The sequence below is a fragment of the Mameliella sp. LZ-28 genome, from assembly GCF_012274245.1.
GTDB classification, from domain to species: Bacteria; Pseudomonadota; Alphaproteobacteria; order Rhodobacterales; family Rhodobacteraceae; genus Antarctobacter; species Antarctobacter albus.
This window is the reverse complement of record NZ_JAANYX010000022.1, coordinates 286064-341058: the sequence shown is the minus strand read 5'-3', so window position 1 is coordinate 341058 and position 54995 is coordinate 286064. Positions and strand designations below refer to the sequence as shown.

Below are 54995 nucleotides of genomic sequence, written 5' to 3'. Positions count from 1 at the left end.
GGCAAGGAACTGGCCGACACCCAAATCACCGTCAACGCCATCGCCCCCGCCGCCGTGCGCACCGCGATCTTCGACCAGATGACGGATGAATTCATCGCCTACATGGAAAGCAAGATCCCGATGGGCCGCTTCGGCACCGTCGACGAAATCGCGGCAATGGCCTGCTGGCTCGCCTCGTCCGAGGCAAGCTTCACCACCGGGGCGGTCTTCGACCAGTCCGGCGGCCGCGCCACCTACTAGGGAGACCCGGCAATGAGACTGGAAGGCAAACGCGCCATCGTCACCGGCGGCGGCTCCGGCTTTGGCGAGGGGATCGTCACCCGTTTCGCCGCCGAGGGCGCGCAGGTGGTCGTGGCCGACATCAACTATGAAAACGCCCGCAGGGTGGCCGAGGCGACCGGCGCCCATCCCCTGCACACCGATGTCTCGGACGGCTCCAGCGTCCGCGCCCTGATGGCGCTGGCGCAGGAGCATATGGGCGGCATCGACATCTTGGTGAACAACGCCGGCATCACTCATCTGCCCGCGCCGATGGAAGAGGTCAGCGAAGAGGACTTCGACCGCGTCTTTGCCGTCAACTGCAAGTCCGTCTACCTGGCCGCCCGCGCGCTTGTGCCCGCGCTCAAGGCACAGGGATCGGGCGCGATCCTCAACGTGGCCTCCACCGCCGGCGTCTCTCCCCGGCCGAACCTGAACTGGTACAACGCCTCTAAGGGCTGGATGAACACCGCGACGCGGGCAATGGCGGTGGAACTGGCGCCCGCGGGCATCCGCGTCAACGCGCTCAACCCGGTGGCGGGCGAAACACCCCTGCTCGCCAGCTTCATGGGCGAGGACACGCCCGAGATGCGGGCGAAATTCCTCTCCACCATCCCGCTGGGCCGGTTCTCCACACCCCGCGACCTGGCCAATGCCGCGCTGTTCCTCTGCTCGGACGAGGCCGACATGATCACCGGCGTCTGCATGGAGGTGGACGGCGGGCGCTGCATCTAGCGCGCCCGCAAACACAGGCATCGCCCCCGGATGCAAGACGAACCATCCCGGCCCGCCTTGCACGCGATCCGGTCTGCACTATGCTCTTGGCGACAGTTCGGAAGGCGGTGCAGTCGTATCATGTTCAGAAACATCTTGGCCGCGGCGCTGGCGGCGGCCGGCATCGCGATCGGCGCCTGGACCTTCATCGCGCCTGACCGGACAGGCCCCGTCTCTGCCGACGGCATGTCCCCGCAGGAATTCTCACGCGAAAGCCCCTTGTTGCTGCCCGGCATCCTCGCCACGATCTACGAGGCCTTCAGCCAGACCGAAGAGGCAGAGATCTACGACCGGCTGGCAAAGGTGGCCGCGGGCCCCGCGCTGGAACAGCTCTACCTCGAACGGGTTGGGGCGATGGCCGGGGGCGGCCTGAACCCGGACCAGGAAATCCACGAGGTCTCGCTATTGGGCATGAGCGCGCGCCGCAACGGCGACCTTGTCGACATCACCGCAAGGTGGCGCGTCCTGGGCGTGGTCGGCCATGCCGAACACATGCACATGCGGGGCAATGCCTATGCCGCCGATCTCACGATGGCCGCCGACCAGGGCGCATGGAAAATCACCGGCTTCTCGTTGACAGAGGTCGACCGCAGCGACACGGGCACGCTGGAGCGCAATGCCGACGCACCGCCCGCAGGAGACGGCAGTTGATCGCGGCCCGCGACCTGTCCTTTGCCTATCCCGGCGGAGGCTTTGCCCTCAAGGTGCCCGCGCTGGACGTGGCCCCGTCCGAACGTGTCGGCGTGATCGGCCCCAGCGGCACCGGCAAGACGACCCTGCTGAACCTGGTGGCCGGGATGGTGCGGGCGGATGCCGGCGCGCTGACCGTCGCCGGAAGCGACCTGGCCACGCTGGACGACGCCGCGCGGCGGCGGTTCCGGGCAACACATGTGGGTTTCATCTTTCAGAATTTCGCGCTGGTCGATTACCTGAACGCCTACGAGAACATCCTCTATCCCTATCGCGTCGGCCTCGGGCTGCGCCTGGACGCGCAGGTCAGGGACCGGGCCCGCGCCCTGGCAGAGGCCTGCGGCATCGCGCATCGCCTGAAAAGCCATCCCGCCGCGCTGTCGGGGGGCGAACAGCAGCGCGTGGCCATCTGCCGGGCGCTGGTCACGCAGCCGAAACTGATCCTCGCGGACGAGGCCACCGGCAACCTCGATCCCGAAACCAAGGAATCCATCCTCGACCTGCTCTTCGACCGGGCCTCTGACATGCAGGCAACCGTGCTTGCGGTGACCCATGACCACGACCTCTTGCCCCGTTTCGACCGGGTGATCGACTTTGCCACCCTGAGACAGCCCGCATGAACGCGCTTTTCCTGGCCTTCGCCCACCTGCGCTGGACATGGGCGCGCAGTCTCCTGCTCGTCGTGGTCGGCGCGCTGATCCTCTCCGTCCCGCTGGTGACACAGGTCCTGTTGCGCGGCTCCGAAGAGGCGCTGACCCGCCGGGCCGAGGTCACGCCGCTGGTGCTGGGCGCACGCGGCAGCCAGCTCGACCTGGTGATGAGTGCGGTCTATTTCTCGCAGGACCGCGCCCAGCCCGTCACCCGCGCCGCCGAGGACGCGGTCTGGGACAGCGGGCTGGCATTGCCGATCCCGCTGCACACCGCCTTCCAGACGAATGGCGCGCGGATCGTGGGCACCTCGCTCGACTATTTCGACTTTCGCGGCCTTCAGGTGGCCGAAGGGCGCCAGATGGCCCTCCTGGGAGAGGCGGTACTGGGCGCGCAGGTGGCGGACCGGCTGGGCCTCGGCCCGGGCGACACGGTGGTCTCCTCGCCGGAAAACCTCTTCGACCTCGACGGGGTCTACCCGCTGGAACTGAAGATCACCGGCGTGCTGGCGGCCACCGGCACCCCCGATGACGAGGCCGTCTTTACCGACGTCAAGACCACCTGGATCATCGCCGGCATCGGGCACGGCCACGACGACGTGGTGACGCCGGATGACGCGGGCAATGTCACCGCCAATGCCGCCATCACCCAGTTCCAGCGCATCACGCCCGAGAACATCGACAGCTTTCATTTCCACGGCGCGGCGGGTGACTACCCGCTGTCCGCCGTTCTGGTCGCCCCCTATGACACCCGTTCGGGGACGATCCTGCGCGGGCGCTACCTGGACCCGGAGAACCCGCTGCAGATGACCGTCCCGGCAGAGGTGGTCGCGGGGCTGGTCGACCGGATCTTCCGGATCGCGGCCCTCCTGGACGCGGTCACCCTGGTGATCGGGATCGCGGCGCTTGGCGCCATCGGTCTGTCGCTTTTCCTGGCGTGGAGCCTGCGCGCCCCCGAGATCGAAACCGCCCGGCGCCTGGGCGCGGGCCGTTTCATGATCCTGCGATTGGCCTTCGCGGAAATTGCCCTACTGTTGATCCTGTCGGCAGGGCTTGCCACCGGGCTTGTCACGGTCGTCACGATGAACGGCGACAGCCTGGTCGCCTGGATCCTTGCACTTTGAGTAACCATTGCAAATGCCCGTTAACGGAGACATCCCGATGAAGACCCTGATGACCGCCGCGGCCCTTGCCGCCCTCGCCACGACGGCCACGGCCCACTACGGCATGATCATCCCCTCCGACAACATGGTCAGCCAGAAGGACGGGCGCAGCATCGACCTGACGCTCTCCTTCTCGCATCCGTTCGAGGGCATCGGCATGGTGCTGGAACGGCCCGAGGCCTTTACCGTGACGCATGGCGGCAAGACGACCGACCTGCTGGACAGGCTGCAGGACACGCAGGTCATGGACCACGCGGGCTTTACTGTCGAATACCGGCTGGAACGCCCGGGCACGCATGTCTTTGCCCTGACGCCCAAACCCTACTGGGAACCCGAGGAAGACGCCTTCATCACCCATTTCACCAAGACCTACGTTTCCGCCTACGGCGACGACGAAGGCTGGGACGCGGAACTGGGCCTGAAGACAGAGATCGTGCCCCTGTCCAAGCCCTTTGCCCTGTGGGAAGGCAACCTGTTCCAGGGCATCGTCAAGCTCGACGGCGAACCCGTGCCCTACGCCGAGGTCGAGGTCGAATACTACAACGAGGACGGCAGCGCCGTCGCGCCCTCGGACCTGATGATCACCCAGACGATCAAGGCCGACGCCGATGGGGTCTTCAGCTACGCCGTGCCGACCGCCGGTTGGTGGGGCTTCGCCGCGCTGAACACCGCCGCAGAGCCGATGCAGCATGACGGCGAGGACAAGGCCCACGAACTGGGCGCGGTGATCTGGGTCCACTTCGAACCCTGGGGCGCGCAATGATCCGCGCCCTCGCATTTGCCCTGATTGTCGCCGCCCTTCCCGTGGCGGCGCATGACCTCAGGGTCTTTGCCTCCGTCTCGGGTCAGACCGTCACGGTGGAATCCACCTTCTCGTCCGGTCGGGTTCCGACCGGGGGCACGGTCCGCGTGCTGGATGCCGGGAACGTCCTGCTGATGACGCTGGACATCGGCGCCGAGGGCAAGACACGGTTCCCCCTGCCCAAGGGCACGGCGAAGACCGGCCTGATGATCGAGGTCGAAGTCAACGAGGGCCATTCCGACTACTGGATGCTGACACCGGACGACATCGCCTACGGCCAGGGAACGAACTGATGCTCAAACCTCTTGCCTTCGCGCTGGCCCTCCTGGCCGGCGCCGCCAGCGCGCAGGACCGGCCCGTGGTGGCCACAGTGAACTATCCGCTGGCCTGGATGGCGGAACGCCTGGGCGGCGATGCGGTCGAGGTGCTGTTCCCGGTTCCGGAGGGGCGCGACCCGTCCTTCTGGCGGCCCGGCCTGTCCGACATCGCGGCGATCCAGCAGGCGGACCTGATCGCGCTCAACGGGGCCGGTTTCGCGGCCTGGACGACGCGCGCCTCGCTGCCCCGCTCTCGGCTGGTCGATACCTCCGCCAAACTCTCCGATGCCTTCATTGCCACGCAGTCCGTGACCCACAGCCACGGCGAGGATGGCGCCCATTCGCACACCGGCACCGCCAGCTACACATGGCTCGATTTCGACCTGGCTGCGGGACAGGCCAGGGCACTTGCAGCGGCCATGCAACGCCGGATGCCCGACCTGAGCGATCAGGTGGCGGAAACGATGCCCGCGCTGCTGGCCGATCTGGACGCCCTCGACACCCAGGCGCGCGAGGCCCTTGCGACGCTGCAAGGCACGACGATCATCGCCACCCATCCCCGCTACCAGTATTTCGCCCGGGCCTACGGGCTCGATATCGCCGCGCTCGAATGGGAAGCGGGCGCCATGCCGGACGAGGCGCAATGGCAAGACCTGAAGGACATGATGGCGGATACCGGCGCCTCCGTCCTGATCTGGGAGGCGGAACCGCCCCGCGAGGCCCGGGACCGGGCCGCCGAACTGGGGCTTGTCTCCGTCATCTTTGCGCCGCTTGCGACGCGGCCCGCCAGCGGGGATTTTGCCTCTGTCATGCGGGCGCAGATCGCGGGCCTGGCCGGGCGGCAATAGCCCTCTCGGCCGCCGCCTTTCGGGCCTTAACCTTTGCCGACGCAACGTCACCTTCCTGACCGGGACCAAAGCGGGAACGGTTTTGTACGTTTTGCGGAAATCGCCGTACGTTTTGTACAAAACGTACGGAACAAGGCCCCCTGCACCTCCGTCTTCGGCCCAGTCCGGGCCGGGCATGACCACAAGATCTTGTGGCATGTTGCGTCGCTCGCGCCACGTTAACCCCATCGCCCGCCACTGGCACCGGATCTTCATCCGCTGAGGCCAAGGCCCCTTGCGATTCTCCGGGCGGCCCCGGATGCTGCGGGCAAATCCCTGATCCCAAGGCCCGCCATGCGACCCGGAAACCGAAACCTGATCACCGATGTGCCCGGCCTTCTGGTGGGCAATGCACAGGACGACAGACTGAATTCGGGCACCACTGTCCTGACCTCGGACAGCCCGCTCACCGCCTCGGTCTCGGTCATGGGCGGGGCGCCCGGAACACGCGAGACCGACCTGCTGGCGCCAGACAAATCGGTCGAGGCCGTGCATGCGCTGGTGCTGTCCGGCGGCAGTGCCTTCGGCCTTGCGGCGGCCCAGGGCGTGATGGATGCCCTGCATGAAAAAGGCAAGGGATTCAGCATCTTCTCGGCCCGAGTGCCAATCGTTCCGGCGGCCATCCTGTTCGACCTCCTGAACGGCGGCGACAAGGCATGGGGCGACAATCCCTATCCCGCGCTGGGGCGGCAGGCGCTGGCCTCGGCCACCGCGGATTTCGCCCTTGGCACCGCCGGCGCGGGCACCGGCGCGCAGACCGCACAGCACAAGGGCGGGCTGGGCTCGGCCAGCCTCGTGCTGGACGATGGCATCACCGTGGGCGCGCTGGTCGCCGCCAACCCGATGGGCAGCGTGACCACCCCGTCGGGCCGCCACTTCTGGGCCGCGCCCTTCGAACTCGGGGCAGAGTTCGGCGGCCTGGGCGTGGACCCGTCCCCCGGCATCGCCCTCCCCCCCAGCCGCAAGCTCGGCGCAATGGCCGCCCAGGGCAACACCACGATCGCCATCGTCGCCACCGATGCCGCGCTGACCAAGGCACAGTGCCACCGCGTCGCGGTTGCGGCCCATGACGGCATCGCGCGGGCAATCCTGCCGGCGCATTCACCGATGGACGGGGACCTTGTCTTTGCCGCCGCGACAGGCGCGCGGGTGCTGGATGACCCCGGCAGGCAGGTGGCCATGATCGGCCATGCAGCCAGCCTGTGCCTGTCCCGCGCCATCGCCCGCGCGATCTGGGAAGCCGAGCCACGTCAAGGGGATACACTGCCGACCTTGCGATCCGAACTGGGGTAAGGCGGCGATGGGTCGCGACGACCCATCCTATGGCGGGGATCAGCGCAGGATCGGCGGCTTGTCCGGATCGGTCCCGGGGGCCAGGCGCTCGACGCGCTCAGGCGCCTGGGGTTCCGGCAGGTCAAAGCGCAACGCGACACGGGCCAGATCGGCGGTCAGGCGGTCGCTGTCCGACAGGAAGGTGACGTCCAGCGCCCCCGCCTCCAACCCCGAGAAGACCAGAGCCTCGTTGATGGCCCCGGCCAGCGCAGCTTCGGCGCCCGCGACGGCACCGGTGATGCCCAACAGATGCCCGCGAGACCCATCGTCATAGATCACCTCGGCCAGGTAGGCCTTGCGCGCCAGCCCGGCGCCGATGGCCAGCCGCGCATCCAGCGCCGTCACCAGCGCCTCTGGCACGCGAGGGGCGCGGAACTCGGCCGGGCGCGCCTCGGCCTGTTGCGGGCCGTGGCCCAGCGTTTCCGCCAGCCAGGCCAGCGCTTCGGGTGGCAGCAGGTACTGCGAGGGCGCGACTTCGAGATTCAGGGCCAGTCCGATCCCCTGCCCCGCCAGCATCGAGGCCAGCGCCCGGCCGGACAGCGCAGCATAGGGGACGGCCCGTCCGGCAAATCCGGCCAGCCGTTCCTCGCGGTCGAACCCCAGGACGAAGCGCGCGTCGCCCAGTTCGAAGACCTCGGGAGAAATCTCCTGCCCCTGCGGTTCGGCGGTGAGCATCAGGTACAACTCGGTCGTGGCCAGCCGGTCGTAATAGCGCAGGCGCAGCGCATCATCCTCTGGCGCGGCCTCCATCGCCGCATGGGCGCGGTCCAGTTCGGTCAGGGTCTCGTCGCTCATGCCAGCACCTCCGCGACACGGGTCCGCAGGACGGGCAGCAGCTCGGCCTCGAACCAGGGATTGCGTTTCAACCATGCGGTATTGCGCCACGAGGGATGCGGCAAGGGCAGCGCCGCGGGCGAAAAGTCGCGCCAGCGGGTGACGGTCTCTGTCACGCCTGTCTTGACGCCCAGATGCCATTTCTGCGCGTAGCCGCCGACCAGCACGGTCAGCTGGATCTTGGGCAATGCCTCGATGACCTGGCGTCGCCAGGTGCGGGCGCAGATCGGCGGCGGCGGCAGGTCCGATCCCTTGCGATAGCCGGGAAAGCAAAAGGCCATCGGCACGATGGCGACGCGGCTCTCGTCATAGAAGGTCTCGCTGTCCAGCCCCAGCCAGTCGCGCAGGCGGTCTCCGGACGGATCGGTGAAGGGCAGGCCCGAATGGTGCACTTTCATTCCCGGGGCCTGCCCGGCGATGAGCAGCCGGGCCGAAGGCTGGGCCCGCAGGACGGGGCGCGGCGCATGTTCCGTCTCGGTGGCGGCGAAACGGTCGGCGCAGAGACGGCAGGCGCGAATGTCGGCAAGCAGTTGGTGCATTGCGCAAGTGTAGTCCGCCAGTGCGTCGAGGTCACGCCGGGAGGGGGCGCTGCCCCCTCGGCCTTCGGCCTCACCCCCGGAGGTATTTTCGGCCCAAAGAAACACGACAGGGCGGAAGTTGGGTTGCCTGCCCTGGGCCGGTCTTCCGGCGAGGGGAACGCGCGCTCAAAGCGGGGCATCGCGGGCGTCCCGCCAATTCATTTCGACACATTTCGAAATAAGGGTTGCCTCCCGGGCTTCATTTCGACAATGTTAGAAATATGAAAATGATCGATTCCCAACCTCTGACCGTCGAAACAGCGGCCTCGAAGTTCGCCGCGCTTGGGTCCGAACAGCGCCTTCAGGTCCTGCACACGCTGGTGCGGGCCGGCCACGACGGACTCAGCATCGGCGCATTGGGTGAGCGTACCGGGATCACCGGGTCGACCCTCACCCATCACCTGAAAATCCTCTCTGCCGCCGGTCTTGTCACCCAGGCGCGGCAGGGACGGTCCATCATCTGTGCCGCCGCCGATTACTCGGAGGTCGAGGCGCTGTCCGAATACTTGCTGCGCCAGTGCTGCGCGGATGCCTCGATCTGTCACAAGGATATCCAGAATGGCTGACACCTCCACGACGGCAACCCGCCGCCTGCCGCCGGTTCCGAAGGCATGGCTGGCCAGTGCCGTGCTTCTGGCCCTTGTCGCGCTGTTCGACTGGCCGCAGTTCTGGCCGACGGTCACGTTCACTGCAGGGGCCATTGGTCATACCGTTCCGTTTATCCTCTTTGCCGTGCTGGCGGTGGCCTATCTCAAGGCCACCGGGGCCGAAAAACTGCTGGCCAGGGCCTTTGAGGGGCGCGAGGTGCGGATGATCTTCCTGGCCGCGCTGCTGGGGGGCATGGCGCCCTTCTGTTCCTGCGAGGTGATACCCTTTATCGCCGCCCTGCTGGCCGTGGGCGCGCCCTTGTCGGCGGTCATGGCCTTCTGGCTGGCCTCGCCGCTGATGGACCCGGCCATGTTCCTCATCACCGCGGGCACGCTGGGCTGGGGCTTTGCCGTGGCCAAGACCGTCGCCGCCGTTGGGCTGGGCCTGCTGGGCGGCTTCGGGACCAAGGCCCTGGCCAATAGCCCCGTCTTCCGTGATCCGCTGCGCGAGAAACCGCAGGTGGGCGGCTGCTGCGGCGTCAAGAAACCGTTCAGCGGCAAACCCGTCTGGACCTTTTGGCAAGAGAGCGAGCGCACCGCGACCTTCCGCGACACGGCGCTGGAGAACGCCCTGTTCCTGCTGAAGTGGCTGACCCTGGCCTATGTCATCGAGGCGCTGATGATCCACTACATCCCCGCCGACATGATCGCGGGCGTGCTGGGTGGCACCGGGTTCATGCCGGTCCTACTGGGCGCGCTGGTCGGGGCGCCGGCCTACCTGAATGGCTATGCCGCCGTGCCGCTGGTCGATGCGCTGTTGGCGCAGGGCATGGCATCGGGCGCGGCGATGAGCTTTGTCCTTGCCGGGGGTGTCAGTTGCATCCCCGCCGCCGTCGCGGTCTGGGCGCTGGTCAAGCCGCGGGTGTTCATCGCCTATCTTGGCTACGCCCTACTGGGATCGTTGATTGCGGGCATGACCTGGGGCCTCATCGCCTGAGATTCATGATGAATTGTTGACTTGCCGGGCCTCTCCGCGGGGCCCGGTTTGTTTTTGTTTCGCGACAGCGCCATAATGTGAACAAATTATCTACCAACTTGACGCATACACCAATTTCCAAGGGAACCGAGTATAGTCAGGGCACCCAGATGTTAGAGTTCGACATGGTCAGCAAGTCCTTTTGGACAGGCGCCCAGCGCAAGGTGATCCTTGACCGGGTTTCCTTTCGTGTCGACCTTGGCGAGTCCCTTGGCATCCTGGCCCCGAACGGCACCGGAAAATCCACCGTCATCAAGATGATGGCTGGGCTGGAAAAACCGGACGAGGGCGAGATCAGGCGCAATTGCCGCGTCTCCTTTCCGCTGGGCTTCATGGGCGGCGTCGTGTCCAAGATCTCGGCCAAGGAAAACGCCCGCTTCATCGCCAAGCTCTATGGACTCGATCCGGATTACGTCGAATCCTTCTGCCGCTGGCTTTGCGACCTGAAGGAATATTTCGACCAGCCCATCGGCACCTACTCCTCTGGCATGCGGGCCCGGTTCACCTTTGCCCTGATGCTGGCGCTGGATTTCGACATGTACCTGATCGACGAGGGCATGCCCAACTCCACCGATGCCGCCTTCAACAAGCGCGCCGGGGACATCCTGGCCGAAAGGCTGCGCACGACGACGATCATCATCGTCAGCCACCAGCCCAAGGTGCTGGAAAAATTCGCCCGCAAGGCGGCTGTCCTGATGGATGGCAAGATGCACATGTTCGACACCCTGGAAGAAGCGAAACGGCTCTATGACTATGAAACCGAAGGCTAAGAAGTTCCGCATTCGGCGTTCACCGGCCGCTGCCGCCCTGTCCGGCGAGGGTGCCGAGACCGAGCGTTCCGACCCGGCAGTGGCGCCGCCCCCAACGCCCCCGGCGGGGCGACCGCAGTTCTCGAACGCCGGGACCGCGTCCAAGGCCCGCAGTGGAGAGGTGGCCTCGCCCCGCCAGGTCGCGGGAGAGACGGATATCGACTCGATCCGCGCCGAGGGGTTGACCGGGCGCCAGCTGCGCATGGCCCGCCGCGTCGCGAACAAGCACGGGCTTGAGGCAACATCGGATTTCGATGCCGTGCGGTTGCTGCGTGAACGCGGGATCGACCCGTTCCAGCGCACCAACATGCTGGAACTGGTTCAGGCCGAACCCGGTGACAAGCCCGCTTCACCGCCGCAATCGAAACCCGAACCCAAGGTGCAGCTGCCCCAGACCGTGAAGCTGGAAAAGGCACAGTTGCCCTCGACCGAAACCGTCAGCCCGGCCGAACGACGCGCCGCCGAAATCCTCAAGATCCAGCGCGAACTGGCCGCACGGCGCCGCAAGAAGATGATGCTGCTGATGGTGCGGCTCGCGGCATTCGTCCTGCTGCCGACCCTCATCGCCGGGTATTATTTCTATGCCGTGGCGACACCGATGTATTCGACCAAGTCGGAATTCCTGATTCTCAAGGCAGAAAGTTCGGGCGGTGCGATGGGATCGCTGTTCTCGGGCACGCAATTTGCCACCAACCAGGATGCCATCGCAGTGCAATCCTACCTGACCTCCAAGGATGCCATGCTGCGCCTGGACCGGGACGAGGGGTTCAAGTCGCATTTCACCCAAGAGTTCATTGACCCGATCCAGCGGCTGGACCCGGAGCCCACAAACGAAGAGGCCTATTCGCTTTACAAGCGTCACGTCCAGATTGGCTATGATCCGACAGAGGGCGTCATCAAGATGGAGGTCATGGCCGCCGACCCACAGATCGCCGCCAATTTCTCCAGCGCGTTGATCGGTTACGCCGAGGAGCGGGTGGACAATCTCTCGCTGCGCAAGCGGTCCAACGCGGTCAAGGACGCCGAGGAAGGCTTGATAGATGCCGAATCCGCCCGCCGCGAAGCGCAGGAAAAGCTGGTCCGCATGCAACAGGAAGGCAATGTCGTCGACCCCGAAGGCCGTATTGCAGCGCTGCGCTCGCAGATCAACACCTACGAGCTGCAGCTGCAGGAAAAACAACTGCAACTGCAGGCCTTGCTGGACAACAGCCGCCCGAACCAGGCCAAGGTCGAAGGCGCGCAGGGCGACATCCGACGGCTTGAGGCTCTGCTGGACCGACTGAACCGAGAGATGACGACGGCGACCACGGGCAAGGATTCCCTGGCCGAGGTGGCGGTACAGATCAAGCTGGCAGAGGCCGATCTCTCGACCCGAGACCTGATGTTGCAGACGGCACTGGAACGCCTGGAACAGGCCCGCCGCGACGCCGACAGCCAGGCCCGCTACCTGACCACATCCGTGGTGCCCGTCCCTTCGGAAGACCCCAGCTATCCCCGCAAGTTCGAGAATACGATGCTGGCCTTCCTGATCTTCGGCGGCATCTACCTGATGATCTCGCTGACCGCCTCGATCCTGCGCGAGCAGGTCGCCAGCTAAGACACCTGGCGACTACTCGGCCAGGGTCAGGATCTCGTCCAGGGGTTTCTTGATCTTGGCCACGGCGGGCACTTTGGCGTCCGGCGCGGGGTGGCCCGTGGCGAGGATCATCACCGGCTTTTCGGAATCGAGTCGCCCCAGAAGGTCGTTCAGGAACCGCATCGGATTGGGTGTATGCGTCAGGGACACCAGCCCGGCATGGTGCATCGCCGCCAGCAGAAAACCGGTGGCGATACCGACGCTTTCAGGAACGTAGTAGTTCTTGAACCGCGTACCATCGTCGAACTGCCCATAACGCTGTGCAAAAACCACGATCAGCCACGGCGCGATCTCAAGATGCGGTTTCTCCGGCCCTGTGCCGATCGGCTCCAGCGCCCGCAACCATTCATCCCCCGCCGCCCCATCATAGAAGCGGCGCTCTTCTTCCTCGGCGGCGGCTCGGATGCGCGATTTGATCCCCGGGTTCGAGATCGCCACGAAATGCCAGGGTTGGTGGTTGGCCCCGGACGGCGCCGTTCCGGCGGCACGGATACAGTCCTCGATGACCTCTTTTGGCACCGAACGGTCAGAGAACTCCCGCACCGAGTGCCGTTGCTTCATCCGGTCGTGAAACTCCGCTGCCGCCCGGACCATCTCCTCATCCGGCATGGAAACCCGGTCGGGCAGATCCACCGCCTCGTATTTCAACTGCTTCCGCGCAAACATCTCTGCCCTCCTTGCCTCTCGTGCCACAGAGTGCGGCGCGCGGCCTTGGAGATGCAAGCCTGACGCAACAGCGCTATCCGCCGTCAAAACCGAGGACAGGAAAGCAAGGTCGGAATGCCTCTTGCAGCCGACGCACAGTCCTTGCTAAACGGGTCGACGGAGAGGTGGCCGAGTGGTCGAAGGCGCACGCCTGGAAAGTGTGTAGGCGGGAAACCGTCTCGAGGGTTCGAATCCCTTCCTCTCCGCCATTTACCTTTTTAAAGTAACGGCTCTTCCTCCCCGAGTGGCGTTTACACCCAAAACTGTACCACTTACCGTGGCACATTTTTCCGCGACTCCTCGAAAAAAATTGGCGCTGGAGGCGTCGTTGACGCCTTCTGACGGACCGTTTCCAGCGTTCCTTGCTCCTCGCATTCGTCTCCGCACAGCGCATCGCGCGAAACCTGACATCATAGATCCGGTCGATCGAGGCGAGGCACCAACTCGGGCGGCAAGCGGCCGATTACCGGCCCTCATGATTGCCCTGCTCGATGCCGCGATGGCGCGGATGGACGAGAACGCGGCGCCGCAGACGAAACCCGTCGGCTGATCGAGACCGGCGTGGCGCAGATCTTCCGGGAAGCTGACATGCAATTCGAAACCGCGATTGGACCGATTGCGCGCCGTCGTGCCATCGGCGATGTCCAGCGGTTCATCGCTGCCGAATGTCCGCCGATCGACGATAAGGCACGGGCGCACATGTTCGCGCGGCTCGTCGGGTTCGTCGGATAGATGCCACGCCCGGCGGCCTGCTACTCGCGTTGGCGCTCAACCCGCCTTTTTCGGGCGAAGGCCACAACCCGATTTTGGGAACCCGTGTGGCCGGGCGCCACCAGATCGCCATTCAGCCGCTTCAGGGTTCGGCGCTGCTTGCAAGACGTCGCAGCCTCCATCTTCAGCCACGCAGCAAACTTTTCAGCCTAGGGGTCAAACTTTCTTGACTGCGCCAACATGTTGAACGACGGCTCGATCGAGCCTTGCCCCAAACACGTCTTGATGGTTCTCCGCGACAGGCCAGTTCGGCCTGCGATCTCTCCGTTCGTCGGCCCAAATCCCTTGCAGTTCTTTTGCGACCAAAGTCGCGCAGGCGGCTATGACTACTGCCCAAACCTTCCATCAGATTTGGGTCACGTTCAGGGTGATCTGCCTCTACTGCAGCAGCGGCGCACGCTATGATCATGTGATCGATCCTTGAACCAGTTGAATTGGCGGGCGCCCGATGGGAGGAAGCCAGCATTCATCGGGCGCCCAGGATAGCCGGCCGGAGGAACGACCGGCTAAGGAAGAGAGCCAGCCTTCAGGCGACCGCCTGCCGGCGGTCTGTTGCGGCCGGTCCCGCAGGGAAGACGCCAGACATCACGACAAAACCCGGGATGCGCTTGAACCGGTCGCTCCATCGACGGATGGCCGGGTAATCGATGCGCGGAATGCCCCCTTCCTCGGAGAGGACGGTATAGGGGAAACAGGCGATGTCCGCGATCGTGGGATGCTCTCCCGGACAGATCCAGTCCTGCCCCTCCTCCTCGGCAAAGAAGAGATGTTCATCCAGAACCCGGAACAAACGATGCGCACCGGCCCGGGCCGCCTCGACATCTATCTCCGAGTAGAACAGCCCGTCATGCAGGCGAGCCGCCGAGGCCGTTGCCGTGATTGCATCGGCAAAAGCCAGCCATTGCGAGATCTGCCCCAGCAGTTCGGGACTCTTCCGCGGATACCACCGATTCGAGGGGTCATATTTCGCGGCCAGGTACACCAGGATCGCCTGGGCATCTCGGAGAACAAGACCGTTGTCGTCGATCACCGGCAACTGACCCAGCGGATTGATCTGGCGAAAGTCCGGGGACTTGTGCTGGTTGCCCGGGTAGAAGTCGATCAACTCGGACCTGTACTGGACCCCAAGGAAGGATAGCAGAAGACGCAGTTTGTAGCAGTTTCCGGAGAGTTCATAGTCGTACAGTTTCAACATGCTGACACCTCAAATATCCAGGATGAGACGATCGGACACCGCGCGGCTGACGCAGGTCATGATGGACTTGCCTTCGGCCTTTTCAGCATCGCTCAGGTAGACGTCCTGGTGTTTGACCGCCCCTTCGATCACGCCGCACCGGCAGGTGCCGCAGGCGCCCTGCTCGCAGGAGCTGGGCATGTCGATGCCGTTTTCGCGCAGCACTTCCAGGATGGTCTTTCCGGCAGGCACTTTCAGAGTCATCGCCGACCGGGCCAGATCGACCTCGAAGGCCGTGCTGTTGTCCACTTTGGCGGTATTGGCGAAATACTCAAAATGCACCGTCTCGTCCGACCATCCCTGCTCGGCGGCGATTGCGCGAGCCGCCTCCAGCATCGGACCCGGACCGCAGATGTAGACGTGGCGGGCGAAACCGGGCTCGGCGAGGATTTCTGTCAACCTGGCGCCGGTTGCCTCTGGCGTCAGCGCCTTGTGCAAGATGAGAGCCTGCTCGTATTCTCCGATCTGCTGTTTGAAAGCCACGTGATCGTCGGACTGCACGAAGTAGTGGAACTCGAAGCTCAGGCCCTGGGCGTTCAGGGCCCGCGCCATGGAAATCAGCGGTGTGACACCGATCCCTCCGGCGACAAAGATCGTGTGCTCGGCATTGCGGCGCAGCGGGAAGTTGTTGCGCGGCGCCGAGATCGCCAGCACGTCACCCGCTTTCACCGCATCGTGGATGGCGGCCGATCCACCCTTGCTGTTCGGCTCGCGCTTGACGCCGATCCTGTAGTGGTCGGTCTCACCCGGCCCGTTCGTGATCGAATACTGCCGCACTAGACCGTTGGGCAGGTGCACGTCGATATGCGCGCCGGGCTGGAAGGTCGGCAGGCTGCCCTTGACCGGCTCCAGTCGCAGGCTGACGATGCCTTCGGCGGTCATTTCCTTCCCCGCGACCTGCACGCGCAATTCAGCCTTGCGCATTTCGGTGCCACTCGCCGGAATATCGACCAGATCCTCGGATACCCTTGCGATCACCGGCTGATAGGGCGGCGGCGTCTCCTGCGATGACGCACGGGCCTCGATCTGGCTGCGCAACTCCTGCATCAGCCAGCTGTGGCGCTTGAGCAGCCTGATACGGTCCGCGCCTTTCGCAGGCTGGTTGCTGATCCCGCGGATCGCGGACCGATTGCTGTCCATCGGCTGCACGAACAGGCGGACCTCCGCCCCGTCCGCCGCGGTCACGGTGACCGATCCGTCGGCGTTGGCACGGCCCGAACAGCTATCGTCCCAGCCATAGGCGAGCAGCGCCTCGACGACCATTTCCATCGGAGCCAGGACCGGAACCGGGCGCAGCACTGTTGCCGCCTCAAACCCGTCAAGCGGGGGCAGATCGCCGCTGGCCTGTTCGCCGGCCCAGACCAGCCCGTGCGCTTCCTGCGCCGGGTAGGTGTTGTTGCAGATGGTCCGTGCTGGCGCATCGGCCGGGTGCGCGGGGATATAGGTGCAGCCGGCGGTGCGGTTGGCATAGCGCCAACCGTGGTACTGGCATTTCAGGTCGGACCCGTTGTTGATCCCGATGGAAAGCCGCACGCCGCGATGCAGACAGCGATTTTCCCAGACGTTCACGTATCCGTCGTCGGCACGCCAGACGGCGAACTCGCGGCCCAAAAGTTGTGCCTGATAGACATGGCGTTTCGGCAGATCCGAGCTCGAGGCGATCGGATACCATTTGCTGTGCAGGTCGGACATCACTCTGGTTTCCCTGTTGTTGTAGTCATGCAGACGGGGGGATCACGCCATAGGCAACCCCCTTGCCGGACAGCCACCTGCGGTAGGCGATTGCAGATTTATCTGCGCGAATAGGCGTCTCGGCCCGTGGATCCAGCGGCAGACGCTTGGGATACTGGTTTTCCAGGATGGGTTTGTCCTGGCCAAAGATCGTCTGCTGAAACAACCGGATCTGAGTGTCATCACTGTTGTCATCCAGCAGTGACAGCAGCATGTGAACCCGGACCTGCTCTTGATTGAAGGGCTGGATGAAGATGGCAATCACATCGTTGCGGCCATCGTCCAGCGGACTGGACTTGTAGAGCACCGAGCAGAACGGGTGCGGCACCCGATAGATGTAATCGACGTCGGCACCGCCGCTGGAAGAGGCCGCCGCCATCGGTTGCCAGAACTTGCAGTTGGAGGCCAGGATCTCGTCCCGCTCTTCCGACACCTCGACGAAATACTCCTTCACCTCGGTATGCGGCTCGGCGCCCAGAATATCGGTGTGGACAAACGGAAAATGCCCCATGTCGAGAAAGTTCTCGACCAGGCGCGGAGCCGAGGCGTTCACCCCGAAGCTTGCGGCGTGAATATTGCGACGGTCCTCTTCTTCGTACTCCGGGATCGGAAAGATGTCCCGCTCCGGCATCCCGAGCGTTGTCCAGAAATACCCGAACCGCTCCTTCACCGGCAGCGCCCGATCACCCGGCGCGTCCCCCGGCCTCCCCTCGTATGCCCAGACGACGACATCGCCGGCATCGTTCCTAGTGTAGGCAATCGGCTGCTCCAGCAGGACACTCCGCTGCACCCGGGCGTCCTTGACGTCCTCAAGAGGCGCAATCGCATACCAGAGATTCACGGCGACGGGGTCTTTGCATTTCAGTTCCGGCACGATCTGTCCTCCCAAAAATCTTCTGCAAGTGGCACCCCGGCCGCCCATCGTCCAGCGGCCGCCAGGTCGGGCAAAGATGCGTCACCCATGTAGGCGCCTGCCAGTAAACGCTATCCAAACACGACAAGATTGCATATCAATTATAAACATAGAGACTTTCAATTTTTGACTGATAGTCTTTCAATTCCTAAAGAGGTACTACTTGTCGCAGGCCCGGTGCACGGTGTGACGGGCCGATCCACAACGAGGCGCTGGCCTCCAGACACGTGATCAGAAAGGTTGCGCAGCCGTCATGGGAAGCCGTTCAGACGAGATCTCCAAGATCATCACCCGGGCGATCATCCAAAAGCGCCTGCTGCCTGGCTGCAAACTCAGTGAACAAACGCTGGCTGACATCTTCAAGGTCAGCCGCGCGGTGGTACGGCAGGCCCTGATCCACCTCAGCGAAGATGGCCTCGTGACAATGGAGCGCAACCGCGGAGCATTTGTCTCGAAACCCACCTACCGCGAGGCGGTCGAGATCTACGATGCGCTCACCATCCTGGAACAGGGTGTCGCCGCACAGTTGTCAGGCCGGCTGGATACCCGCGGCTGGGCCGAACTGCGCCGCCATGTCGAGCTTCAGAACAAGGCCATCGACGAGAAAAACGACGCACTCGCAGATCAGTTGGGCTCGGGCTTTCACGAAACCCTGGTGCGGATGTCGCGGAACTCGGTCGTGCAGCAAATGCACGCGCAGTTGATCCGCAGAACCGCGTTGCTGCGCTCGCTGGTCAGTTCGCGCTTCGATTACTGCGGACTGCTGCACGATCACAGCCAACTGATCGACCTGCTTGAAGAAGGCAAGATCGCAGAGGCACAGGAACTGATCGCGGTCCACCATAACACCGTCGTGAGAGGATACCTGTTGGAAGACGACACGCTGCCGAAAACGGACGCGCGAGAAGCGCTCGCGCCCTACGTGGCGCAAGAGAACACCGACTAGGGCCGTTCCCCCACAAAAAACCAAGAAACGCCAACGGCCAAGGAAGAACCGAACGCCCAAGACAATCGTCCATTTGAACAGGGAGGAAACAATGAAACGCGCAACAAGAAGAGATATCCTGAAATACGGTGCCGCCACCGGGTTGGCGGCGGGGCTTGCAAACCTGCCAGGTGCGGCCAGGGCAGAGGGCAAGCTCAAGGTCGGAGCCGTCTACGTCTCGCCCGTCTCTGAAATCGGTTGGACGAAACAGCACAGCCTCGGCATCGAAGCGATCCGGGCGGAGTTCGGCGATGATGCAGAGATAACGGTGATCGACAGCATTTTCCGCCCCCAGGACGCCGAGCGCGTGTTCCGTCAATTGGCAGGGGCCGGAAACGACCTGATCTTCGGGACCAGTTTCTCGCACGGCACGCCGATGCAGAAAGTGGCACCGCGCTTTCCCAAGACCGCGTTCGAGCATTGCTCGGGCATCAAGCACCTCAAGAACCTGGGCACCTTTGAAGCCAAGTACTTCGAAGGCACCTACGTGGCGGGCGTGGCGGCGGGCCATGTCTCCAAGTCCGCCAAGATCGGCTTTATCGGCGGTTTCCCGATACCCGATATTGTCGGCCCGGCCAACGCGCTGTTGCGCGGCGCCCAAAGCGTCAACCCCGACATCACCTGCAACGTAATCTTCCTGAATTCCTGGTTCGACCCGGGCAAGGAAAAGGAAGCGGCCAAGACGCTGATCGCACAGGGCTGCGACGTGATCTGCTCGATGACCGATACGGCCACGGGCGTACAGGTGGCCGGGGAAAACGACGCTTGGTCCATCGGCTACGCCAGCGACATGGCCCCGTTCGGCAATGGCAAGCATCTCACGGCGTTCACGCTCAACTGGGTGCCGGTCTACTTGCAGGCGGCCCGCGATACGGCCAATGGCACCTGGACATCAAACGAAAGATGGCTCGGCCTCGCGGATGACGTGATCCAGATGTCCCCCTACAACGACGATCTGCCGCCCGAGGCCACCGCCGCCGCCGAAAAGGCGCGCGCGGAAATCATCGCGGGCACGCTGCACCCCTTTGGCGGCGAACTGAAAGACCAGTCAGGCGCCCTGCGCGTCGAAACCGGACAGAGCCTGTCTGACGGCGGCATCCGGAGCATCGACTGGTTCGTCGAGGGCATGATCGGCAAGCTGGGCTGACCGCTTCCCGGGACTCCCAAAAGGAAGGATTGCCTGCCTCGCTCCGCTTGGCGGGCAATCCACCCGAACAAAGGTGAAACACGCAATGACTCCACGATTGGAACTCCGTGGCATCAGCAAGTCATACCCCGGTGTGATTGCCAATGATGACATCTCGCTCTCCGTTCTCCCCGGCGAGATTCACGCCGTGCTGGGTGAAAACGGCGCCGGGAAAAGCACGCTCATGAAGATCATTTACGGGGCAACCCCGGCGGACACGGGACAGATCGTCTGTGACGGCAAGACCTTGCCCGAACATGGCCCCGCGATTTCGCGGGAACTGGGGATCGAAATGGTCTACCAGCATTTCGCCCTGTTCGAATCCATCACGGTCGTGGAAAACATCGCGCTCTCGATGCCCGGCAAGATGGATCTCAAGAGGTTGGCGGTCCGCATCCGCGACGTTTCAGAACGCTACGGTCTGCCGATTGATCCCGACCGCCTGGTGCTTTCCCTCTCTGTCGGGGAACGGCAGAGAGTGGAGATTGTCCGCTGCCTGCTGCGTCAGCCCAAGCTGTTGATCCTGGACGAACCGACGTCTGTGCTGACACCGCAGGCGGTACGGACGCTGTTCAAGACCCTGCGCCAGCTCGCCGCCGAAGGCTGCAGCATCCTATACATCAGTCACAAGCTGGACGAAGTACGCGAGCTGTGCCACAGCGCCACCGTTCTGCGCGGTGGCAAGGTAACCGGCGAAACCGACCCACGACAGGCGACCTCTGCCGAACTCGCCCGCATGATGGTGGGCAGCGACCTGCCGGAAATGACGGTAGACCCCTCGGAGCTCAGCCAACTGCCGCTCCTGGCGGTCAACAACCTGAGCATGGCGTCGGAAACCGCCACGGGCACCTCGCTCAAATCCGTGAACCTCGAGGCATACGGCGGCGAAATCGTTGGCATCGCCGGTGTTTCGGGCAATGGCCAGGGGGAACTGGCCGCCGCGATCAGTGGCGAAAAGATCACCAGCGCGGCCGAGGACATCATTCTGGAGGGACGCGCGGTCGGCCACCTCAACGCCGGGCGCCGCCGCGATCTGGGTCTGGGATTCGTACCGGAAGAGCGGCTTGGCCGTGGTGCGGTCCCGCCTTATGAACTGTCGGAGAATGCGCTGCTGACCGCCCACAGGCTGGGCATGGTCAAGCACGGCATGGCCAACCGCAGAAAGGCGCGCGACTTCGCCTCCGCCGTGATCGAGAAATACAAGGTCAAGGCCAGCGGGCCCAACGCAAAAGCGCATGGTTTGTCCGGCGGAAACCTGCAGAAATTCATCATGGGCCGGGAGATCGAACTCGCGCCCAAGGTGCTTCTGGTATCGCAACCGACATGGGGCGTGGATGTCGGCGCCGCCGCCTTCGTGCGGCAGACCCTTATCGACCTCAGCCGCTCCGGCAAGGCGGTGATCGTGATCTCCGAAGAGCTGGAAGAGCTGTTCGAAATCTGCGACCGGCTTTACGTCATCTGCAATGGCGAGCTCTCTCCGCCCCTTTACCGCGCCGAGACCAATATCGAGGAAGTCGGCCTTCTCATGACCGGCACGGGCCCGACATGCGCCGCGTCTGAAGAGCAAATGGAGAGCATCAGGCATGCTGTTTAAAATCGAGCCTCGCGCCGAACCGTCGCGCCAAATGTCCATCGCCGCCCCGCTGATCGCGACCGGGCTGACCATCGTCGTCAGCTCCCTGTTCTTCCTGTCGCTCGGCTACAACCCCTTGGTAACGCTCTACACCTTCTTCATCGAACCGCTCACGACGATGAACGGTATTTCCGAATGGTTGCTGAAGGCCTCACCGTTGATCCTGATTGCCTGCGGTCTCGCAATCGGCTTTCGCGCGAATGTCTGGAACATCGGCGCCGAGGGGCAGCTGATCATGGGCGCGATTGCCGCCACCGGCGTCGGCCTCTTTGCGCCCTGGCAGGACAGCCCGTTGCTGCTGCCCTCCATGGTCATCGCGGGCATGTTGGCAGGCATGGCCTGGGCGGCTGTCCCCGCCTTTCTCAAGGATCGTATGAACACAAACGAGATCCTGGTGACTTTGATGCTCACCTATGTCGCCACGTTGATCCTGTCGTACCTGGTCCACGGCCCGTGGCGCGATCCGGATGGATACAATTTCCCGCAGACCGCGCTCTTGCCGTACAACGGCATGTTCGAGGTCTTCGACTATTCCTACCGGCTCAACACCTCGATTTTCTTCACCGTGGTCGTTGTCGCCATCACCTGGCTGTTCACCGAGCGCAGTTTCCTGGGGTACAAGATGTCGGTCGGCGGTGTCGCTCCGGCCGCGGCCAGGTTTGCCGGCTTCAACGCCTCCGCCTCGATCTGGATCGGGCTGCTGGCCTCCGGTGCCGCAGCTGGCCTGGCCGGGATGATGGAAGCCGCCGGCCCCCTGGGGCAATTGTCGCCACAAATCTCGCCGGGCTACGGCTTTGCCGCCATCATCGTGGCCTTTGTCGGACGCCTCAACGCCTTTGGGATCGTGCTGGGTGGGCTGCTGCTGTCGCTTCTCTACCTCGGCGGTGAAACGGTGCAGATGTCGTTGGGCCTGCCCTCCTCGATCGCGCTGATTTTCCAGGGAATGCTGCTGTTCTTCCTGCTCGCCAGCAACTTCCTGATCAACTTCCGCATCCGCAAGCTCGCTATGAGGACCGCCTGATGGATTTGTTCGTCTCAATGTTCGCCGCGACGATCGTCGCGGCAACCCCTCTCATCTTTGCTGCGCTTGGCGAGTTGGTGGTCGAGAAATCCGGCGTGCTGAACCTCGGCATCGAAGGCATGATGCTGGTCGGCGCCGCGTTCGGGGTCTGGGCGCATTTTGCCGGCCTGCCGATGATCGTGGCGCTTGCCGCCGCGGTGCTGGCCGGGGCTGCCTCCTCGTTGCTGTTTGGCGTGCTGGCGCTCACGTTCATGACCAACCAGTACGCGGCGGGCCTTGCGCTTGCGATCTTCGGCACCGGGGTTTCCGCCTTCATCGGTCGCGGCTTCGGCAGCACGCCGGTGGACGCCATTCAGCCCGTACACCTGCCCGGCCTCTCCGACATTCCGGTGATCGGGGAAATGTTCTTCCAGTACGATCCGCTGGTCTACATCTCCTTCGTGATGTTTGGCATCGTCAGCTGGTTTCTCTACCGCACAAAGGCCGGACTGGCCCTGCGTGCCATCGGGGAAAGCCCGGATTCGGCGCATGCTATTGGCTATGAGGTGATCCGGATCCGCTACATGGCCGTGATGTTCGGGGGAGCTATGGCGGGTCTGGGCGGCGCTTACCTGTCGCTGGTCTATACCCCCCTCTGGGTGGAAAACATGACCGCAGGCCGTGGCTGGATTGCCCTTGCTCTGGTGGTTTTCGCCGCCTGGCGCCCCATCCGCGTTGTCCTTGGCGCCTGGCTGTTCGGCGGGATGACCATTCTGCAGTTGCAGGGCCAGGCAATCGGATTGAACGTCCCTTCCGAGCTCCTGTCCGCGCTGCCATACCTGGCCACAATCGCGGTATTGGTGCTGATCTCCCGCAACCGTCAGGCGATGGCCCTGGATTTCCCTATCTCGCTGGCACGCCCCTTCCGACCCAAGGGATAAGACATAAGGTACTGCCCGACAACACAAGGACGGGCGGTACTCTTCCAGATCTGTGGCCTTGCACTGGCGACCATTCAAATGTCGCGCAACCGCCCCTTCAAAAAGGGTGCTGAAGAGGTCGGCCATCGACCCGGATTGACGAACATGCTCGACCGGCGGGGTGGCACCCACATCCCACCTGCCGGACCAATTCGGTTTGCGACCACCCTACCCGCGCCTGGATTGCCGCCAGTTCCGCCCCAATTCCGCCCTGGTGACGCAAGGGCCCTCGCAGCACGTCCTTGCCGCCTGGCAGCCTTGCGGCAGGCTGTGCGGCAATGGCGGACATCTGCGCGCACATGGTCGGGCAGAGCGTCGCCGCACCTGCGGCAATGCCACTCCCTTCGCATCAGACGTTTTCAGAATGGCAATTGCGCGGGCCCTGCGGCCCCTTCCCTGCCCGTACAGATATACGAAAAGTAGCTGGCGCGGGGTCATTCCGGGTTGCTGTTTCGTTCAGGCGCAGTTCCAGGTTACCGGAGGGAGAAAAGGCGGCGGAGCCCCTGAATCCGCAGACTCCGGGCAAGAGGCCCGCGACCACGATGCTGTCCAGCCCCTGTTCGAAGTCCAGGATCTGGTCATGGTCGGCGCCGACGACGGCTTCGGCCCAGGCACGAAAGACGAGGATTTCGGCATTTTGCCCGTCGGTCAGGAAATCCCGGCCCGGGCCGCCCGCCAACTCGTGCTCTCCCGGGCGGCCGTGCAAGATGTTATTACCCTCGTCGTCTTCCAAGACATCTTCGCCGCCAAAGAGAGTGTCGTCGCCGGCTTTGCCATTCAGCGTGTCGTTGTCGCCGCCGCCGCTCAGGCAGTCATTGCCGGTGCCTTGGAGGATGACGGCGAGGCATAGCCACACGCACAGATTCGCGCACCCTTCCTCGAATGACTCGCAAGCGGCCAAAACCTTAAACGATCAACCAGACAGAAGTTAAGCATTTGCTTTTGAACATTTATATCGTCTTTCAAGAAGTCTCTTCACGCATCGTTCAATGCATGATATTTGTTTGTATGCAAATGAATAAAGGACAGAGGAAACCATGACCACCATCGACACTGTAGACATTGCCGTAATCGGAGCTGGCCTTGGTGGCGCTGCCGCAGCCGCTCTCCTGATCGATGCGGGTTTCGACGTGCATTGCTTCGAGCAGGCACCGGAGTTCACCCGCCTCGGCGCCGGGATCCACATCGGCCCGAACGTGATGAAGATCTTCCGGAAGATCGGGCTCGAAGACCGCCTTGCGGACATCGGCGCGCATCCTGATTTCTGGTTTTCCCGCGACGGCACGACAGGCGAGTACCTTTCGCGCATCCCCCTGGGCGACCACGCCAAGAAGGAATACGGCGCGCCCTATATCACCATTCACCGCGGTGACTTGCATGCGGAACAGATCGATGCCCTGCCAAAGAACCGGGTCCATTTCGATCACCGGCTGACCGAGATCGAAGAACGCGACAACGATGTGCTGATGACCTTTGCAAATGGTCGGCAGATCGCGGCGCGTATCGTTATTGGCGCGGATGGCATCAACTCGCTTCTGCGCGAAAAGCTGCTCGGCAAGGAGCGACCGCGGTACAGCGGCTGGATCGGTCACCGGGCGCTGGTCAACATGGACAAGCTGCGGGCCAGCGGCCTGGAGTTCGAGACCTGCGTCAAATGGTGGTGGGAACAGTCGCGCCATGTCATGGCCTACGCCACGAAACGCGACGGGTCGGAGTACTATTACGTCACCGGCGTTCCGGTCGACAATTGGCCTCACGAGGAAGGCTTCGTCGACAGTTCCCGCGAAGAAATGGAGGCGATCTTTGGCGGTGGTCATCCGATGGTGCAGGCGCTTATCGACGCCACCGAGACCGTCACAAAATGGCCGTTCTGGAACCGCGATCCGCTCAACCTCTGGAGCCGCGGCCGGATGTGCCTGCTGGGTGACGCCTGCCATCCGATGCGCCCGCACATGGCCCAGGGCGCCTGCATGGCGATCGAAGATGCCGCCGTGCTGACGCGCTGCCTGACGGAAACCGGCATCGGCGACTATGCCAACGCCTTCGACATCTACGAGAACACGCGGCGCGACCGGGCGACCAAAGTTCAGACGATCTCGAATGCAAACACCTGGCTGAAAGAGCCGGAAGATCCGGCCTGGGTCTATGCCTATGACCCGATGACAGCCACTCTCGGGTAATCCTTTCAAATCCACAGGGCGGCCCCGACACCGGGGCCGCCCTTCTTTGTGCGCCGGGGCGACCCGATACCGGACAAAGAAAAAAGGGGCGCAGACCGCGCCCCTTTGATAATTCGTGGTGACCGTTTCTTTCAGGTAGCGAGGGATGTCATCCAGGAAAAGATGTCGTCCGCGTCCGTGACGTCCGCGTATTTTTGCTCCATGTCGTAAAGGTTTGCTTCGTGTGGGGCAGTTGCCCGGTCAGCGCAGCAATCCCGGGGAACCAGCACGTTGAAGCCGGACTGCACGGCGTCGACCACCGTCGCCCTGACGCAGCCAGAGGTCGTGGCCCCGGTCACGATCACCGTGTCGACACGGGCGCCGGCCAGCAACCCGGCCAGGTTGGTTCCGTGAAAGGCCGAGGCGCCATGCTTGACGATCACCGGGTCTTCCGCGCGGATTCCTGTGGTGGCGTCGATCTCGACCAGGCGCGAGCCAACAGTCAACGCGGCCATGCCTGTGGCCTTGCGCAACCAAGGTAGGGACGCGACTTCCCAAGGCTGGTACGCGATTGTGGTATAGATCACCGGGAAACCGGCAGCCCGCGCGGCCTCGGTCAGTCGGCGGGTCGCCGCGATCTCGGCGCTCATATCGGCGGCCGTCGTATATTGCGTGTCAGTGAACCCGTAAGAAAAATCCACCACTACGATAGCCGGGCGGGTGCCGCGCGGCACCTTCTGGCCGAAACCGGCGTCGGCATAGACCTGTTGCTGGGACATCTCGTGTAACTCCGGAGGAACGCGCCTGCCCCGAAGGGCCACGGGCCCGGACGGAGACGGCGCTGGCTGTAAGGGGGGCGCTCAGCGGCGCGCGATCTGCATTTCCTTCACGACGAGATCGCCGTCGATCACGATCGGTTCGTCATCGAGAAACAGCGAGCACCCGCGCATCGGGATGTCGAGATGACAGGCCGTGTCGTTGGGGCCACCCAGCTCGTTGTTGGGGCCGGTCGAGAACATCACATTGCCGTAGAAGCTGCGAGGCTCCATGCCCATGCCACCCGGGAAGGCGCCCGGGGTCATGCCATGCCAGTGCGCGTCGCGGTTCATGCCCCAGCCGACATGGCTCATCCCCATGCCGCGCGGATCGTTGAAACCATCCATGTAGGATTTGACCAGGTCCGCATCCAGCCCGCCGCGGATATCGGTGATCCACCCCTTCTCGATCGTGTAGGTGATCGGGTCCCGCACGTACATGTTCTGCGGCAGTAGCACATCCCCCGGCGCCACCACGATCTGACCGTCCACGCCGTCGTCGTCGCCGCCGGTGAAGACAAAGCCTGAGGGCCAATGGTCCCAGCGGCCGGGCTCATCGGTGCAGGCGTATTCGGCCACGGTTGGATAGGTGTTCAGCTTGTAGGTGACATCGGTGCCATGCGGTGAGGTGATGCGCATCACCTTGGCCTTTGCCAGGTATTCGGCCCCGATCTCGACCTTCTCGCGCAGCTCCTGGCTGGGCAGCATCCGGGCCAGCAGCTCTGGTGGTTCCACGGCGGTCAGGATCCGGGTGCCCGCGTCCTGGATGGCGAACTGTTCCGGGCTGAACAGCAGGAACACGCAGTCGATCAGCATATCGCAGTTCTTCAGCGCCTCGACCGCCTCGGGCATCGCCGCAAGGCCGGTCTGCCCCACAGCCCAGGCCCCGACGACGGGCGGCGCCGGCAGGCGCATGTGATACATGTTGGCGCCCAGGATCCGGCCCGCGGCCATGAAGGCATCGGCATAGTCCAGGCGTTCATTGCCCTGGGTCAGAACGATCAGACGCTCATCCTTTTTCACCCCGGACATCTTCAACTGGTGCAGGCAGATGTCGGTAAAGCTTGCATGATCCATGACGGATCCTCCCTATACTCGGTTTATTGAACGTCGAAATCCATGACTGCCTCCAGGAACCCCTCGAGGTTGTCCCAAGGGATCATGTGGCCGGCGTCCGGTACGATGCGCTGTTCGATCTTCGGGTTCAGCTGCGCGACCTCCTCCTGGTCGGCTTCGTCGACCACGGTGGCGCCCCCCGCGATGACCAGCCGCGCGGGCTTGTCGATTTTTGGCAGGTCCTGATGGATGTCGTCGGTGTGGAACCCGTCGAAGGCAATGCGGATCGCTCCCCAGTGGCAGGTGTGCAGCCATTCCGCGCGCAGGGCGACTTGCTCGTCGCTCCATGTGGGACAGAAGGCGCGCATCTCTTCGACAGAGCACCCTCTGGCCGCCATCTGGATGCTGTCGCTGTACCAAGGCCATTTCGAAGGATAGGCGCGGCGGCCCGGCCCGGACATCGGCGGATCGACCAGGATATGCCCGGCAAAGGGTTCAGGATCACGGGCATTCGCGCGGATGGCAATGCGGGCGCCCATCGAATGACCAAGCGTGATCGGCTGCCGAAGGGTCCGTGCCACCGCGATGGCGTCATCGGCCAGGGCGTCCAGCGTGTAGTCCAGGTCGCCGGTTTCCGACAGGCCGCGCCCCCGCACGTCCAGCACATGCACCTCGAAGCGTTGCGCCAGACGTTCGGCCACGAAACCCCAGGTGATCGCAGGCGAGGTGATGCCCGGGATCAACAGCAGTTGCGGTGCGCCTTCCGGCCCGTCCCAGCGGATCAGGTGCTGGCGGATGCCGTTGGCATGGATGTTGTATCCAAAGCTCATGTCAGCCTCCTCAGTAGGCGCCGGAGAGCAGCGTGCCGCCGCCCGGAACGCGGGTTTCGAGGTCGAGTGCCTTGAGCATCTGCCAGGTTGTGGCGATGGCTGCTGTCAACACCGGTTTGCCGACCTGTGCCTCGACGGTTGAAACCGCGGGCAACGAGGGCATCTGGACACAGGCCGAGAGCACCACCGCATCGACGCCGGAAGTGTCCATATCCGCGACGATCCCGGGCAGGTTCATCGGGTCATGTGCCGCAACGGCGAGGTTGTCCTGGATCTCCAGCGCGCGCCAGGTCACCACCTCGATCCCTTCGTTTCGGATGTACTCCACCACCATCTCGGTCAGCGGCTTCATGTAGGGCGCGACCACGGCGACCTTCTGCGCACCGATCGCCTTGATCCCTTCAACCAAGGCACCGGCAGAGGTGACGACCGGGGTATCCGCGTCATTGTCCCGTGTCACGCCGCGCAGCCGTTCCTGCGATGTGCAGTGATAGCCATGCCCCATCGACATGATGGCAACGAGGCAGGCGTAGCCCATCACGTCCACCTTCGCGTCCGAGAGTTCGAGCGCACAACGGTCGCTGTCCGCATCCATCGCCGCGAGTTCTTCCTTGGTCACGTGTTTCATCCGCATCCGCGAGGAATGAAACGTGAAACGCTCCGGAAAGACCGCCTCTCGGGCACGCAAGAGCGCGGGGATCTCGGTCTCCATCGTCACGTTCGAACTCGGCACGATCTGGCCAACACGGATCGGGGTCATGATTCTCACCTCTGAAATCAACGTCCCTCTCCGCATAATTAATCATATGTATAATTTCAACCAAAATCATTTGCATACAAACGTATTTGGCAACTTGGGCACCTATGTGTTCAGCGGTGCCGCAAGCCCTGCAGAAATGAAGGTTTCAAGTTGATCCAGGAGCGCGGCACCGCCGAGGTCGCCGACCTGCCCGTCGGTCAGATCGTTGATGCGACCGAGATCGTTCAGCATGAACATGTAGGTGCCCACAGCAAAGGCCATACGGGTCGAGATGACCTCTTTCGGGATCTCTGGCAGTATCTCCGAAAGCGCCTGGATGTAGCGTTTGACAGAGGCATCATAGACTTCGCGTCGCAGACGAAAGGCATGTTCTTCCTGTTCGGCATGCAACCGAGCCTGAAGACGGACGAATGCCGCTCCGTTAGATCCCGAATTTTTCATTTCCCATTGGGGCCTTAAATAGCACCGCACCAATTCCGCAACGGTAGGTGCCACGTCGCGCGACAGCAGTTCGTCCAGCAGCACATGCCGTGCGCCAGAAATTACACTGCCACGCCGGCGGACCACCGCGTCGAACAGATCCTGCTTGGAGCCAAAGTAGTAGCGAACGAGGGCCTGGTTGACCCCGGCTTCTGTCGCGATGTCCCGCACCTTGGCCCCGTTGAACCCATAATCGGCAAAAAGCAACTCGGCCTTGTCCAGGATCACCTCGCGGAGTTCCGGCCCCTCTTTCGGGCGCCCCGGTTTTCGACGTGTGTTTGAAGAGGTCATGGCGCCATCCGGTTTTCAGAGTCCCCCCCCTACTAACCGGCGCAGTGCCAAATCCTCAAGAAAATTTATTCACCAGGATAATTACTGGGAACCTTCCCGCCCCTCTTACAGGCAAGCGGTCCGTACAGGCGATGCAGCAACGCGGTGATCAACGGCAGGGCCACCAGAAGGACGCAGATTGCCAGCAAAGTTGCCGAGATCGGCCGGTCGATGAAGATTTTCCATGACCCCTGGCTAATCATCAGGCTGCGCCGCAGGTTCTCCTCGAGTATCGGGCCAAGGATCAGCCCGAAGGCCAGAGGCGTCACCGGCAAGCCGATGCGCGAGAAAACGAAGCCGACCACACCGAAGGCAATCATCACGTAGACGTCGTTCATGTCGTTGCGGATAGCAAAGGCACCGATAACGCAGAACACCGCGATGAAGACATACATCAGTTGCGGAGGAATGCGCGTCACCAGCACGGCAGCACGGATCATGCCAAGGCCCAGCACCAGCGTCGCCACCAGCGCCAGAAGCACCGAGACATAGATCCAGGACACGAATGTCGGGTCGTTGGCAAAGAGCAAGGGCCCGGGCGTCAGGCCATGCACCATCAACGCGCCCATCAGCACGGCGGTGATCGTGTCCCCAGGAACCCCCAGCGCGATCAACGGAATGAGCGAGCCGCCGACGGAGGCCGAGTTGGCAGCCTCGGGCGCAACAAGGCCGTCAGGATGGCCGCTGCCGAATTTCTCGGGCTCTTTCGACAACCGCCGCTCCTGGGCATAGGCGATGGAAACCGCCACAGCGGATCCCGCCGCGGGGATCGCCCCGATGAACGTGCCGATCACCGAGCCTCGCAGCATGACCTTCCAGCGACGGGTCAATTCGGAAAGCGGCAGCATCACCTTGCCAATGGCCGGTCGCGCCGTCGGCGAGTCACCGAAACGCACAAGGTTCTGCAGGATCTCCCCCAACCCGAACAGGCCGATGATGACAGGGATCAGATTCAGACCCGATTGCAGCATGGGCTGGTTCATCGTCATCCGCTGCGCATCCGTGAGCGCATCGAAACCCACCATCCCCAGCAGGACGCCGACAAAGCCGACCACGCTGGCCACCAGTGTCGAGCCGTTTGACGCAAAGGACAACATGACGATGCCGAACAGCGCCACTGCGGCAAACTCGGGGCTGCGGAAATTCGTCGCGAAATCCGCCAGCACGGGCGCCAGCACGACAAGCAAGGCCAGCCCGACCATGCCACCCACGGTAGACGCCACCAACGCATAGTTCAGGGCATGCCCGGCCCGGCCGCTCTGTGCCATCGGATAGCCGTCGATCTGGGTAAAGATCGACGCCGGTGTGCCAGGCAGTTTCATCAGGATGGCCGATATCGAACCGCCGTAAACGCTCGACATGAAGACCGAGATCAGGAAGAGGATCGCCACACCGGGTTCCATCGTGAAGGTCACCGGCATGAGGATCGCCAGGGCCATCGTCGATGAAATCCCCGGTATTGCCCCCAGAACCAGCCCGAGGATTGCACCAAGCCCGACGAGGCCCAACATGGCAGGGCTCGTGGCGAAATCGGCGAGAACAGTGAAGAACGACTCAAGCAACATCGGTTCGGTCCTCTCTCAGACGGGCAGCGGAAGCGTCATCAGACGCACGAAGAAAAGATGGATGAATGCGGCGGTGGCCATGCCGAAGGCTGCCGCTTCGATCAGGTTTCGCCATGAGTGGCCGCTGATCGAGACGAGCAGTATGTAGATCCAGCCAATGGAAAAGAGCGCCACCGCGGCAGGCGTTCCCAGCAGGCGCATCGCTGCCGGCATCACCAGCAAAGTCAGCACGAAGCCAGCCGAGAGCGACCACTCCCGCACCGTGTTTACTATGGCCCCCGTGTGCCTGTGTTGACGCGCCTCACGCGCCCAACTCCAGGAACCGATCACCAGCAGAAGAAGGCCGGCGCCTGCGAGAATTGTCAGGCACAACTGGGACAGGAAAAAGGGGCCGGGGTCACCCGGCATCTGGTTTCCCGAAAACAGCGTGATGCTGTGACGGAGCAGAAGCCAACCCGCACCCGCCAAGAGGAGAAAGAAAAGACCGGCTGCAAAGGTCTTGCGGGCGGATTCTTCGATGGGCGGGGTCATGGCTGGCTCCTGTTTCGTGATTTTGGAAACGGGGCGACGACTGCGCCCCGTTCGCGGGCGTCACTTCCGCTTCAGTTCCTCAGCGACAAGGCCGGCGTCCTCCAGGATCGGGTAGACAAGCTCGACCTGTTTCGCGAGCTCTTCCGCCGCCAGGTCGGCTCCGCCCGGGCGCAGAACCATGCCGTTGTCCGCTGCGGCAGAGGTAAAGCCGGCACTGTTGATGGCCTGGAGCAATCCCTCTTCCAGCTTGGCCCGGACATCCTGCGGAATACCGACCGGCGCCACCAACATGACGAAATCATTCACCACGACGTCATAGCCCTGCTCCTTGAACGTGGGAACGTCCGGCAGTTGCGGATGGCGCTGGTCCGAAGCGACCCCGAGTACCTTCACCTTTCCGGCCTTGGCGTGCTCGAGGATCGGCGGGATCGGCAACGTCGCGGTTTGGACCTCGCCGGTCAGCAATGCGGTCACGGTAGGGGCATGTCCGGGATAGGGGAGCTTCATCATGTTCACGCCCAGCGCGTCCGGGATGACGCTTGCGAAGATGAAGGAGTTGCCGCCCTGCGGGTCGTTGCCATTCATCAGCGACATCGGGTCGGACTTCATCGCGGCGACGTAGTCGTCAAGCGTGTCGATCCCCATGTCGACGCTCACCTCAATCGCGCCAGGTTCGTCGCTGATGTAGGCAATCGGGTCCAGACCGTCGAGCTTGGGCGCTGCGGGGTTCATGAAGGATTGCGACACTGCGTGCAGCCCCATCACGCCGATGGTGTAGCCGTCTGGGTCGGCCTCGACGATGTGGCGGATGCCGGTCGATCCGCCCGCGCCGGTCACGTTGTCGACCACAACCGCGGTATCCATGATCTCGGACAGCTCATGGCCGATCAAACGGCCAACCAGGTCATGCCCGCCACCAGCGGGCCAGACGACCGTGATGTGGATCGGTTCGCTGGGGTAGGCATCCTGCGCAAGCGCGGACGTCATCGGGAGGCTGGCAAGCGTCATCAGACCCGTGACCGTGGCGAAGAGTTGACGGCGTTTCATGGCGTTCCTTTCGTCTTTTCCCTGTTGATTTCGGCAGGCACAGCCCACCTGTTCACGGCCCGCGCCTTGCAGCCCGCGACATTCTCGATTGCCCCTCATACCAGGGCAGAATTTCCTTATTTTCTTGCGGCCGGCAGGCGGCGCGCGTCATCGTCCCGTCACATAAAAGCGTGGAAAAATTCATTTGTATAGAAACAAATTTCCCAGCCGTATGTTTTTCCGTGCACACTATGTCCGACCTCCATTATTGCACATTTTTTAGGCATAATTTGCGGAAACAATGTGCAGAAAATGTCACATGTCGAGGGTCACGTTCCCTTTCGGGACCGAGCAACACAGGAGGACATGCCCCTCTTCGGGCGAATCGAGCGGCTCTTCGGCATAAGAAATATCGCCGGCAAGCTTCCGGCAAGCACAGGTGCCGCAGATGCCGTCACGACATTCAAAGTTCGGCTCCAGCCCCTGGGCCTCGGCGAATTCAAGGAGGGTTTCGCTGGATCCATCCCAGGTGAATTCGAGGTCCGACCGTGCAAATCTGACCACAGGACCAGCCCCGTCAGACGTCGCCACGGGTCTCTCAGGGGGCTGCTGGCGCGACGCTTCGGCAACGGCTCCGCCAAAAGACTCCTGGTGAATTTCGCAGTCCGGCACGCCCAGGCTGACCAGCACCGCCCGCATCGCCGTCATGAATCCGTCCGGCCCACAGAGATAGACACGGTAGGCATCCTGCGGCAGCAGCATGCGCAGCGTCTCACGGTCGAGGAGACCGATAGACTGGCAACGCCCTTCGGCAATATCCTCGTCGCCCCCTTCAGCGTAGGCGACATGCGTCGTTACGTTCGGCGCGGCCTCTGCCAGCGCCCTCACCTCGGCTGCGAAGGAGTGTTCTTCAGCATTCTGGCAGGCATGCACAAACCATGTCGGCCGATCCGGCTGACGGGCCAGCTCGGCAAGCATCGCCAGCGCCGGCGTCACCCCTATCCCACCGGTCAGCAACAGGACCGGACGCTCATCCTCCGCTAGAACGAACTTGCCCCGCGGCTGTTCGGCCCGGAATTGCGCACCGACCTCACCCACCTCGTGCAGGTAGCGTGAGCCCCCCTTCCCCTCCGGCTCCAGCTTGACGCTGATCCTGTAACCGCTGCGGTCGCGCGGGTCCGAGGATATCGTATAGGTCGATATGGGCCGCTCCGGCAGGCCAAGGCGGATCGGAAGGTACTGGCCCGCGGTGAAGGGCGACGCTTCGCCCTCCACAACCTTGAACCGGAAAGAAACGACGTTTCGGCTTTCCCGCACACGCTCTGTCACCTCTAGCGTCAGCGGCGCGGTCTGTCCCGTATCAAGCATGCCAGATCCCCCCGTCAGCAAAGCATCAGTCATGATAGACGAAGGACGCGTTGGTCTCGGCCGAGGCGTCGAGCGTCCGCTCGGTTTCCAGCAGATCGTTGATGCGCTTGCGGTAGACCATCGGCCCCCGGTCGATGGCGATACGGATCGGTCGACGTTTCATCGGGCGCTGCTCTTCCGCATGCACCGCCTCCAGGATCGCCTTGTCCTCGGCAAAGGCGATGCGGAACATTGCATCAATCTTGTCCGATGCTTCCTCGGTATCGACCGCGGTGTTCCGGAGGTGCATCCAGCGGTCGATTGTATATCCCTCGTCGACCGGTGTCATGAAGTGCAGCGCAAGAACGCGGTTCCCGCTATCCCGGTCGTCCTCGGCAATCTGGTCGGCCGCGTCCGCCGAGCCGAAGTCGATCACCGCGATCGACGGCAGATGCAGGTGGTAGTAGTGCCAGCGGTCGACGTTCCCCTCAAAGCCACCGAATGCCTTGAAGAAACCAATCGGCTCCGCATCGCGGATCCACCGCCAGGCGGTGATGGTCTCGCCTTCGGTCGAGACATGCACCGGCACGTTCTCGGATGCCGAATTGCCCAGCGTCGTCGGGTGCACAAAGCTCACATGCGCCGGGTCCACCAGGTTTTCGGCCACGTTGAGATAGTTGGATTCCAAGTGCAGCGCGTCACCGTGATGGGCATGCCAGCCCGGGTCGGTGAATTGCGGCAGATCGAAAATCGCATCCGGATCGGCGCGGTGCCGCTCCCCCATCCAGATCCAGACGATCCCGTGTCGCTCTTCGATCGGGTAGCTTTCGACAAAGGCCGAGGGCGGGATCTTGTCCTGGCCCGGAACCCGGGTGCACTTGCCGTCAGAACCGAAGGTCAACCCGTGGTAGCCACATTGCACCGCATCACCGATGCGCTTGCCCTTCGACAGCGGCAACAGCCTGTGCGGGCACCGATCCTCCAGCGCGGCAACGGTGCCGTCCTTGCGGCGATAGAGAAGGATGTGATCGCCAAGAATGGTGAAGCGCCGCAGTTCATCGTCGACCTCGCGCGACCATGCGGCCACGTACCATGCATTCCGAACCAGAGTCGTCATCCTATCACTCCCGAGCTTGCGTTCATAAACAGGCTCTCCCGCAGGGGCCAATTTGCTACGTACTCAAAGTAAAATGACTCAGATCAATTCCGCAACAGATTCTTTTGTATCAGCCGAGAATCTTAGGTTCTCCCTTGATTCCGCTCGAATAATTTCCAAGGACCAGATGAATCTGGGCGCCCACAGTCTGAATTTTACAACGAGTACGCACAAATTCAGCGAAGCAGGCAGCGAGACTTCAGTCTTCGGCCGCGAGCACTTTCCGCAGCAGCTCCATGAAAAGTTGCTGCTCGATCACGGTGAGCGGTTCGAGCAGTTTCTCACCCGCTTCAACGCTGACCGGGATATGATTGATCGCGCATTGGCGTCCGGCCTCGGTCAACTCGATAACCGACGAACGCTGGTCCTCGAGACTGCGCCTCTTCTCGATCAGCCTTTCGCGCTCAAGCTTGCGGACCACCACTGTCGTGGTGGACGGATCCATCGAGGTCAGCCGCCCAAGCATGCTTTGAGTGACCGAACCCGCCTTCAAAAGCGTGACCAGCGCCACGAACTGCGTCACCGAAAGGTTGGGGTGTCGCACGTTCTGGGTAAAAAGCTGCGCCCCGCGCTGGTGGACACGGCGCACCAACTGCGCCGGATGGTTACGCGGATCGTAGGCTTCGATCATCGCGGAAACATCACCGGCAGGCTTTGTGGTGTGGTCGCTCATCGCCCCTGACCTTTCCGCAACCTGGCACCCCGGGCTGCACGCACAACGCGCCAATCAACTCAGCTTTGCCAGCAATCGCAGGATCGTGCGCCGCTCGGCAACGGTTAGCGGCGCCATCGTTGCCTCAGTGATCTCCGCCATCACGGGCATCGCTGCCTTGATCAACTCCCTGCCCTTCGCCGTCGCCTCGATCACGTATCGGCGGCGGTCGACCTCGTCTTTTCGGCTCATGACGAGACCGCGGGCCTCCAACCGGTTGACGACCCCCTTGATCGTCGCCGCATCCATCGCGACACTCCGTCCAAGCGCATTCTGGGACTGTGGGCCGGGGCTCTCGACCAGGCGAAACAGGGCTGAGAACTGCGTAGGCGTCAGCCCATCCAGCATCTTTTCGCCAAAAATGGTCATGTGCCGCTGGTTTGCCTTTCGCAAGGCATAGCCGATCTGCTCGTCCAGAACGTAGGCCTCAATGGCATCCCCCGAGCTGTCGTTGCTCGGATCGTGTTTCATATCGTCCATTGGGCTCTTCTCACTTTCCCGGCTATACCGATGCCAGCATCAAACATTCAATCGGTTTCGGCGCCACCTGCAGGCGGAAACTCCGGAACAAAGCGCAGATCGACATCGAAGATGCCCTTCCTGGTCCAGACAATCGGCCCACACACATCATCAGCACTTTTCATTAGTATACAAATGTATTCCCGGTCAGAGCGCAAGCCCCCTCCTGCAAGTGCGAACCTACAGGCAATCTCAAGGCCACACTGAACCGCCTCATGTTCACAGCCGCAGCGCCTGAGCAGGATGATGCATCACGAGCAAGAGAACAAGTTTACCCCAGGGGGGACAATGACGCGTTTTGTCGATCAGACGGGGCCGTGTGGCGCGTCCGACCTGAGCGCCGCGAGCATGTCATGGAACCGGTCCCCCTGGACCAGAACGTGATCCCGCATGGCCTTTGCCGCGGCCGCATCATCGCCATTGCGAATCGCCACGACCACGGCTTCATGTTCTTCGAACGAACGCTTTACCCGGTTGCGCACCCGCAACTGGATGCGGCGATAGGGTTGCAGCATCGCATGAAGGCGCATGGCCTCCTTGGCGATGAAGCCATTGTGCGTCGCGTGGTAAATGCAGGCGTGAAAGGCCGAATTCTCGGCGTAGTAGTCGTCGATCCGTTCCTCCTCGGCCAGCTGTCGGCAAACCTCGTGCCGCGCTTCGAGCTCGGCCAGCTCCTCGCGGGTGATCCGGCGGGCGGCCAGACGGGCGCAGATGGCTTCGATTTCGGCCATAGCCTCGAACCGTTCGGCCAGCTCCTCGACGTTCCATTCCGATACGAAAGTGCCCTGCTTGGAATGGACGCGGACAAGCCCCGAGGCTTCAAGCTGTTGCAGGGCATCACGGATCGGGGTTCGCGAGCATTCGAACTCCTCGGCCAGTTTCGCCGGGTCAAGCCGCGCGCCGGGGGCGAATCGGCCATTGACGATCGCGTTTTCCAGCGCCTCGCGGATCCGTACCGTGTTTGACACGCGCGCCATTGGTGAAGCCTCCCCCAAGAATTGTTCTGAAAACATATAAGCTTGCTTTCGAAACATCCAATCCTCATTCTGTTATATACAACAGATCGGCAGAAATGTATAACCAGGGCAACCATCCCGGAGGAGAGTTGATGCCCAACGCGAACATCGCCTTTCTGAACGACCTGCTGCAAAGCATCGGGTCGCGCATGCGCCCAGGGGCCGTGTCGAAATCTTCGGCCCTATCCGCCGAAGACAGGCTTGCCGAGGGATGCAGCGCCTTGATGCGCCTGGGCGGCGAGGCCTCGCAGATCGTCGTCGCCGAACAAGCCCTTGCCGCCTTCGCAGAGCTCGACGACACGGCCAAGTTGCGGTTCTTTCAATCTCTTCTCGACGATTACAGTGCTGACCCGGCTGCCATCAGGGCCGCCTATGCGGCATGGGAGTCAACACAATCCGAAGAAGACCTGGAACAGCTGTTCAAGGCAGTCGAACCGCGGCGACAGGCCTTGCTGCGCGCGCTCAACCAGGCTCCCGGCGCCACGCTGCAACTGGTGCGGATGCGCCAGGACCTGCTGCGGTTGCTGCGCGAAGACCCGGGACTTGCGCCACTGGACACGGATTTCAGCCATCTGTTCGCGTCCTGGTTCAATCGCGGGTTCCTCGTGATGCGCCGGATCGACTGGAACTCGCCCGCCGCGATCCTGGAAAAGATCGTCAGCTACGAGGCGGTGCACGAGATCCGGGACTGGGATGACCTGCGGCGCCGTCTCGACCCGACCGACCGGCGCTGCTACGCCTTTTTCCATCCGGCCACCGGGGACGAACCGCTGATCTTTGTCGAAGTGGCGCTGTGCCAGGGTATCCCCGACCGGATCGCACCGCTGCTATCGGAACGGACGCAGCCGGGCGATGAGGCGCCGGACACCGCCGTCTTCTACTCGATCAGCAACTGCCAGCCCGGTTTGAAGGGCGTCTCTTTTGGGAACTTCCTGATCAAGCAGGTCGTCAGCGATCTGTCCACGGAATTGCCGCCTATCCGCAATTTCGCGACGCTGTCACCGGCGCCGGGGTTCGCTCGCTGGCTGTCCAGCGTGGACGAGGCCGAGGCGCAGGCGCTTGCCGCCGATCTGGCCACCGGACTGTGGCAGACCGACAGCGAGGAATGCGAACGCCTGGCACCACGTGTCGAGGCATGGGCGGCCCGGTATTTTACCCAGGCAAAGACGCCCTCTGGCGCACCCGCCGATCCCGTCGCGCGGTTTCACCTGGGCAATGGCGCCTCGGCCCATCGCATCAACTGGCCGGCCGATCTCGCCGAGGGAGCGCTGAAGCGCGCGCACGGCGTGATGATCAATTACCTCTACGAACTCGACCAGATCGAGGCGCGGCACGAGGCCTTTGCCAACGACGGGACCATAGCCTGCGGACCGGATATGCGCCGCGCCGTGAAGGCGGGCACCGCGCCGAGCGCCTGATCTCCCCCTGAAACCGAAGACAAAGCGAGACAGCTCAGATGACGTGCACGATCCACGACATGTTTGAAACCCAATGCCGCGACAACGGGAGCAAGATCCTGTTCGAACGCCCCGGCCTGTCGTCCATGACGTTCTCCGAAGCATGGGACCGCGTCCTGAGGTTCGCCTCTGTGCTCGAAGGGTCTGGCGTGCGCCCGGGTGACCGGGTGGCGGTCCAGGTGGACAAATCCGCCGAGGCGGTGCTGCTCTACCTGGCCTGTCTTCGGGTGGGGGCCGTCTTTCTTCCGCTCAACTCCGCCTATACCGGGGCCGAGATCGACTATTTCCTGGGCGATGCCGAACCGCGGCTTTTTGTCTGCACCCCGGCGACGTTGCAAACCCACGCAGCGCGCGCCTCGGAGACCTTGGCGGTCGAGAGCCTTGGCGCGGCGGGCGACGGCACGCTGATGGACCGCGCGGCCGGTGCCGACCAGCATGACAGCGCCGTGCCGTGCAAGGCGGATGACCCGGCGGCGATCCTCTATACATCCGGGACGACCGGGCGTTCGAAAGGCGCGGTGCTGACGCAGGGCAACCTGGCCTCCAACGCGAAAGCCCTGAACGACATCTGGCATTTCACGCAGGACGACAAGCTGATCCATGCGTTGCCGATCTTTCACACCCACGGGCTGTTCGTGGCCTGCAACATGGCCCTGACGTCCGGGGCAACGATGCTCTTCCTGACCCGTTTCGACGCCGAGGAGATCATCGACGAGATGGCGGATGCCACGGTCCTGATGGGTGTGCCGACATTCTACACGCGGCTGTTGAAATCGCCGCGTCTGGACCCGCTGACAACCGCCTCGATGCGTTTGTTCGTGTCCGGATCGGCGCCGCTGCCGGAAGAGGTCCACGCCCGCTTTGCCGAACGCACGGGCCACACCATCCTCGAGCGGTACGGCATGACGGAAACCTGCATGATCGCCTCCAACCCCTATGAGGGCGAACGGCGCGTAGGTGCGGTTGGCTTTCCCCTGCCGCAGGTTCAGGTTCGGATCACCGACCGTGAAGGCGGCAACACGCTGCCCCGGGGCGAGACCGGCGCGATCGAGGTCACAGGCCCCAACGTCTTTCAAGGCTATTGGCGGATGCCGGAAAAGACCGCGGCAGAGTTCCGTGAAGATGGCTATTTCATCACCGGAGACCTGGGCCGGATCGATGCCGACGGCTATCTGCACATCGTCGGCCGGGACAAGGACCTGGTGATCACCGGCGGCTACAACGTCTACCCCAAGGAAATCGAAACACTGATCAACGCGCTGCCGGAGGTGGCGGAATCCGCCGTGATCGGCGTGCCGCACCCGGATTTCGGGGAGGGGGTCACCGCGGTTGTCGTGCCGCAGCCCGGGGCTTCGATCGACAGAGAGCAGTTGTTGGCCGCGCTGTCGGACACGCTGGCCCGCTACAAGCAACCCAAACAGGTGATGGTGGTCGACGAACTGCCCCGCAACGTCATGGGCAAGGTGCAAAAGAACGACCTGCGCAAGCGCTTCGCCGATCTCTATGCGCCCTCGGAAACCGCCACGGACTCATGAGGAGGGCGCCGAATTGGCCACATTGACAGAAACAAAACCCATGGGAGGACCAGAAATGACATCGAAACCGGAATCCACGGATGAATTCATCGCCATGACGGCGACAGAGGCCGTCGGACTGCTGAAATCGGGAGAGGCCACGCCGCTCGACTTTCTCGACGCGGCCATTGCGCGGATCGAAGAGATCGAACCGGATGTGAACGCACTGCCGATCCGCTTTTTCGAGGAGGCCCGCGCCGCGGCAAAGGCGTTTCCGTCGCAGCATCACGACGGGGCCGACAGGCCCGGATGGCTGGCCGGACTTCCGGTGGTCGTCAAGGACTACAACGACGTTGCCGGACAGGTGACCACCTATGGATCGCCGATCTTTGCCGAGAACCGCGTGGAGCAGTCGGATTACACGGTGCAGACGCTCGAAGAGAGCGGCGGCATTCCGATGGCGAAATCGAACGTGCCCGAAATCGCCGGGGCCAATACCTTCAACCCCGTCTTCGGCGCCACCCGCAACCCTTGGGACCTGCGGATGACGGTCGGCGGCTCGTCCGGCGGGTCCGCAGCCGCGCTGGCGGCCGGAGAGGCATGGCTGGCCACCGGCAATGACCTGGGCGGCAGCCTGCGCATCCCGGCCAGCTATTGCGGAATCGTCGGCCTGCGCCCCAGCGTCGGCCGCGTGCCGCGCGGTGCCGGACTGCCGGCCTTCGATCCGCTCTGGGTCGAGGGGCCGATGGCGCGGAACGTCGCCGACGTGGCCCTGATGCTGGATTCTCTGGCGCATGGCCACGGCCACGATCCCCTGTCCGTCCCGGCGCCCGCGGTGCCCTTTGTCGAGGCGGTCAAGGCGCCCAAGGCCCCCAAGCGGGTCGCCTACACACCCGATCTGAACCTGTCGCTGGTCGATCCGGACGTGGCCGAGATCTGCCGCAAGGGCGCCCAGGCCTTTGCGGGCCATGGCGCCACGGTGTCGGAAGAATGCCCTGATTTCTCGGGCGGACTGGAGGCGTTCCAGACCCTGCGCGCGATCCTCGTGGCCAGCGTCCGGGGTGACCTGCTCGAGACCGACCGCGACCGCGTCGCGCCGGAGATCATCTGGAACATCGAGAAGGGCCAGAACGTCACCGCCGATGAGGTGCTGCGGGCCGAGCGCGCCCGCGCCGCCATCTTCCACAATGTTGCGAACTTCTTCGAAACCCATGACATCCTGGCTTGCCCGACGGTCGCCGTGCCGCCCTACCCGGTCGAACAGCGCTTCCCGACCCACATCGGGGACCAGGAGCTGACGACCTACATCGACTGGATGTTCCTGACCTTCGTCATCACCCTGACCGGCTGCCCGGCCATCTCGGTGCCTTGCGGGACAACGCGCGAGGGGCTGCCGGTGGGCCTCCAGCTGATCGGCAAGCCGAAGGGCGACTTCGACCTTCTGTCTGCCGCGCAGCTTCTGGAATCCGAACTGGGTTTCGCGGATCGGATGCCGATCCGTCCCCGCAAGTGACTGCCGGAAAGGAGATCCAAAATGATCAAAGGCATCACACGCGCATCCGTCAACATGGTCGAACGTTACCTCCCGGATGCTTTCGTGCTCGTCCTTGTCCTGACGCTGGTCGTCTTCGGGGCCGGTATGCTGGTCGAGGGTCACGGCCCGGTTGCGATGGCCGAATTCTGGGGCGACGGGTTCTGGAACCTCTTGAGCTTTTCCATGCAGATGGTGCTCATCCTGGTGTCCGGCTTCGTCGTTGCCAGCACGCCGGTCTTTAAACGCCTCCTCCAGGCACTGGCCAAACTGGCCCGCAGCCCGGGCCAGGGGATCGTGCTGGTCACGGTGGTCTCGCTGATCGCGGCCTGGGTCAACTGGGGGTTCGGGCTTGTGATCGGGGCGCTCTTTGCCCGCGAACTGGCACGCTGCCTGCCCAACCTCGACTATCGCCTTGCGATCGCCAGCGCCTATAGCGGTTTCATGGTCTGGCACGGGGGGCTTTCGGGCTCGATCCCGCTGGTCATCGCGACCGAAGGCCATTTCACCGCCGAGATGATCGGCATCATCCCCACCAGCGAGACCATCTTCTCGGTCATGAACCTGGGCATTCTTCTGGCGCTGCTGATCGTGATCCCGCTGGTCAACTGGCTGATCACGCCGGCGGCCGGGGATGCGGTGACCGTCGATCCTGCCAAACTCATCGATGAAGAACCGAACAGTGAAGAGGTGGCTGACACGCCATCGACAAGGCTTGAAAACAGCATGATCCTGTCGCTGATCTCGGGCCTGATGGGAATACTCTATGTCGGCTACTACATCTTCGGCACCGACGGCGGGCTCAACCTGAACATCGTCAACTTTACCCTCATCTTCGCCGGGATCCTGCTGCATGGCCGTCCGTCGCAGTTCCTGACCTCGGTCAAGAAGGCGGTGAACGGCGCCAGCGGTATCATCGTCCAGTTCCCGTTCTATGCGGGCATCATGGGGATGATGGTCGGCTCCGGGCTGGCGGTCACCCTGTCCGAAGCCTTTGTCTCGATCTCGAGCGCCGAGACCCTCCCCTTCTTCACCTTCCTGTCAGCTGGCATCGTCAACATGTTCGTGCCCTCGGGCGGGGGCCAATGGGCGGTACAGGCCCCGATCATGCTGGAGGCAAGCGCGGCGCTTGGGGTCTCGCCGGCCCGCACGGCAATGGCTGTGGCCTGGGGCGATACCTGGACCAACCTGATCCAGCCGTTCTGGGCACTGCCGGCGCTGGCCATCGCGGGCCTCTCTGCCAAGGACATCATGGGCTATTGCCTGATCGTCCTGGTCGCAACGGGCGTGGTGCTTGGCCTCGGGCTCACCTTCCTGCCCTGATCCCTGCGACGACCCAAAGGCGGGCGGTGCTCTGCGCCGCCCGCTTTTCGTTGAGGCCCGAGAGGCCCGTCGGATCGTGGAGGCCGACCCGGCCCTCCCCTTAGCCCCCGCCCGGCAAAAGCCACACCTACGGAGGGGTTCAAGGACGGGGCGGTCCGTGATCCTATGGACCCGGCGGATAGGGAGGTCCGAATGGAGGATATCGCAGCGGTTGCAGCCGCGCCGGCCAAGGCGCTGGCGGCGCAGATGGAGGCCGGGCTGGTCGGGCATGCAGCACTGGTCGAACGGTTGATGATTGCCCTGCTGACCGGGGGACATGTTCTGATCGAAGGCGCCCCCGGTCTGGCCAAGACCCGCTCTGTCCGTCGGCTGGCCGATGGCGTCGAAGGCAGTTTCGCCCGTATCCAGTGCACACCCGACCTGATGCCATCGGATGTAACCGGGACACAGGTTTACCGGCAAGACAGCGGCCAAATGGCCTTTCTGCCCGGCCCGGTCTTTCACAACCTCGTCCTTGTGGACGAGATAAACCGGGCACCGCCCAAGGTGCAGTCTGCGCTGCTTGAGGCGATGGGCGAGACGCAGGTCACCGCCGGTGGCGAAACCCGCAGCCTGCCGGACCCCTTCATGGTGGTCGCCACCCAGAACCCGCTGGAACAGGAAGGCACCTTCCCCCTCCCCGAGGCCCAGCTTGACCGTTTTCTGATGCATGTGATGCTCGACTTGCCGGGCGAGGCGGACGAGCTGGCGATCCTCGATCTCGTCGAGGCAGAACGGCGCGCCCATGTCGGGCCGCAGGCCGCCACGCTCGATCACGACGCACTTGCCACGATGAAGGAGGAGGTCCTTCAGGTGCATCTGTCGCCGGCGCTGCGCAACTACATGGTGGCGCTGGTCATGGCGACGCGGCGACAAACCGAGGCCATCGACGTGACCGACCGCATCCGCCACGCGGTCAGCCCGCGCGGCACGCTTGCACTGGCCTCGGCGGCACGGGCGCGGGCCTGGCTGCACGGGCGTGACTATGCCGTGCCAGAGGATGTGATGGCCCTGGCCCCGGATGTGCTCTGTCATCGGATGGCACCGACATGGCGCGCACAGGCCGCGGGCGAGACGTCGCGGACGATCTTTGCCGAGATCCTTGCCGCGGTGGCGCCGCTGTGATGCTGCCCGATGCATCCGGCGCGGAGGTTTCTCTTGATCGACTGATCGCGCTCGCGTCTCTCGCCGAGAACGGCACCGCAGGTGGTCTGTCGCAGGGGCTGAGCGGCGGCCTGTCCGGTCCGCGCCGCGGCGATGGCGGGGATCTCTTCGATCTCCGGCCCTTTCAGGACGGCGACGACCTGCGCCGCATCGACCCGGCGGCCAGCGCCCGCAGCGGGAGGCCACAGGTGCGCAGCCGGCATGAAGAGGTGGAACGCAGCCTGCTATTGGTGGTCGATTTCCGGGCACCGATGCTCTGGGGCACGCGGGGGCGGTTCCGTTCAGTTGCGGCTGCCGAAGCCCTGGCGCTTGACGGCTGGCGTGCCTGCCTGTCCCGGGCACGGGTCGGCGCCGCGATCCTGCGCGACCGCACCTTCGAAATGCTGCCACCGCGCCCGCGCGAGGCCGCGATGTTGCGCATCAGCGGGGCTTTTGCCCGGGCGCATGCCGCCGCGCTGGAGACCCCCGGCAAGGCCCATGACAACCTTGCGGTCATGCTCGACGGCGTCGCCGCCCGGGTCGCGCCAGGTACGGTCGTTCTGCTCGCCACCGGGCTGGACGATCCCGGCGCCGATTTCGGGCCGGCAACGGCGGCCCTGACGCGGAAATGCCCGCTTGACGTCCTGCTGGTGCAGGATGCAGTCGAGATCGCGCCTCCCCGGGGCCGCTTTGCGGCGCGGATCGGCGCACGCATATCCCGTGGACGGTTTGGCCGTTCGGCCTCGCCCGCCCTGCTTGCACGTCACGGCATTCCGGCCCGCATCCTGCGGGCCGCCGATCCGGTCGAGGCCGGGATGGCATGACACCCGAAGAGCTTGTTCCGCGCCTGGCCGGGATCCGTATCCCGGAAAGCTTTGCCCGCTTTGGCTGGCAGGATGCGCTGGCGGCCGTGGCCTTGGGATTGCTTGCCGGGCTGCTATTGTCGGCACTGCTGCGCGGCCTGACCGCGCGGCGCCTCAGCCCCCGGGACACTGCCCGCGCCGCGATCGCCCGACTGGCATCCTGTGAAACCGAGGTCCGCATCGCCGGCCTGGCCGCGCTTTTGCGGGCCAATGGCGGGACGCTCCCCAAGGAAATGCAGGAAGCGCTTTACAATCCGCGCGCCCCTGTCGACCCCGCCGCGCTCGAGGCCGTGGTCATCGCGGCCGCAAGGCGGAGGCAGCGACGATGAGCCTTGCCGCGCCCTGGGTCCTTGTCCTGCTACCCCTGCCCTTGCTCCTGTTGCGCCTGTTGCCAGGACAGGCGCGGCAGCATGGCGCGCTGGCCCTGCCGCCGGCCATCGCGGCAGCCTTTCACCCCGTGGATGCCGCCCCGGCACGGCGCCATGCACGGGGCACCATCCTGTTCCTGGCCTGGATTGCCCTGGTTCTGGCCCTGTCCGGGCCAAGGGCAGAGCGCACCCTGGGCGTGATACCGGCGTCGGGCCGCGACATCGTCCTGGTGCTGGACCTGTCGGGGTCCATGCAAAAGGAGGATTTCGACCTGGACGGCCAAAGGGTGTCACGCCTCGCGGCGGTTCAGGAGGTCGGTGCCCGCTTCATCCGGGGCCGGGCCGGTGATCGCGTGGGTCTCGTCGTCTTTGGCGACCGGGCCTATGTGGCCGCCGCGCTCACACATGATGTGTCTGCCGTCGCACATCAGGTAGAGACCGCGCAGATCGGTGTCTCGGGCAAGGCCACGGCCATTGCCGACGGGCTGGGCCTTGCGATCCGGCGGCTACGGTCGCGTGATGCGGAAAGCCGGGTCATCGTCCTGCTGTCCGATGGCCAGGACACCACCGGAGTCGTCGATCCAGTTGCCGCGGCGGCAACCGCGTCCCGGCTCGGCATCGGTATCTATACAATCGCCCTTGGCCCGGCGGATCTCGAAACCGCCCCCCGCGCGCGCGACGCGGTGGACAGCGAAACGCTGCGCAGGATCGCCGAAGCCGCAAAAGGGCAGGCCTTCCGCGTGCGCTCCACCGCAGACCTGCTGGCTGTGACCGAGGCCATCGACCGCCTGGAACCCAGCCTTGCGGATGCGCCACCGATCCGTAGCTGGCACGAATTCTGGCCCTGGTGCGCCGCCGCTGGCTTCGCTCTTCTCGGTGTGTCGCTTGTCCTTCAGGCGCGCGAGACGGCATGAGCAGTGCGCTGGACATCCTATGGCTGCGTCCGCTCTGGCTGTTCGCCGTTCCAGCTGCCCTGATTGCCGGTGCGGTGATCGCCTGGCGGTCTCATGGCCTCGGGCGATGGCAAACCGTGACCGACCCCGCACTCCTGTCCGCGATGCGCAGGTTGGGCCATGTGACCGAAACACGGCGTGACCCGGCGCCCTGGTGCCTCGCGCTGTCGGCGGCTCTTGTCGCGGCAGGGCTGGCCGGCCCGGCCACGCCGGATCCCGACGTGCCGCGCCTGCGCAACTTGGACGCGGTGACCATCCTTCTCGACCTGTCGCAATCGGTAACCCGCGGAGGTGGGTTCGACGATGCGCAGGCAGCCGTGTCCCGCCTGATCGACACCCAGGGCACGCGCCCGATCGCGTTGGGCGTCTATTCGGGCGAGAGTTTTCTTGTCAGCGTGCCGACCGAGGACGCCGCCGCGCTGAAAACGGTTGTTGCCGTTGCCGATGCCCAAACCATGCCCGTGGCAGGCAGCCGGCCCGACCGTGCACTGGCAATGGCGCGGCAAGTTCTGACAGATGCCGGGGCGGCCCATCCGGACGTTGTCCTGGTCTCGGATGGCGGCGGCACCGGCCCGGAGGCCCGTGATCTCGCGCGGCAGATGGCGGCGGACGGGATGCGTGTTTCGGCGGTCTTTGTCGCGCCCGTGGCGCCCCCCTATGGCATGCCCCCGGCACGGAGGGACGGGCTGGAGGCCTTGACCGTGGCCGGAGCTGGCATCACCGTTGACGCGACGGACACCCGGCGGCTGGAAGCCCTGCTGGCCCGTCGTCAAGGCACGGCGGCCACGGATCGCGCGTTGCGAAACCTGCACTATGCAGATCAGGGGCGCTGGTTCGTCCTGCTGGCGCTATTTCCGTTGGCGCCCCTCTTTAGGAGGAGACGCAGGACATGAGCCGTTTCACGCTGTTCATCCTTGGGGTCGCCCTGGCCTGCGCGGCTACCGCCGGACCGGAGGCCTGGGCCAAGCTGATCTGGCGGGCCGGGTTTCCCCAGCTTGCCGTGCCACTCATCCAGGATCCCGCCGCGCGCGCCGCCGCGCTCTATGATGCGGGCCGCTACGCGGACGCCGACAGTGCCTTTGCCGCCATTGGCCGCAGTGCCACCTACAATCGCGGTCTCACGCTGGCCGCGACAGGCGATTTCGCCCTGTCCGTCGCCTATTTCGATGCAGTCCTGTTTGCCGACCGCTACGACGCCGACGCACAGCATAACCGTCGCGTCGTCCTGGACCTCGTCGACCCCGTCATCGGCGAGGCCAGGGGCCACGGTCGGATCGAAACCATCCTTTCGGAGGCGGGGATAGAAACCGCGGCCTTTGACCCCGACGATCCCTCGCAGCCCATCCAGGCCGCAGAGCGCGATCCCGCGCGCGCCAGCCTCAAGCGCCCGGTGACCGGCGACCGGACGGCGGCAGCCGACGACAGCTGGCTCGACACGCTGGCCGATGCGCCGGGTGAATACCTGAAGGGACGCCTTGCGGCCGAAATGGACCGTCGCCGCGCTGCAGGTGAGGCCCACCGCGAGGAGGCCGACCGATGGTGAGATGCCTGGCCCTGCTGCTGATCCTTGCCTGCCCCCTGTCCGCGCAGGAGGACGCGCTGCGTCTGGAACTGGTGCTCGATCCGCGTGAGACGGCCCCCGTACAAGGCGAGATGATCCTGGCCACGATCCGCGGCGTCTATCGCAGGAACATCACCAACGAAGAGTTGAAGCTGCGGCCGATGACCGATTTTGATTGGACCCGTCTGGGCCAGGACAGCTGGACGGATCAGCGCATTGACGGCCTCGTGGCCAAGGTGTTCGAGCGTCGCATCGCGCTCTACCCCCGGCGGGCGGGCGCGCTCGAAGTGTTGCCCATCGCGCATGAGTTGCAGCTTATCGACAAGCAGGGGCATCGCGACACCGTGCTTGTCCGGACAGCGCCGGTTCGGATCGACGTGGCCGAGAAACCCGCCGGGGCGGGCGATGACTGGCTGCCCGTTCGGGCGCTGGAACTGTCGGACAGCTGGGACGCGGATGCGGCCCGGCTCGAAGACGGTCAAAGCGTGAAACGCCGCGTGGTGCTGCGCGCCCTGGGCGCCACGCCGGAAATGATGCCGCACCAGCCGCCACTGCGCGAACCCTGGCTGATCACCTTCTCGCCCCCGGCGGAACGCGACTTTCAGGTGACAGAGGCAGGCCCGGTCACCACACTGGTCTGGACCTGGAGCCTGCGGCCCATCACCGGCGAACCCGGTGTTCTGCCAGAGGTCACGATCCCCTATTTCGATACGGCGCTCAGGCAAGCACGTACGGTCACACTCCCCGCCACCCCCATCGGTTATGCAAGTTTTTCCGCCAACGCCGCCTCTGGATGGCGCAAGGACCTGGGCATCGGTCAACCACATCTTGCGATCGCTGTGATAGCTTTTCTTGTGGTCCTGGTCCCGACGTTGCGGGGGCGCGCCGGGGCTTCGGGTTTGTTTGGGCGCTGGCGCAGCCGGTGGCGACTGCGATCGGACCTGCACAAGCTGAGGCGCCATGCGGCAAAGGGGGAAACTGCTCTCTTCCGGACACGCGCGCAACGCCTGCTGGAGACGGAGCCTACTGCCTTGGAGAGGGTATTGCGCCCGGTCGATGCCGCGCTTTTCGGGGCCGGGAAAGATCGGTCCGATGTCGATCTGCGATCGGTCCTTGACGATGTCGAACGCCAGGTGCGCGGAAACTCATCGCGCCGGGGCGGTCGGTGACACGAAACACGACCCTCAATCCGCCCCTCCGATGCCGTCCGTCCGGTCTAGGCCGGCTTCCTTCGGAAACCGCCCGGACCATATAACTCTGCGTTATTCCCGGACTGCAGAGCACAAACGCGCAGGTTGTCCGGCAGTCGGCAGTGGCTCATCAGGGATCTGGACCGAGCAAGGACACTGTCCTCGGCCCGATTGGCGATGAAGGAGGACCACATGCCCGACAACCAATTCGAAATCAGAAACCCACTGCGCGAAAAGATGGCCTCGGGCAAACTGGCTGTCGGCATGATCTCGCGGCTGGTGCGCGGTGTCGAGATCGTGGCAATCGCCAAGACCGCCAAGTTCGATTGCCTCTTCATCGACCTGGAATACAGCGGCTTCTCAAATGAGACCGTCACCCAGCTCTGCATCGCCTGAAACCTTGGCGGCATCACGCCCTTGGTGAGGGTCGGAACTCTCGACAGCTTTGCCATTACTCAGGCAATGGATTGCGGTGCCCAAGGGGGGGTCGTTCCGGAAACCGAGACGGCGGAAGATGCCCGCAGCGCAGTTGCAGCGGCAAAGTACCCACCGCTCGACCGGCGCTCGATCATGCCCTGCCTGCCCCAGCCCATGTTTCGCCCTGCCCCGCCCGTCGACGCAATGAAGGCCGTCAACGCCGCGGCGATGGTCATCTCCATGATCGAAGGCCCAAGGGCCCTCGTTGCGTTGAGGAGATCGCGGCAGTGGATGGCCTCGATATGCTGCTCGTCGGTGCCAATGACCTGTCGAACACTCTGGGTCTGCCCGGCCAGCTCGATCAGCCGGACGTCAAGGCAGGCTTCCAAAGAGTGGCCGACGCCTGCAAGGCCAACAACATCTATTTCGGTGTCGGCGGCATGGGTCATCACCCGGAGCTGGCCAAGGAGATGATCGCAATGGGTGCGCGCTATGCAACCGCCGGGGAGGACGTGACCTTCATGACGAAGGCCGCGATTGCGAACGCCCTGAAATTCGACTGATCGCCGCTTATGTGCGCGCCGATGTCAAAGCGTCCAGCTCCCGACGGCCCCTTCCGCCAGATCGGCAACCATCGACTTCGGCGCGTGCTGGAGTCGGTCCGGCAGATCGATGTGGACTTCTTCTTTCGGGATACACGGCCAGAGGCGTGGGAGCCGCATCTTGAGTGGCTGGGCGACGGAATCGACCCGGACACCTGGACACTTCGGATGCCCATTCAGGGGTTTCTTGTGGAAACGCCGACCCAAAACATCCTCGTCGATACATGCGTCGGCGCCCACATGCCCCTGCCGCAACGGCCTGAATGGAATGACCAGGACCACGATACCTTTCTGGCTGCTCTTGCGTCGCACGGCTTGGGCCCCGACGATATCGATATGGTCCTGTGCACGCCCAGCGGCAGCCCGATCTCGAGCAGTATCTCTGCAAGGTAAAGCACGGTGAGAGAGGCTTCGGTGGCAGGCTTGAGCACCGTTGTGCACCCCGTGGCAGTGGCAGCGCCGACGATCCACCAGACCGAGGTGAGCGAGCCGTTCCAAGGGATAATGCCGCCGATCATCCCCACGGGTGCCTTCAACGTCATCATGGTCACGTCTCCGGGCAGACCGTTCTCCGACGTCTCACCCCGAATACTCAGGGCCAAGGCCGCGAAGAACTGGATCATTCGCAAGGCGCCCTGCTTGGTAGCGCGGGTCTTGGAGATCGGGGCACCCATGTCGACCGTTTCGATCTCGGCCAGTTCGTCGAAGCGCCGCTCCAGAAGATCGTAGGCCCGGATGAGCAGAGCTTGCCGCTGGTAGGGTGACCATCCTCGCCATTCGCCTTCGAAAGCCCGGCGTGCAGCATTTACGACAGCGTCTACATCCGCGGCACCACCCGAGGCAAGGTCACCCAGCGCCGTGCCGGTTGAAGGATTGACCACCCCAATCGCCCCGGCGTCGGCTGGCGCGACAGAAACGCCTGCACCGGCGCGCTCAGGCTATGAAGTGGGGCCATCATTCCGAGTTTTCCTCCGGGACCTGTCAGGAATTTGCGGATCAATCGACCAGGAAGACGCCTTTGCCCATCTTCTGCTGATCAAACTGGCGGTAAGCGTCTTCGGCCTGGTCGGTTCGGAACTCATGCGTGAAGAACGCATCGACATCGATACCCCGCTCCATGACGAAGTCGGCGCACCCCGCCTGAAGGTTCTTCGAAAAGGTCAGCGCGCATAAGGCCGCTTTCTTTCGCAGGCCTCATGGCAAGACACGGGCCGATGACGGGCGAGGATTGAGCGGAGTTATCTTCAACAATCGCAAAGGCTTGCGCTGAATAAATGGTGAGCGCCGGGCCGCCATTGGTTCAAGGCCGGCACAAACGCCGCCTATGGTCCGCATAAGACGCTCTACAGACGGTGAGCGAAAAAGCGATCTTCGCGCGGATGCTGGCCGGGTTGGCGGTGAACACGACAAAGAGAAGACCGTGATGATCGTGGCTATGACGCTGCCTGGTTCAGAGAAGCGTTGCAGGACAAAGGGATACGCGCCTGTATCCCGGGCCGAAAGAAACGCAAGACACCGGTGAAGCGACACGCGCCGATACAAGCGGCACAATCGCATCGAAATCATGTTCGGCAGTCTCAAGGACTGGAGGCCTGTGGCAACCCGCCATGACCGGTGCCCGAGGCTCTTCCTTATGGCCATCGCCCTCGCGGCAGGCGTCATCTCCTGGTTGTGAATCCTGAACCTAAACCCTGAAACTGTAAGGAAACGCTCGCCGTTTTCGGGGCGGCACAGGCCTGCAGAACCTTGGCTGACAGCCTCCAGTCCTCACACACGACACTCCCAACCCTGGGTCCGACCTCACAGGGCGCCTGCGCCGCGACCGGGACAGTTTGCGTCGCAATGTTGCGGCCCGGCCGGTCGGACAAGCTATATCCTGTTGTGAGGGTCGATGCGGACGCAACCGCATGGTCCGTTGCGACAAAGCGAGAGTGCCTCATCGGTGAAAAAGCTGAGCCTAGATGCCACGGATATCCGCATCCTGAGCGCCGTCCAGCAGCATGGGCAGCTGAGCAAGACACGTCTGTCGGAGATCGTGAACATCTCTCCCACGCCCTGCTGGGCACGGCTCGACCGGCTCAAGGCCGCGGGATACATCCGTGGCTACCATGCGGACATCGCGCTCGACCGGCTGTGCGATGTCACGCAGGTGATCGTGACAGTCTCTCTCACCCATCATCGCAAGACCGATTTCGAACGGTTCGAGGCCTGGGTCGCCCGCCACGACGAAATCACCGAGTGCATCGCGACCGGCGGCGGCATGGACTATGTGATGAAGACCGTCTGCACGACGCTGGCCGCCTTCCAGGACCTGATGCAGGACATGCAGGACGCCGAACTGGGCGTCGACCGCTACATGACCTACATCGCGACCCGCGTGGTCAAGGCCGGCCGCCCGAATGTCGCCGCACTGACCCGTCCGCAGCCACGCGACCGAACGGTCTGACACGGGCCGGAAATAAAGCCCGAACAGACCGGAGGTGCCCCGTCTTTTGGTCTGCAGGCCGGTGGCTTTCGCCCCTAGATAAGCGCCATCATCAACCATGCTCCGGGCCGCCAGCCCGGAGGCAGACAAGGGCGCACGCAATGCACGCAGACGAGTTCGGCTTTGGCACGCAGATCCGCAAATCCCCCTATTTCGACGCCACGGTGCGCTGGGGGGCAAAGGGTTTCTCCGTCTACAACCACATGTATATCCCGCGCGACTTCGGCGATCCGGAACAGAACTTCTGGAACCTCGTGAACGACGCGATCCTGTGTGACGTGGCCGTGGAACGGCAGGTGGAAATCACCGGTCCGGATGCCGCGAAATTCGTCCAGATGCTGACCCCGCGCGACCTGTCGAAGATGGCCGTGGGCCAGTGCAAATACGTCCTGATCACCAACGCACAAGGCGGCATCCTGAACGATCCGATCCTGCTGCGCCTGGCCGAGAACCACTTCTGGATCTCGCTGGCGGACAGCGACATCCTGCTGTGGGCGCAGGGTGTCGCGGTGCATTCGGGGCTGGATGTGCAGATCTGCGAACCCGATGTCTCGCCCCTGCAATTGCAGGGCCCCAAGTCGGGCGAGATCATGCGGGCCCTCTTCGGCGACGGCATCATGGACCTGAAGTACTACTGGCTGCGCGAAATGGACCTGGACGGCATCCCGCTGATCGTCTCGCGCACCGGCTGGTCCAGCGAACTGGGCTACGAGCTGTACCTGCGCGACGGCAGCAAAGGCGATGCCCTGTGGGAGCGGATCATGGCCGCCGGCCTCGAATTCGGACTGAAGCCCGGACATACCTCCTCGATCCGCCGGATCGAAGGCGGGATGCTGTCCTATCACGCCGATGCCGACATCCACACCAACCCCTTCGAGCTGGGCCTCGACCGGCTTGTCGACCTCGAGATGGAGGCGGATTTCATCGGCAAGGCCGCGCTGAAACGCATCCGCGACGAGGGCGTCAAGCGACTGCAGGTCGGGCTGGTCATCGACGCCGACCCGCTGCGGGGACCGAACACCACCTTCTGGCAGATCAACAAGGCCGGAGCGGACATCGGCAAAGTCACTTCGGCAGTCTACTCACCTCGGCTGGAGCGGAATATCGCGCTGGCGATGGTCGCCACCGAACATGCCCACCTCGGGATGCAGGTCGAAGTCGTCCTGCCCTCCGGCCCCTGTGTTGCAACCGTGGTAGAACGCCCCTTCTTCGACCCGAAAAAGGCGCTGGCAGCGGCATGAGGTGGCTGGGCGCCGGATGGCGCCCTGCACAAGGCAAGTTCCCGCCGGGGCCGGACAACCGCCCCCGGCAAATTCCTTCGGCGACTCTGCAATTTATGGCAGAGTGGAAGCCTGCATTCAGAGGACGCGCATAACGATCAGAAATTCAATGGGAGGAGAGACCATGAACCTGAGACCGGACCCGACATTCCACGCGACCCCCAGGCTGGCGATGGAGGCGCCGGCCGAGACGCTGGCCTTCACCCTGATGCTGTCGCCCGACGGCAGCCAGCCCGATGGCCTGGCGGTGGTGGACGTAGACCCGAAGTCCAAGACCTATGGCGAGATCGTCCACAAGCTGATCATGCCGAACAAGGGCGACGAATTTCACCATTTCGGCTGGAACGCCTGTTCCTCGTCCCTGTCGCCGCTCTCGGGCCACGCGTTCCTTGAACGACGCTACCTGATCATCCCGGGCATCCGGTCGTCACGCATCTACGTCATCGACGTGAAAGAGCCGTTGAAGGCCAAGATTCACA

58 protein-coding genes, 1 tRNA gene and 2 pseudogenes (2 of these 61 running past the window's edge) are annotated in these 54995 nt (G+C 63.7%); 40 read left to right on the top strand and 21 right to left on the bottom strand.

Features of this window, described 5'->3' with window-relative positions; translation table 11 throughout:
- The 9 genes from G9Q80_RS14155 to G9Q80_RS14115 all read left to right on the top strand — a co-directional run.
- Window positions 1–240, top strand: partial view of an SDR family NAD(P)-dependent oxidoreductase gene (locus tag G9Q80_RS14155; protein ID WP_069207913.1) — the 3' end only. It extends 492 nt beyond the left edge of the window; 240 of the gene's 732 nt are visible here — the last part of the coding sequence; its start codon lies off the left edge, out of view; it ends in the stop codon at window positions 238–240.
- 12 nt (window positions 241–252) lie between these two features.
- Complete coding sequence (locus tag G9Q80_RS14150) at window positions 253–993, top strand: glucose 1-dehydrogenase (protein WP_088714410.1); 741 nt, start codon at window positions 253–255, stop codon at window positions 991–993.
- A gap of 120 nt (window positions 994–1113) precedes the next feature.
- Window positions 1114–1683: a hypothetical protein gene (locus G9Q80_RS14145; protein ID WP_088714409.1), complete on the top strand. Its 570-nt coding sequence runs from the start codon at window positions 1114–1116 to the stop codon at window positions 1681–1683.
- The gene (locus tag G9Q80_RS14140) at window positions 1680–2342 is read left to right on the top strand and encodes an ABC transporter ATP-binding protein (protein WP_198549962.1); all 663 of its coding nucleotides are present in this window, start codon (window positions 1680–1682) and stop codon (window positions 2340–2342) included. Before G9Q80_RS14145 ends, G9Q80_RS14140 begins: the two co-directional genes overlap by 4 nt.
- Window positions 2339–3493, top strand: coding sequence for an ABC transporter permease (locus G9Q80_RS14135; protein ID WP_088714407.1), 1155 nt, complete (start codon window positions 2339–2341; stop codon window positions 3491–3493). The genes G9Q80_RS14140 and G9Q80_RS14135 overlap by 4 nt, the downstream gene beginning before the upstream one ends.
- A 37-nt stretch (window positions 3494–3530) precedes the next feature.
- A complete protein-coding gene (locus tag G9Q80_RS14130; RefSeq protein ID WP_088714406.1) occupies window positions 3531–4295 on the top strand; it encodes a DUF4198 domain-containing protein in 765 nt (254 codons plus the stop codon).
- Window positions 4292–4627, top strand: coding sequence for a hypothetical protein (locus tag G9Q80_RS14125; protein WP_088714405.1), 336 nt, complete (start codon window positions 4292–4294; stop codon window positions 4625–4627). The genes G9Q80_RS14130 and G9Q80_RS14125 overlap by 4 nt, the downstream gene beginning before the upstream one ends.
- Window positions 4627–5499 (top strand): metal ABC transporter substrate-binding protein, encoded by an 873-nt coding sequence (locus G9Q80_RS14120; RefSeq protein WP_088714404.1) that lies wholly within the window; start codon window positions 4627–4629, stop codon window positions 5497–5499. Before G9Q80_RS14125 ends, G9Q80_RS14120 begins: the two co-directional genes overlap by 1 nt.
- 333 nt (window positions 5500–5832) lie before the next feature.
- Window positions 5833–6831, top strand: a complete 999-nt coding sequence (locus G9Q80_RS14115) for a P1 family peptidase (protein WP_088714403.1) — start codon at window positions 5833–5835, stop codon at window positions 6829–6831.
- Between the two features lie 39 nt (window positions 6832–6870).
- Here G9Q80_RS14115 and G9Q80_RS14110 read toward each other — a convergent pair whose 3' ends face one another.
- Window positions 6871–7665, bottom strand: a complete 795-nt coding sequence (locus G9Q80_RS14110) for an SseB family protein (protein ID WP_074622263.1) — start codon at window positions 7663–7665, stop codon at window positions 6871–6873.
- On the bottom strand, window positions 7662–8243 hold the full coding sequence (locus tag G9Q80_RS14105; RefSeq protein WP_088714402.1) for a uracil-DNA glycosylase family protein: 582 nt from the start codon (window positions 8241–8243) through the stop codon (window positions 7662–7664). Before G9Q80_RS14105 ends, G9Q80_RS14110 begins: the two co-directional genes overlap by 4 nt.
- A 260-nt stretch (window positions 8244–8503) precedes the next feature.
- Between G9Q80_RS14105 and G9Q80_RS14100 the strand changes: the two genes are divergently transcribed.
- The 4 genes from G9Q80_RS14100 (at window position 8504) to G9Q80_RS14085 (ending at window position 12311) form a co-directional block, all read left to right on the top strand.
- Window positions 8504–8848: an ArsR/SmtB family transcription factor gene (locus tag G9Q80_RS14100; RefSeq protein ID WP_043142552.1), complete on the top strand. Its 345-nt coding sequence runs from the start codon at window positions 8504–8506 to the stop codon at window positions 8846–8848.
- On the top strand, window positions 8841–9866 hold the full coding sequence (locus tag G9Q80_RS14095) for a permease (RefSeq protein WP_088714401.1): 1026 nt from the start codon (window positions 8841–8843) through the stop codon (window positions 9864–9866). Before G9Q80_RS14100 ends, G9Q80_RS14095 begins: the two co-directional genes overlap by 8 nt.
- A 149-nt stretch (window positions 9867–10015) precedes the next feature.
- A complete protein-coding gene (locus G9Q80_RS14090) occupies window positions 10016–10675 on the top strand; it encodes an ABC transporter ATP-binding protein (protein WP_043142558.1) in 660 nt (219 codons plus the stop codon).
- On the top strand, window positions 10653–12311 hold the full coding sequence (locus G9Q80_RS14085; RefSeq protein ID WP_088714400.1) for a KpsE/RkpR family capsule polysaccharide export protein: 1659 nt from the start codon (window positions 10653–10655) through the stop codon (window positions 12309–12311). Before G9Q80_RS14090 ends, G9Q80_RS14085 begins: the two co-directional genes overlap by 23 nt.
- Window positions 12312–12323: 12 nt before the next feature.
- Here the strand turns inward: G9Q80_RS14085 and G9Q80_RS14080 are convergent, their stop codons facing one another.
- On the bottom strand, window positions 12324–13016 hold the full coding sequence (locus G9Q80_RS14080) for a nitroreductase family protein (RefSeq protein WP_088714399.1): 693 nt from the start codon (window positions 13014–13016) through the stop codon (window positions 12324–12326).
- Between the two features lie 158 nt (window positions 13017–13174).
- Between G9Q80_RS14080 and G9Q80_RS14075 the strand changes: the two genes are divergently transcribed.
- Window positions 13175–13264: transfer RNA gene (locus tag G9Q80_RS14075), tRNA-Ser, on the top strand.
- Window positions 13265–13643: 379 nt separating this feature from the next.
- Window positions 13644–13787 (top strand): hypothetical protein, encoded by a 144-nt coding sequence (locus G9Q80_RS14070; protein ID WP_157903791.1) that lies wholly within the window; start codon window positions 13644–13646, stop codon window positions 13785–13787.
- Between the two features lie 565 nt (window positions 13788–14352).
- Here the strand turns inward: G9Q80_RS14070 and G9Q80_RS14065 are convergent.
- The 3 genes from G9Q80_RS14065 to G9Q80_RS14055 are packed head-to-tail and all read right to left on the bottom strand — an operon-like array spanning window position 14353 to window position 17665.
- A complete protein-coding gene (locus G9Q80_RS14065) occupies window positions 14353–15021 on the bottom strand; it encodes a glutathione S-transferase family protein (protein WP_088714375.1) in 669 nt (222 codons plus the stop codon).
- A 9-nt stretch (window positions 15022–15030) separates the two neighbouring features.
- Complete coding sequence (locus G9Q80_RS14060; RefSeq protein WP_168246490.1) at window positions 15031–16752, bottom strand: Rieske 2Fe-2S domain-containing protein; 1722 nt, start codon at window positions 16750–16752, stop codon at window positions 15031–15033.
- Between the two features lie 25 nt (window positions 16753–16777).
- Window positions 16778–17665, bottom strand: coding sequence for an aromatic ring-hydroxylating oxygenase subunit alpha (locus G9Q80_RS14055; protein ID WP_088669325.1), 888 nt, complete (start codon window positions 17663–17665; stop codon window positions 16778–16780).
- A gap of 292 nt (window positions 17666–17957) precedes the next feature.
- Between G9Q80_RS14055 and G9Q80_RS14050 the strand changes: the two genes are divergently transcribed.
- The 5 genes from G9Q80_RS14050 (at window position 17958) to G9Q80_RS14030 (ending at window position 23449) form a co-directional block, all read left to right on the top strand.
- A complete protein-coding gene (locus tag G9Q80_RS14050; protein ID WP_043137573.1) occupies window positions 17958–18650 on the top strand; it encodes a GntR family transcriptional regulator in 693 nt (230 codons plus the stop codon).
- A gap of 91 nt (window positions 18651–18741) precedes the next feature.
- Entirely contained in the window at window positions 18742–19836 is a 1095-nt protein-coding gene (locus G9Q80_RS14045; RefSeq protein ID WP_074622236.1) for a BMP family ABC transporter substrate-binding protein, read from the top strand.
- 85 nt (window positions 19837–19921) lie between these two features.
- Window positions 19922–21469, top strand: coding sequence for an ABC transporter ATP-binding protein (locus G9Q80_RS14040; protein ID WP_088714373.1), 1548 nt, complete (start codon window positions 19922–19924; stop codon window positions 21467–21469).
- 31 nt (window positions 21470–21500) lie between these two features.
- Window positions 21501–22529 (top strand): ABC transporter permease, encoded by a 1029-nt coding sequence (locus tag G9Q80_RS14035; protein ID WP_221452637.1) that lies wholly within the window; start codon window positions 21501–21503, stop codon window positions 22527–22529.
- Complete coding sequence (locus tag G9Q80_RS14030; RefSeq protein ID WP_088714371.1) at window positions 22529–23449, top strand: ABC transporter permease; 921 nt, start codon at window positions 22529–22531, stop codon at window positions 23447–23449. The genes G9Q80_RS14035 and G9Q80_RS14030 overlap by 1 nt, the downstream gene beginning before the upstream one ends.
- A gap of 388 nt (window positions 23450–23837) precedes the next feature.
- On the opposite strand, the gene G9Q80_RS14025 is transcribed toward G9Q80_RS14030, so the two are convergent.
- Complete coding sequence (locus G9Q80_RS14025; protein ID WP_133066367.1) at window positions 23838–24389, bottom strand: hypothetical protein; 552 nt, start codon at window positions 24387–24389, stop codon at window positions 23838–23840.
- Window positions 24390–24525: 136 nt separating this feature from the next.
- Between G9Q80_RS14025 and G9Q80_RS14020 the strand changes: the two genes are divergently transcribed.
- Complete coding sequence (locus tag G9Q80_RS14020; RefSeq protein ID WP_043136875.1) at window positions 24526–25668, top strand: FAD-dependent monooxygenase; 1143 nt, start codon at window positions 24526–24528, stop codon at window positions 25666–25668.
- Between the two features lie 131 nt (window positions 25669–25799).
- Here the strand turns inward: G9Q80_RS14020 and G9Q80_RS14015 are convergent, their stop codons facing one another.
- From G9Q80_RS14015 to G9Q80_RS13955, 13 genes are all read right to left on the bottom strand, one after another.
- The gene (locus G9Q80_RS14015; RefSeq protein WP_088714369.1) at window positions 25800–26426 is read right to left on the bottom strand and encodes an isochorismatase family protein; all 627 of its coding nucleotides are present in this window, start codon (window positions 26424–26426) and stop codon (window positions 25800–25802) included.
- An 81-nt stretch (window positions 26427–26507) separates the two neighbouring features.
- Window positions 26508–27539 carry a 2,5-dihydroxypyridine 5,6-dioxygenase NicX family protein gene (locus tag G9Q80_RS14010; protein ID WP_043136880.1) on the bottom strand — a complete coding sequence of 344 codons (1032 nt, stop codon included), beginning with the start codon at window positions 27537–27539 and terminating at the stop codon, window positions 26508–26510.
- Window positions 27540–27562: 23 nt separating this feature from the next.
- On the bottom strand, window positions 27563–28348 hold the full coding sequence (locus G9Q80_RS14005) for an alpha/beta fold hydrolase (protein WP_088714368.1): 786 nt from the start codon (window positions 28346–28348) through the stop codon (window positions 27563–27565).
- 10 nt (window positions 28349–28358) lie between these two features.
- The gene (locus G9Q80_RS14000; RefSeq protein ID WP_043136886.1) at window positions 28359–29108 is read right to left on the bottom strand and encodes a maleate cis-trans isomerase family protein; all 750 of its coding nucleotides are present in this window, start codon (window positions 29106–29108) and stop codon (window positions 28359–28361) included.
- A 102-nt stretch (window positions 29109–29210) separates the two neighbouring features.
- Window positions 29211–29816, bottom strand: coding sequence for a TetR/AcrR family transcriptional regulator (locus tag G9Q80_RS13995; RefSeq protein ID WP_232788156.1), 606 nt, complete (start codon window positions 29814–29816; stop codon window positions 29211–29213).
- A gap of 128 nt (window positions 29817–29944) precedes the next feature.
- A complete protein-coding gene (locus tag G9Q80_RS13990; RefSeq protein WP_074622227.1) occupies window positions 29945–31483 on the bottom strand; it encodes a tripartite tricarboxylate transporter permease in 1539 nt (512 codons plus the stop codon).
- 15 nt (window positions 31484–31498) lie between these two features.
- Window positions 31499–32014, bottom strand: a complete 516-nt coding sequence (locus tag G9Q80_RS13985) for a tripartite tricarboxylate transporter TctB family protein (RefSeq protein WP_088714366.1) — start codon at window positions 32012–32014, stop codon at window positions 31499–31501.
- A gap of 60 nt (window positions 32015–32074) precedes the next feature.
- On the bottom strand, window positions 32075–33061 hold the full coding sequence (locus G9Q80_RS13980; protein ID WP_043136894.1) for a Bug family tripartite tricarboxylate transporter substrate binding protein: 987 nt from the start codon (window positions 33059–33061) through the stop codon (window positions 32075–32077).
- A gap of 294 nt (window positions 33062–33355) precedes the next feature.
- Window positions 33356–34441 carry a 2Fe-2S iron-sulfur cluster-binding protein gene (locus tag G9Q80_RS13975; protein ID WP_088714365.1) on the bottom strand — a complete coding sequence of 362 codons (1086 nt, stop codon included), beginning with the start codon at window positions 34439–34441 and terminating at the stop codon, window positions 33356–33358.
- Window positions 34434–35504, bottom strand: coding sequence for an aromatic ring-hydroxylating dioxygenase subunit alpha (locus G9Q80_RS13970; RefSeq protein WP_088714364.1), 1071 nt, complete (start codon window positions 35502–35504; stop codon window positions 34434–34436). Before G9Q80_RS13970 ends, G9Q80_RS13975 begins: the two co-directional genes overlap by 8 nt.
- 238 nt (window positions 35505–35742) lie before the next feature.
- Window positions 35743–36216 (bottom strand): MarR family winged helix-turn-helix transcriptional regulator, encoded by a 474-nt coding sequence (locus G9Q80_RS13965; RefSeq protein WP_069210713.1) that lies wholly within the window; start codon window positions 36214–36216, stop codon window positions 35743–35745.
- Between the two features lie 54 nt (window positions 36217–36270).
- Window positions 36271–36735 carry a MarR family winged helix-turn-helix transcriptional regulator gene (locus tag G9Q80_RS13960; RefSeq protein WP_052244242.1) on the bottom strand — a complete coding sequence of 155 codons (465 nt, stop codon included), beginning with the start codon at window positions 36733–36735 and terminating at the stop codon, window positions 36271–36273.
- Between the two features lie 344 nt (window positions 36736–37079).
- A complete protein-coding gene (locus G9Q80_RS13955; RefSeq protein WP_088714363.1) occupies window positions 37080–37751 on the bottom strand; it encodes a GntR family transcriptional regulator in 672 nt (223 codons plus the stop codon).
- 131 nt (window positions 37752–37882) lie between these two features.
- Between G9Q80_RS13955 and G9Q80_RS13950 the strand changes: the two genes are divergently transcribed.
- From G9Q80_RS13950 to G9Q80_RS28580, 14 genes and pseudogenes are all read left to right on the top strand, one after another.
- Window positions 37883–39208, top strand: a complete 1326-nt coding sequence (locus G9Q80_RS13950) for a malonyl-CoA decarboxylase (RefSeq protein WP_232788155.1) — start codon at window positions 37883–37885, stop codon at window positions 39206–39208.
- A 38-nt stretch (window positions 39209–39246) separates the two neighbouring features.
- A complete protein-coding gene (locus G9Q80_RS13945) occupies window positions 39247–40782 on the top strand; it encodes a malonate--CoA ligase (protein WP_088714362.1) in 1536 nt (511 codons plus the stop codon).
- 55 nt (window positions 40783–40837) lie between these two features.
- Window positions 40838–42274, top strand: coding sequence for an amidase (locus G9Q80_RS13940; RefSeq protein ID WP_232788154.1), 1437 nt, complete (start codon window positions 40838–40840; stop codon window positions 42272–42274).
- Window positions 42275–42295: 21 nt separating this feature from the next.
- On the top strand, window positions 42296–43615 hold the full coding sequence (locus G9Q80_RS13935; RefSeq protein WP_198549959.1) for a short-chain fatty acid transporter: 1320 nt from the start codon (window positions 42296–42298) through the stop codon (window positions 43613–43615).
- A gap of 192 nt (window positions 43616–43807) precedes the next feature.
- A complete protein-coding gene (locus G9Q80_RS13930; RefSeq protein ID WP_074622219.1) occupies window positions 43808–44779 on the top strand; it encodes an AAA family ATPase in 972 nt (323 codons plus the stop codon).
- The gene (locus G9Q80_RS13925; RefSeq protein ID WP_088714361.1) at window positions 44779–45621 is read left to right on the top strand and encodes a DUF58 domain-containing protein; all 843 of its coding nucleotides are present in this window, start codon (window positions 44779–44781) and stop codon (window positions 45619–45621) included. The genes G9Q80_RS13930 and G9Q80_RS13925 overlap by 1 nt, the downstream gene beginning before the upstream one ends.
- On the top strand, window positions 45618–45989 hold the full coding sequence (locus G9Q80_RS13920) for a hypothetical protein (RefSeq protein WP_074622217.1): 372 nt from the start codon (window positions 45618–45620) through the stop codon (window positions 45987–45989). The genes G9Q80_RS13925 and G9Q80_RS13920 overlap by 4 nt, the downstream gene beginning before the upstream one ends.
- On the top strand, window positions 45986–46942 hold the full coding sequence (locus tag G9Q80_RS13915) for a VWA domain-containing protein (RefSeq protein WP_088714360.1): 957 nt from the start codon (window positions 45986–45988) through the stop codon (window positions 46940–46942). The genes G9Q80_RS13920 and G9Q80_RS13915 overlap by 4 nt, the downstream gene beginning before the upstream one ends.
- Window positions 46939–47874 carry a vWA domain-containing protein gene (locus G9Q80_RS13910; protein WP_069210704.1) on the top strand — a complete coding sequence of 312 codons (936 nt, stop codon included), beginning with the start codon at window positions 46939–46941 and terminating at the stop codon, window positions 47872–47874. The genes G9Q80_RS13915 and G9Q80_RS13910 overlap by 4 nt, the downstream gene beginning before the upstream one ends.
- A complete protein-coding gene (locus tag G9Q80_RS13905) occupies window positions 47871–48524 on the top strand; it encodes a hypothetical protein (protein ID WP_088714359.1) in 654 nt (217 codons plus the stop codon). Before G9Q80_RS13910 ends, G9Q80_RS13905 begins: the two co-directional genes overlap by 4 nt.
- Entirely contained in the window at window positions 48518–49711 is a 1194-nt protein-coding gene (locus G9Q80_RS13900; protein WP_088714358.1) for a BatD family protein, read from the top strand. The genes G9Q80_RS13905 and G9Q80_RS13900 overlap by 7 nt, the downstream gene beginning before the upstream one ends.
- A 213-nt stretch (window positions 49712–49924) precedes the next feature.
- Window positions 49925–50128 (top strand): hypothetical protein, encoded by a 204-nt coding sequence (locus G9Q80_RS27895; protein WP_198549958.1) that lies wholly within the window; start codon window positions 49925–49927, stop codon window positions 50126–50128.
- 24 nt (window positions 50129–50152) lie between these two features.
- A pseudogene (locus G9Q80_RS28760) lies at window positions 50153–50404 on the top strand (aldolase/citrate lyase family protein); the annotation flags it as partial.
- Window positions 50308–50712, top strand: a complete 405-nt coding sequence (locus tag G9Q80_RS28580; protein ID WP_416045621.1) for an aldolase/citrate lyase family protein — start codon at window positions 50308–50310, stop codon at window positions 50710–50712. The pseudogene G9Q80_RS28760 and the gene G9Q80_RS28580, both read left to right, overlap by 97 nt.
- Window positions 50713–50927: 215 nt before the next feature.
- On the opposite strand, the gene G9Q80_RS13890 is transcribed toward G9Q80_RS28580, so the two are convergent.
- Window positions 50928–51632, bottom strand: coding sequence for an aldehyde dehydrogenase family protein (locus G9Q80_RS13890; RefSeq protein ID WP_157903790.1), 705 nt, complete (start codon window positions 51630–51632; stop codon window positions 50928–50930).
- On the opposite strand from G9Q80_RS13890, the gene G9Q80_RS13885 reads away from it, so the two are divergent.
- From G9Q80_RS13885 to G9Q80_RS13865, 5 genes and pseudogenes are all read left to right on the top strand, one after another.
- Window positions 51625–51924, top strand: a complete 300-nt coding sequence (locus tag G9Q80_RS13885) for a hypothetical protein (protein WP_133066366.1) — start codon at window positions 51625–51627, stop codon at window positions 51922–51924. The two genes, G9Q80_RS13890 and G9Q80_RS13885, sit on opposite strands and share 8 nt — an antisense overlap.
- 252 nt (window positions 51925–52176) lie before the next feature.
- A pseudogene (locus G9Q80_RS28755) lies at window positions 52177–52426 on the top strand (transposase); the annotation flags it as partial.
- 267 nt (window positions 52427–52693) lie between these two features.
- Window positions 52694–53197, top strand: a complete 504-nt coding sequence (locus G9Q80_RS13875) for an Lrp/AsnC family transcriptional regulator (RefSeq protein WP_043136915.1) — start codon at window positions 52694–52696, stop codon at window positions 53195–53197.
- 140 nt (window positions 53198–53337) lie between these two features.
- Complete coding sequence (locus tag G9Q80_RS13870; RefSeq protein WP_043136917.1) at window positions 53338–54477, top strand: glycine cleavage T C-terminal barrel domain-containing protein; 1140 nt, start codon at window positions 53338–53340, stop codon at window positions 54475–54477.
- 163 nt (window positions 54478–54640) lie between these two features.
- Window positions 54641–54995 carry the start of a selenium-binding protein SBP56-related protein gene (locus G9Q80_RS13865; RefSeq protein WP_074622210.1) on the top strand. The gene runs 1046 nt beyond the window's last position, so 355 of the gene's 1401 nt are visible here — the first part of the coding sequence; the start codon lies at window positions 54641–54643; its stop codon lies beyond the right edge, outside the window.

Excerpts from the sequence above, each read along its gene's own strand:
- G9Q80_RS14150 (WP_088714410.1), top strand. The coding sequence starts at position 253 with ATGAGACTGGAAGGCAAACGCGCCATCGTCACCGGCGGCGGCTCCGGC.
- G9Q80_RS14145 (WP_088714409.1), top strand. The coding sequence starts at position 1,114 with ATGTTCAGAAACATCTTGGCCGCGGCGCTGGCGGCGGCCGGCATCGCG.
- G9Q80_RS14135 (WP_088714407.1), top strand. The coding sequence starts at position 2,339 with ATGAACGCGCTTTTCCTGGCCTTCGCCCACCTGCGCTGGACATGGGCG.
- G9Q80_RS14130 (WP_088714406.1), top strand. The coding sequence starts at position 3,531 with ATGAAGACCCTGATGACCGCCGCGGCCCTTGCCGCCCTCGCCACGACG.
- G9Q80_RS14125 (WP_088714405.1), top strand. The coding sequence starts at position 4,292 with ATGATCCGCGCCCTCGCATTTGCCCTGATTGTCGCCGCCCTTCCCGTG.
- G9Q80_RS14120 (WP_088714404.1), top strand. The coding sequence starts at position 4,627 with ATGCTCAAACCTCTTGCCTTCGCGCTGGCCCTCCTGGCCGGCGCCGCC.
- G9Q80_RS14115 (WP_088714403.1), top strand. The coding sequence starts at position 5,833 with ATGCGACCCGGAAACCGAAACCTGATCACCGATGTGCCCGGCCTTCTG.
- G9Q80_RS14110 (WP_074622263.1), bottom strand. The coding sequence starts at position 7,665 with ATGAGCGACGAGACCCTGACCGAACTGGACCGCGCCCATGCGGCGATG.
- G9Q80_RS14105 (WP_088714402.1), bottom strand. The coding sequence starts at position 8,243 with ATGCACCAACTGCTTGCCGACATTCGCGCCTGCCGTCTCTGCGCCGAC.
- G9Q80_RS14100 (WP_043142552.1), top strand. The coding sequence starts at position 8,504 with ATGAAAATGATCGATTCCCAACCTCTGACCGTCGAAACAGCGGCCTCG.
- G9Q80_RS14095 (WP_088714401.1), top strand. The coding sequence starts at position 8,841 with ATGGCTGACACCTCCACGACGGCAACCCGCCGCCTGCCGCCGGTTCCG.
- G9Q80_RS14090 (WP_043142558.1), top strand. The coding sequence starts at position 10,016 with ATGTTAGAGTTCGACATGGTCAGCAAGTCCTTTTGGACAGGCGCCCAG.
- G9Q80_RS14085 (WP_088714400.1), top strand. The coding sequence starts at position 10,653 with ATGACTATGAAACCGAAGGCTAAGAAGTTCCGCATTCGGCGTTCACCG.
- G9Q80_RS14080 (WP_088714399.1), bottom strand. The coding sequence starts at position 13,016 with ATGTTTGCGCGGAAGCAGTTGAAATACGAGGCGGTGGATCTGCCCGAC.
- G9Q80_RS14070 (WP_157903791.1), top strand. The coding sequence starts at position 13,644 with ATGCAATTCGAAACCGCGATTGGACCGATTGCGCGCCGTCGTGCCATC.
- G9Q80_RS14065 (WP_088714375.1), bottom strand. The coding sequence starts at position 15,021 with ATGTTGAAACTGTACGACTATGAACTCTCCGGAAACTGCTACAAACTG.
- G9Q80_RS14060 (WP_168246490.1), bottom strand. The coding sequence starts at position 16,752 with ATGTCCGACCTGCACAGCAAATGGTATCCGATCGCCTCGAGCTCGGAT.
- G9Q80_RS14050 (WP_043137573.1), top strand. The coding sequence starts at position 17,958 with ATGGGAAGCCGTTCAGACGAGATCTCCAAGATCATCACCCGGGCGATC.
- G9Q80_RS14045 (WP_074622236.1), top strand. The coding sequence starts at position 18,742 with ATGAAACGCGCAACAAGAAGAGATATCCTGAAATACGGTGCCGCCACC.
- G9Q80_RS14040 (WP_088714373.1), top strand. The coding sequence starts at position 19,922 with ATGACTCCACGATTGGAACTCCGTGGCATCAGCAAGTCATACCCCGGT.
- G9Q80_RS14035 (WP_221452637.1), top strand. The coding sequence starts at position 21,501 with ATGTCCATCGCCGCCCCGCTGATCGCGACCGGGCTGACCATCGTCGTC.
- G9Q80_RS14030 (WP_088714371.1), top strand. The coding sequence starts at position 22,529 with ATGGATTTGTTCGTCTCAATGTTCGCCGCGACGATCGTCGCGGCAACC.
- G9Q80_RS14020 (WP_043136875.1), top strand. The coding sequence starts at position 24,526 with ATGACCACCATCGACACTGTAGACATTGCCGTAATCGGAGCTGGCCTT.
- G9Q80_RS14015 (WP_088714369.1), bottom strand. The coding sequence starts at position 26,426 with ATGTCCCAGCAACAGGTCTATGCCGACGCCGGTTTCGGCCAGAAGGTG.
- G9Q80_RS14010 (WP_043136880.1), bottom strand. The coding sequence starts at position 27,539 with ATGGATCATGCAAGCTTTACCGACATCTGCCTGCACCAGTTGAAGATG.
- G9Q80_RS14005 (WP_088714368.1), bottom strand. The coding sequence starts at position 28,348 with ATGAGCTTTGGATACAACATCCATGCCAACGGCATCCGCCAGCACCTG.
- G9Q80_RS14000 (WP_043136886.1), bottom strand. The coding sequence starts at position 29,108 with ATGACCCCGATCCGTGTTGGCCAGATCGTGCCGAGTTCGAACGTGACG.
- G9Q80_RS13990 (WP_074622227.1), bottom strand. The coding sequence starts at position 31,483 with ATGTTGCTTGAGTCGTTCTTCACTGTTCTCGCCGATTTCGCCACGAGC.
- G9Q80_RS13985 (WP_088714366.1), bottom strand. The coding sequence starts at position 32,014 with ATGACCCCGCCCATCGAAGAATCCGCCCGCAAGACCTTTGCAGCCGGT.
- G9Q80_RS13980 (WP_043136894.1), bottom strand. The coding sequence starts at position 33,061 with ATGAAACGCCGTCAACTCTTCGCCACGGTCACGGGTCTGATGACGCTT.
- G9Q80_RS13975 (WP_088714365.1), bottom strand. The coding sequence starts at position 34,441 with ATGACTGATGCTTTGCTGACGGGGGGATCTGGCATGCTTGATACGGGA.
- G9Q80_RS13970 (WP_088714364.1), bottom strand. The coding sequence starts at position 35,504 with ATGACGACTCTGGTTCGGAATGCATGGTACGTGGCCGCATGGTCGCGC.
- G9Q80_RS13965 (WP_069210713.1), bottom strand. The coding sequence starts at position 36,216 with ATGAGCGACCACACCACAAAGCCTGCCGGTGATGTTTCCGCGATGATC.
- G9Q80_RS13960 (WP_052244242.1), bottom strand. The coding sequence starts at position 36,735 with ATGGACGATATGAAACACGATCCGAGCAACGACAGCTCGGGGGATGCC.
- G9Q80_RS13955 (WP_088714363.1), bottom strand. The coding sequence starts at position 37,751 with ATGGCGCGCGTGTCAAACACGGTACGGATCCGCGAGGCGCTGGAAAAC.
- G9Q80_RS13950 (WP_232788155.1), top strand. The coding sequence starts at position 37,883 with ATGCCCAACGCGAACATCGCCTTTCTGAACGACCTGCTGCAAAGCATC.
- G9Q80_RS13945 (WP_088714362.1), top strand. The coding sequence starts at position 39,247 with ATGACGTGCACGATCCACGACATGTTTGAAACCCAATGCCGCGACAAC.
- G9Q80_RS13940 (WP_232788154.1), top strand. The coding sequence starts at position 40,838 with ATGACATCGAAACCGGAATCCACGGATGAATTCATCGCCATGACGGCG.
- G9Q80_RS13935 (WP_198549959.1), top strand. The coding sequence starts at position 42,296 with ATGATCAAAGGCATCACACGCGCATCCGTCAACATGGTCGAACGTTAC.
- G9Q80_RS13930 (WP_074622219.1), top strand. The coding sequence starts at position 43,808 with ATGGAGGATATCGCAGCGGTTGCAGCCGCGCCGGCCAAGGCGCTGGCG.
- G9Q80_RS13925 (WP_088714361.1), top strand. The coding sequence starts at position 44,779 with ATGCTGCCCGATGCATCCGGCGCGGAGGTTTCTCTTGATCGACTGATC.
- G9Q80_RS13920 (WP_074622217.1), top strand. The coding sequence starts at position 45,618 with ATGACACCCGAAGAGCTTGTTCCGCGCCTGGCCGGGATCCGTATCCCG.
- G9Q80_RS13915 (WP_088714360.1), top strand. The coding sequence starts at position 45,986 with ATGAGCCTTGCCGCGCCCTGGGTCCTTGTCCTGCTACCCCTGCCCTTG.
- G9Q80_RS13910 (WP_069210704.1), top strand. The coding sequence starts at position 46,939 with ATGAGCAGTGCGCTGGACATCCTATGGCTGCGTCCGCTCTGGCTGTTC.
- G9Q80_RS13905 (WP_088714359.1), top strand. The coding sequence starts at position 47,871 with ATGAGCCGTTTCACGCTGTTCATCCTTGGGGTCGCCCTGGCCTGCGCG.
- G9Q80_RS13900 (WP_088714358.1), top strand. The coding sequence starts at position 48,518 with ATGGTGAGATGCCTGGCCCTGCTGCTGATCCTTGCCTGCCCCCTGTCC.
- G9Q80_RS27895 (WP_198549958.1), top strand. The coding sequence starts at position 49,925 with ATGCCCGACAACCAATTCGAAATCAGAAACCCACTGCGCGAAAAGATG.
- G9Q80_RS13870 (WP_043136917.1), top strand. The coding sequence starts at position 53,338 with ATGCACGCAGACGAGTTCGGCTTTGGCACGCAGATCCGCAAATCCCCC.